We start from the raw sequence: 57671 nt of genomic DNA, 5'->3' as shown, positions 1-57671 counted from the left end.
GCCGCCATTACGGCCACTGGCCCCGGAACCACAGCGATCTTTTTCAATCAGGACGATGTCCAGTTCCGGGTGCGCTTTTTTGAGGCGAATAGCAGACCAGAGGCCGAGAAAACCGCCGCCGATAATACAGACATCTGCTTTGGTGTGTTCTTTTAGTTGGGGAGCCAGGGCGCTCTCCAGATCGAGCGCCTGCGCATACCAGAATCCACGGTACATGAGTTAATGCCTCAAAAGATGTTATCGATGCGTGAATTATCTGGTGAGGTGAGGTGAACAACTATCATAATTAAGACAGTTTTTATAACAGGCTGGCGTATTTTAAATTGTGTGACGTAACTCTCTTTTGGCCGTAATAATAAAAAAGCCGACGCAGGCGTCGGCTAATCAACAATAGTCCGCTTTTGTGCTCACCGTTAATCGGGTTGATAACCGTAAACCTGAATCTCAATAAGATAGTGTTTATTAGCCAGGGCTGCGCCTACGCAGGCGCGAACCGGGGCATGTTCAGGATCGACCCAGGCATCATAAATTTCATTCATGGCTGGAAAGTCGGCCATATCAGCCAACCATATTTGCACCCGCGTAATATCCGATTTTCTCAGACCCGCGCGGGAAAAGAGTGCTTCGGCCTGGCTTAACACTGAGCGCGTCTGCGTACGAATATCCACTGCGTCTTCAGCGGTGGCGACCAGTCCAGAGGTAGTGACTGCGGCACCCGCAATGACCAGCGATGCCGCACGGTGGCTCCCCTTGATACGTGTAATCTGGCTCATCAAGGCACTCAGAACAGGAGGTAGGTTTTACGTAGCGTCTCTTTGATATCCCAGACGCCTTCGCAGTTTTCCGGGAACAACACCGCATCTCCCGCCCTTAGCTCCACCGGTTCGCCTTCATCTGGGGTGAAAATGCACCATCCGCTGATGATGTGGCTGAATTCGCGGTTTTTCAGATAGCGGCGAAACACCCCTGGCGTACTTTCCCACACCCCTGTACTGGCACCGATCTCTGGCGCTTCCTGATGTTGTGCGCTGCCCTGGGAGGCAATTAACTCGCTCAGGGGAAATTTAGCGGCGGTGTCGGTTGCAATTACTGCGGTGTCGGCTTTTTTTACCACGGCTATTTTACCGGTCATGATTATTCCTCATTGGGTTATGACTTTTTTATGTAACGTTGGCCGTTAAGCGTGCACGATGCTTTGAATGCGACATATAAAGAAAATGACGATAATTAGGAGCTTTTTAAAATTTTTCAGCGATGCGTGAGCCAGCATTAAATTTGTCGCGTTTAATTGCGTGACAACTGAAGGCAATTAGCATTAAATCACGCGCGTACAGGACTGTTCAGTCCGTCCGGTTATTTCATCGTTTTTCGGCAGGTTACATGTACCAGGGTATCGCTTTATCTCTTTTGGCATCGGTGCTATTTGCCGTGCAGTATTATCTCTCGGCGCTGATCCCCGGCATCAATGGCTTTGAGCTGTATGGCTGGCGTACGCTGATTTCCGTTCCCATCATGACGGTGTGCCTGCTGGTGAGCGGTCACTGGCGGGCGGTGACCGCCATTATGGTGCGTATTGTGGCGCAACCGGCATTAGCGTTGGGGATTCTGCTGAGCAGCGCTTTGATGACGGTGCAGCAGGTGCTGTTTATCTGGGCACCGCTTAACGGACGTGGCATGAACGTGGCGTTGGGAAATTTTTTACTGCCGCTGGTGCTGTTGTTAGTGGGTCGACTGTTTTACAAAGAAAAACTCTCCGTGCTGCGAGGCACCGCAGCGTTTGTGGCGGCGTGCGGCATCCTGTATGAGCTGTATCAGGTGGGCGGCTTCTCGTGGGAAGCCCTGACCGTCTCTGTCGGCTTCACCGCCTACTTTGTACTGCGCCGTGCACTGGGCACCAGCAATCTGGGCGGTTTGTGGCTGGATATGCTGCTGATGTTGCCCTTTGCAGTCTGGTGTGTCTGGGGCGGCGAAGTTATCACCAGGACGCCGGTTCTGTCGGTTTCGGCGCATCTTGCCATTCTGGCTATCGGCCTGTGCAGCGCCGTTGCCTTTATGGTTTACATCACCGCCAGCCGGTTATTGCCGTTTACGGTGTTCGGTTTGATGGGTTATGTCGAGCCGGTATTACTGGTTTTCGTGGCGCTGCTGCTGGGGGAATCCATCGCCGCACGAGAATGGCCGATGTACCTCGCTATCTGGGGTGCGGTGGGGCTGTTGGCACTGGATGGGATCGCGAATGTCCTGCTGCGTGGTCGCCGGAAGTATTAAGATAACTCAGCGCAAAAATCACCAGAAAATAAGGCATTAAAACAAGGGTATAGCTGATTTTTGTCACCATTGTGCTTGAATTCACCCGCATGGCTGCCAGGCTTAATGGCGACAGGCGTTCAACACAGGAGGCATTATGACGCGCTTTACACACAAGATTGTGGTGATTACCGGAGCAGGATCTGGCATTGGTGCGGCGACCGCTCAGCGGTTTGCCAGCGAAGGTGCCACGGTGGTGCTGGTAGGCAGAACGCGTGAAAAGCTGGATAAAATCCTTGATACGCTGGAACAAGGTCGCCACCTGGCGGTGCCTTGTGACGTGGGTGACGCTGAGCAAGTGAAATCACTGGCAGAAAAAGTGATCAGCACTTTTGGTCGGGTGGATGTGCTGGTCAATAATGCGGGCACCGTGGTGCAGGGAAAAGCCCATGAGGTGTCGGTAGAGGACTGGAAAAGCCTGATGAATACCAACCTCGACGGCGTTTTCTACTGTACGCACTACTTCATGCCTGCGCTGCTCAAGACTCAGGGCAACGTGGTGAACACCTCCTCGGTCTCGGGTTTAGGTGGCGACTGGGGCATGAGCGTGTACAACGCAGCGAAAGGGGCGGTGACGAACTTTACCCGCGCCCTGGCGATGGATTACGGTGCTGACGGGGTGCGGGTTAACGCGGTGTGCCCAGGCTTTACCCTGACTGACATGGCGGATGAGATCAAAGATGACAAGGCGTTGCTCAATAAGTTTTACGATCGCATCCCGTTACGTAAAGCAGGGCAGCCTGAAGAGATTGCCAGCGCCATCGCTTTCCTTGCCAGCCATGACGCTCGTTACATCACGGGGGTGAATCTCCCCGTTGATGGGGGGCTTACTGCTTCCAACGGTCAGCCTAAACAGGCCTGATTTTTTGTTTCCAGCCTGCCGCCATGGCGGGCTTTTTATCGCCTTTATCCGCCCGTTAGCGCTGATGCAGAGCTAAAACTCACCGATTGTCAGGGGAAAAATGCCAGGCAGCTCGATTAACCGCTATCTGCCCGCAATTGCCACTTGAAGTGGCGGGTTAAGCCAGCTAGCCTGCCTGCATAATTTGTTTATCCTTCCTGAACACAGGTAATAACGGCAATGGCTTTTATCCCGAAAAACTATGCGCGGCTGGAGAGTGGCTACCGCGAAAAAGCGTTAAAAATCTATCCGTGGGTCTGCGGACGCTGCGCACGCGAGTTCGTCTACTCCAACCTGCGTGAATTAACCGTTCACCACATCGACCACGATCACAACAATAACCCGGAAGATGGCAGTAACTGGGAACTGCTGTGTCTCTATTGCCACGATCACGAACACTCCAAATACACGGAAGCGGATCAGTACGGCACCAGCGTGGTGGCCGGTGAAGACGCACAAAAGGATATGGGGACAGCCACCCATAACCCGTTTGCCGATTTAAAAGCGATGCTGAATAAAAAGAAATAAGTTTACCGCGTGGTTTATCGCTGAACCTGCCAGGCCCACTCTCCAGTGGGCCTGAGTCTTTTCTGGTGTCCGCCTAAGCCCTGAGAGAAAGGCAGAAACTGCGAAGTTGCCCGGTGGTGGATAACCTATTATGCCCAGGTGTTATCTCCGCGTGGCGGTGGTTATTAAGCTTGCTACGCCTACTTTAAGGGTTAAGGAACGGACTATGAGCAGCACATCTCGCGCGGTAATTGATGAATTTTTTCGTCGGGTAGGTGGCGGTGAGCCAGTAGAAAATATCGGTGCGTTATTCAGTGAGCAAGTCGACTGGTATGTGGCCGGAGATACCCGCAACGTCCCGTGGATTGGCCGTAAAAAGGGCAAAGCCGGCGCGGCGGAATTCTATGCTCAAATCAGGGAATATCTCTTATCAGAAGCCTTTTCGGTGGATGATATTTTAACCCAGGGCAACCGGGTACTCGCCGTCGGAAAACTGGCCTCCCGGATGATTAAAACCGGTAAGCTGATGGAGACGGAGTTCTGCCTCGATTTCACGGTTGAGCAGGGTGAAATTACCCGTTTTCGTATGTTTGAAGATAGTTTTGCGGTGGCTCAGGCTGCGGTGTAGTGTTGGCGTCTGGCCCGTGCGTACGTCGGGCCAGCAATCAGCGTTGCCGCTAACCTTCGACGGCTATTTCCGCCGCCATCACACCCACTTTTACAAACGGGTTGCCGTGGCTACGCGGTTTTTTGATCAGTTTACCCACATAGAGATCTCTGACCGCTTGCGGCGCGATGCGGCCAATAAACTCTGAACGCTGCGTATCTTCTTTGATCGTTAACTCGCGAGTGAAGTATTGCTGCGTGCCTGCTTTAACCCAACTATGAATGGAGTAGACCTCCATAATCAGTCCCTCATAGGTTGCGTAGGCAAATTTCAGGTTTTCATTTTTCGGGATCTTTGCCCATACACCGCGAGTCGCTTCATACAGCGCCAGACTGCTCATGCCCGACTTGTAGGTGGTGTTCAGCAAGAAGGCGAGCCCGGCATGTTCAGGCGCGATCTCTGTCTCTTCCTGCAACACCAGGTGATGAAACTCATCCAGCGTGATGCGCCCCATTAGAGAACTGCTGCCCCGGACTTTATTCGTCAGTTCACCCACCCCCAGCAGATCAATACAGGTTGCTTCAACCAGCTTCGCCGTTTTCTCATCCATACCATGGCGCAGAATATCGATACCGAGCCGGTTCATGGCCGCCAGAGCCTGAATACGTTTTGATTTCGGCGAGTCATCAGGGTGTTTGATGTGATCGAGGCAGCGACTGCCTTTCCCTTTACCAATATAAAACGGCTTTTTAGTCTCATCGCCAGTGTCGTAAAAGGCATACACATAGGTATCAGCCATGGCTAATGACCGTGAGTATTTAGAAATATCCTGCATGGGGTTAATTCCTTTTTATGGGGGCTTTGGGAGGGTTATCGGCAGCGGCGGCATAAACTTTATAGGGGAGGTGGTAAATATGCGGATTTTTCACTTGGTGGCAGTACGGGAATTATGAGGTTTCATTGGCTGGTGAGAGTAAGGTGGTTAATATCATTTTTGGGAGTTGACAAGAACGAAAAAGTGGCTGGTGGTGTTGGCGGGGATAAATGAATGGTGTGGTTGCAGGGGGGGGGGAGGGTTTTGTGTAATAAGTAATATGCCTGTAAATCAAAGGCTTGAATTGGTTGATTGTTATAAAATTGCGACTTGTTTTTCAGAGGGTAGAAAATGAGGCTAAGAATAATCCAGATATATTGGCTTAAAAACAGATGGCATTATGAATAAGCGCTGATTTTTAATTGTATGCGCAAGGGGGCGGGTGGGGCATAATGATCTCGCCTAAGTTAAATAATGCTCTTGTTGTCATTCCTGTTATCCATGATGACAGCGACTAGTGGCTCAATCTTAAATGGCAGGAGATCGGGGATGCGTGAAGCTGAATTTCGGGAATGGCTGGAAATAAAAGGTGCCAAAACTAGAGCCGGTCTCAACACACGTGTTTATGCGGTCAAAACTATTGAAAAAAATCTTACTGCGCTGGGATCTCCTTACCTGGACCTGGATGCTGCCTATTCAGCAGATGGTTTTGCGCAATTACAACTCCGCATCAAACAGATCCGTCGCAATGCTATAGACGGTGGCAGCGATTATCGGCTGTTAATGCCTGATTCAGAACAACCGCTTAATCGCCTGTCTAGCTGGAACAGCTGGCTTGGGCAATATGGGCGTTTTCTTGGCGGCGATGACTCTCAAGCCGACGAAATTCGGGACTACGTTCTTGAAAACTACATCAGCCCAGCCCGCGAACGCGGTGATGATAGCGTAACTGTGATCGTTGGCGATTTAAATACCGAAATGGGGCTCAAGATGGCATGGCCGAGTATCTGTCAGGCTCTCGATGGGACAAAATTTCACGAACTGGCTGATGTTAGCCCCCCAGAAACGCAAGGCCCTGTAAATAGCAATATGCGGAAATATACTTTTAAGCTCAAGGAAGGAGACCAACTGGTGTCTCAGAATAAACCAACGCCAACTAACCTTATTCTTTACGGGCCTCCGGGTACCGGTAAAACGTATCAGACGGCGAGAGAAGCCGTAGTACTCTGTGATGGAAAAACTGACTACTCCACACGAGCTGGGCTGATGGCGCGTTATAACGAACTAGTAGCCGAAAAGAGGATCGCTTTCGTCACTTTCCATCAGAGTTATGATTACGAAACTTTTGTTGAGGGTCTTCGTCCAGAACTCGGTGAAGAGGGCTCTGCATCTACAGGGTTCAGACTTGCACCTACGCCGGGGATCTTCAGAGAAATTTGTGCCCTTGCCGATCAGGCCAGAACACAACCTCGCGTGCAGACTGATGCCCCGGCAGTCGAACTGTCCCAAAGGCGCTTCTGGAAAATGGGGCAGGGAGCTATTGGCACAGAAGATGATGTTTATGAAGATGCGCTGGCTAACAACTATATCGCATTGGGTTGGGGAGGAAACATTGACTGGAGTGCGAGTAGGTTTTCATCGTTCAATGCGATCCATGCCGAATGGATTGAAAAAAATCCAGATAATCGAACGCCAAGTAACTGGACGCAAACCTATCCCTTCCGTTGCGAGATGAAGCCCGGAGATATCGTCATTGTGCCTTATGGTAACACCGCGTTTCGTGCTATCGCCGAAGTCACTGGTGATTACTATTTTGTTCCTGAAGCCGAGGGTTACTATGCTCATCGACGATCTGTACGTTGGTTACTGGATCTCGATGAACCGCTACCACTCGATACTATCGTTGATGGTAACTTCGCAATGCGGACGCTCTATTCGCTCCCGACCAATCGTGTGAATCTCCTGGCGCTTGCTCGACTGCTCTCGAGTAAAGAGAACCCAAACACCCTTGCAGATGCTGAAGGGAAGACAGATCAGTTCGTCCTGATTATTGATGAGATCAACCGGGCGAATATCTCGAAAGTATTCGGTGAACTGATTACTTTAATCGAGCCGGACAAACGTCTGGGAATGCCTGATGCACTTACCGTGACGCTGCCCTATTCGAAAAAGAAAGACTTTGGCGTTCCCGCTAACCTTCACATCATCGGTACAATGAACACCGCCGATCGCTCTATCGCTTTGCTTGATACGGCATTACGGCGACGCTTCAACTTCCGTGAAATGGCTCCTGACGCCAGCCTGTTACCTGTAGTAGACAGAATAGATCTTCGCGCTGTCCTGGGTACCATCAATCAGAGAATTGAGTATCTTATCGGCAGGGAATATCGTATTGGTCATGCTTTCTTCATTAAGTGTGAAACCAGGCAAGAGATTGAAGATGCCGTACGCAATAAGGTTATTCCTCTACTACAGGAATATTTCTTTGAGGATTGGGGGCGAATCGCGGCAGTGCTGGGCGACGGATTTATGCAGAAAATAGAGATTTCACCACCGCCAGGGATAGACGGAGATCTATTATCTAGCTGGTCGGTACGTAAAGAGTTTAAGGATGACGCCTTTTATCAACTATTAGGGAAAGCCAGTACGTTGAATGCAACTGATGCCAAGATGGCCAGTGAACCAGAAGAATGACACATCTCACGGTTCACGAATGGGGTAGCGTCAGTGTAGGCGTAAATACCCCTCATGCGTTTACACGCACTCAGGCGAACGCGCTGCTTGCAGTGGCGCGTTCACATCCATTAGCAAATCAACACGGCACGAATATTCTGATTGATCGACACAGCAGAATATTCGCCAAACAAATGGTTGGGGTTATTGCTGCAACGGGGTGTAGCATTGAAATCCTGCCTAAAATCGATGCCAGGACGAAAGAACCTGATGCGGAACTCAGACACCGTCTGATTCGTATGCTTGACGTTGCCTTTGGACTTAAACTCGGCCATGGGCAGGCTGCAACAATGGCCAGACAGTCGGGAAATTTGCTTGAAATACTTATCCGTCTTTTTGCCGAGCGCTTGTTAGCTGAAGTACATCGGGGGCTACCTCGTGCCTATCTGGCTCAGGAAGACGATTTACCAGCATTACGTGGAAGGTTGAATATTAAGCGGCAGTTCACGGCACTTGCCGTACGTCCTGACAGTCTCGCCTGCCATTATGATGAACTTTCGGCCGATACCGCCTTGATGCGTATCATGAAGGCATGCGTAGTTATGCTTCGGCAATATGCCCGAGCAGCGGATACAATCCGTTGTCTGAACGAGTTGCGAAACCTTTTGGTGAATATTAGTGATATTCCAGTAGGTCGACTTCAGTGGTCACAGGTGCGGATCGATAGGACCAATCACCGTTGGGAAATGCTTTACGATCTGGCGCGCCTCCTTTTGAAACGTGATTGGCAGGCCACGCATCACGATAACCAGGCGCAGAAAGGCATCACACTGCTTTTCCCAATGAACGATTTGTTTGAGGCCTATATCGCGGCACTAGCTAAGCGTGCTGTCCGCGATACGGAATCGATAGTCCGTGCACAGGCTGGCAGATTGTATTGTTTGATTGAAGATAAAAAAGAGGGTAAACCGAGGTTTCAGACCCGCCCGGATCTTATTATCGAACGTGATCAAAAGATTATTATGATAATAGATACTAAATGGAAGTGTATTGAGCCTCATTCCGAAGATACCAAAAAAGGGGTTTCGTCGGCTGATGTTTACCAGATGATGGCCTATGCCCAGATTTATCAGTGCCCTCAAGTTACGCTTCTTTATCCGCATCATTCGGGGCTGGGCGCTCAATGTCTGGATGAAAATTATAAGATCTTAGCGGGCGAAGAAAAATTACAGGTAGCGAGTATAGATTTGCTCCAAGGTGAAGCTGTTATTGTTGAGCAGTTGGTTAAGATTATCACGGGGAATATGTTGAAATGAGGTAGGGATTGATAGTGGGCTTTGAGATAAGAGAGTCTTTTTCAGAGACTAATGCACCAGATAGCCTGAAGCTATTCAAAAATGAATCCTTAAAGTAAAGAAATAAAGTGCTAATTGGCAGTTTTTTAGGTGGTAGGTACTGATATTTCATAATTTTAGTGGGGGAAGGCATGCAGTTGACAAAGGAATCTGCATATCAAGCGATTGCAGAGTTTTTTACTGAAAAGCCGTTTGTTTTATTTGGCACAGGAACGTCATGTGCACTTGATATAAATTTTGGGATGCCAGCACTAGAGCGTCACCTTCGAGACAAGCTGAAAAGTGGCATGACAGATGCCCAGACACAACAATGGCAGCAGGTTGTATCTGCACTTGATGTTGGTAGCCATGATTTTGAATCCTCTATGGACTTCATAAAAGATGAAGTACTTACCACTCGAATAGTTGAACTTACTGCCAACTTTGTTGCTCACCACGACAACGTTCACGCTCATCAGATCATTTCAGGAGTACGTGATTGGCCCGCTGGCTCATTACTGAAAAAGCTTGTAGAGACACTGCCTCAGGCTGATAAACAACTTCACGTCGCAACTCCCAATTACGATTTATTAGCTGAGTACGCCTTAGTTCGATATAAGATCCCATATATTACGGGATTTTACGGGGGTTTTCTTCAACGTTATGATTGGAATGAAGCGAAAAAGACAGTTCAATCTATTCATAAAGGTTTAGGCAAGCAGAGACAACTACCAAGAATCGTTGAATCCAAACATGTTCGATTACATAAACCGCATGGGTCGTTAAATACATTTGAATGGGACTCTCACCTTATAGAGTGTAATAGCTGGATTCTCAACAAACCTCAAGGCGTCGTGCGGGCTATGATCACTCCAGGTACTGCAAAATATCAGAAATTGCACAAAGATAGGGCTCAGTTAGCTGAATACGATAGCGCTGTCGGAAACCATACCTGTTTTCTTTTTTTAGGATTTGGCTTTAACGATTCTCAACTTGTAAATAACGCATTTAGGAAAAAGCTTGAACAAGATCAGTGTCGTGCATTAGTTATCACTCGGGATTCAAATCTAAGAATCGAGGAATGGCTAGATAAATGCCCAAATATGTGGCTTATCTGCAAACAGACAAGTTCAGATAAAAGCAGAATCTACAATTCAAAGTTTGAAAACTGGCTTCACATAGACGACAAAGAATTATGGCGTTTTGACGATTTCACTAGCGAGTTCTTAGGGGGATAACATGGCTCTTTTTACTTTTAATGACGACAGCTACATTCTTGGAAATATTCGTGAAGTTGACACCAGAAAAGTAACCATTTTGGTAAATAGTGATAAGGATCTTCGTAAGGCCAGAGTTGGGCAGCTTGTAACAGTGCAACTCAGCGGTGCAACAGAATGTTGGCTCATTGGCATGATTGATAAAGTTATCAAAGCAGTAGTCACACAACCCATTACCCTAGAAGTGCAAGAAGATGATGCTGACGAGATAGATGCTTTTGAAGATAGCGTAGTCAACACAGTCAAGATTACGTTAATGGGTGGGGCCCGGTGGGATGCAATTGCCCAAAAGTATAAGTTTTCAAGATCTCTAGATCACGTCCCTGAAATCGACTCAATATGTTACATACTTAAAGATGCCCACCTAGAAGAATTCATGCGCGTGATTTCTGAATGTGGCAATGGAGAGGACTCGCTTGAATTAGGATCTTATAAGTTAAATGAAAATGCACGCGCTTATGTTGATGGTAATAAATTATTTCAGCGACATGCTGCTCTACTTGGTAGCACAGGTTCAGGTAAATCGTGGACTGTTGCTTCGATTCTTGAAAGAAGTTCGCGACTACCATCCTCAAACCTAGTGGTGTTCGATTTACACGGTGAATATAAAGAACTTTCCTATGCAAAACAACTGAGAATACCAGGGCCGGATGAGGTTAATATATATGATGATTCACTACTTTTCCTACCTTATTGGTTGCTAAATTCGGAAGAGATTCAGTCATTATTCGTTGATCGTAGTGAATTTAGTGCGCATAACCAAGTTGTAGTTGTTCAAGATGCAATTACCGAGCAAAAGAAATCTTTTCTACAAACGAATGGTAGAACTGATCTGTTGCAGTCTTTTACACTCGACAGTCCAATTCCATATTCTCTAAATCATGTCATTGAAAAACTAGAATATTTAAATGAAGAAAAAGTCGAAGGATCAAGAGGCCCTAAAAATGGTCCTTTCAATGGCGAATTCTCTAGACTGCTAGTGCGTATGGCAAGCCGCTTAAGCGACCGGCGCTATGGTTTCCTCTTTGATAGTCCTGATAAATTCAATCAATACGATTCGTTGAGTATGATTGCTGAAAAACTAATGGAATTTGGTGATGAAAAGCAAAGCATAAAAGTAATCGACTTTTCAGAGGTTCCGGCCGATATACTTCCAGTAATAATTGGTTTGGTTGCTCGTATCATCTATCAAGTTCAATTCTGGACTGATCCGAAGAGTCGCAGACCAGTTGCCTTTGTCTGTGATGAGGCGCATCTATACTTACCAAGAAAAGAAGGTAACCCAGTTGAACGCAGAGCGGTAGAAGCATTTGAAAAAATCGCTAAGGAAGGACGTAAATATGGCGTTGCATTAATGATTGTAAGCCAGAGGCCTTCAGATGTAAGTGCCACCATTCTTAGTCAGTGTAACAACATAATTTCTTTGCGTTTAACGAACGCGGATGACCAAGCAACAGTGCGTAAATTACTACCCGAAAGCTTGGAGAGCCTTTTAGAGGCACTCCCTATCATGGATGTTGGAGAAGCTATGGTTGTGGGTGACTCAGTGCTCCTGCCAAGTAGAATTAAAATTGACCCTCCTATTGAAAAGCCATTAAGTGCAACAATAGATTTTTGGTCTCGTTGGCAGGAAAATGCTACCAATACAGACTTTGCATTGGCAGTAGAAAATATGCGTCGACAAAATAGAACAAGATCATAATCTAAAACAGCCCCTCGGCGAGGGGCTTTAGCGAGCTAGGCTTGTTTTAGTCAGTCTTCGAATGATGCTGTATCCTTCAAAGAATTTTGAAAATAGTTAAGTTTGTCAAGTTCTCTTGCTGATTAATATATTATAACGTTAGCAACATCCTTTCACGGCATGAAGCAATCTACTACAACATCAGCAGGCTGCTATGAGCACAGTGCAGCCGTCCAATCATATTGCTATACATACATTTAAATATATATAGAACGGTATGTAATTTTAATTACACAGCCATTTGTACTACATAGCTATTACTCACGGTATCGAAAACTAGTCCATCGAGATACCTGACTATATTAAGTAATCCTGCATATTCTTGATCGAAATTTTCCATTGTTTTTCTATTGGCATTGTACCAATCCCGAGAATCTTCGTTAGCATGGACATTTCGATGCCTGTTTTTACAAATTTCATTTAAAAAAGAAATATCCCTTGATTGATATCCAGTGTTTAGGTCATTTGTAATGTCATATCCTAATTCATTTAAAATTAAGTCCTTTATATTGGAAAACTCTGGATTGTTGAATCTTTTTAGACGACTAGATAATGTATCTAAATCGGCTTGGTTTGTGCCTCGCATTAGCATGCAATTATAAACAATATGTTTTACAGTAGCTTCAAGAAATCTACATGCCATCACATAGACTATTATATCTAATAATGATTGAACTTTTATGGCAGCATGTGAATTAGGTCGGTGATGTATTGCAGCATTAATGCTACCGTCTAGGTTGCTTTTAAAAGTTGTTATTTCCGGTGAGTTAAAATTCATAGTCACTCCTTGAAAATATCAAGAGCAATATTAATCCTCTCACGTACCACCGAGGTAGAGGTTGTAGCCGAACGTAGCCTAAAGTCATTATTAATAATTTCAGAAAATATTTCTAATCCAGTTCTGATGTCGGAAATTTTATAATTCCATTTAATACAAATCCCTATTGCAACAAAAACAGTTTCAAGTAAATTTCTTTTTATCACTCCTTTACGTCTAAAAGTGTCGTTATCTAAATTAGACAATAATAAATCACATATACTCTCAAATAAATGAGCATATTTATCCATATAGTCATCACGGTGGGTTGACTGAAAGAAACTGAGAAACTGACTCATTGGAGGATGGTAATATTCATACCCATCTATTAATGCTAAAATTCTCAAAATCAATTCAATGTCGGCTAACCTGACATGAGGGGTGAGTGTTCCTAGAATCTCACGCCAAGCCTCATACTGATTCAATCGATGAAGTGTTTTATTGAAGTTTCCTGTATAAACACAATTCCTGACCTCTTGAGCTGTGAGTGGAATTCCTCCTGTATTTATTCGATAGAATAATTCATGGACAATGCTTGGATTAAATTCTATATCATCTATAATAGTTGCGTTTTGAATTGTATTTTTTAATCTTCGCTGAAGAACTAAGGGCAAATTTTTGTAACTTAGACCATTCCAAGAGCGGCCTTCTAGTCCCTCAAGCTTGAAGCCTTCTCCAGTAGAAAATTTTTCTGTAATAAAGAAATATATTGTTTTAAGTCTTTGAAGTCCGTCAATAACAATAAAATCTTCCCGCTTTGCATTCCTACCAAAGAATAAATTAGGCGTAGGGAAACCAATCAATAAAGAATCAATAAATAAGCTAGCTGTTCGTTTATCCCACACAAAGTTTCTTTGAAACTCTGGTTCTAATTCAAGCTCTTGGTTATGAATGAGATCAATTAGTGTAGCTACACTATATGAAATTGAATAGGTTGTTATTTTTGAAAATGCATCCTCAGATGAAAACTCAAAGTCATCATTATAATCACTATCAAAATTTAACGTTTTTGCCACAGTGCAATCTCCATATTTTATAAAATTGCGATTCAATTTTTTATGATTAACACTGTACATTTTAACGTCAGAAAGAGAAAAGTACAACAACTATAATAAAATCCATAGTGAAATGAAACGTATAATTAATACATTATATTAGTGCTTATATGGTTATCATTGTAGGTCGGTAATGAATTACATGCTTATTAAGTAATTCTACAGGATTTATTAAAATGCTATGATTTTTACTTCCAAAGTATCTTAATAATAAATGAATATACACTTGGGGTTCATACATGAACTCATTACTATATACTTAGTCTTCTAATGAGAATTGCGAGACATACGAGCGCCCTATATTGGTACAAGGCAGACTTTGACTACAGCAGTATCAATGTGCTTCAACTTTATTCCAAATGGAAGTTTAATAATGCCAAATATTCTTCTATTTCAAGATGTTGGGCATGGATTAAGGCCGTAGAGGCTATCTAGTCGATAAAAAACCTGCGTGCTTATGTAAGTTGCACAGATTATCCGTAAATCGAATGTTCTAATGTTAACTTCTTACACGCTCTAAAGCACTTGTCACGAAGATGGAATTCACATATTTACGAACATTCAGGGTTGTCTTCAGAATCACCAAGATGATAGAAACAAAAAATCCACGCAATTGCGTGGATTTTAATTTTACACTTTTCCCAGCCGTAAATGAGATTCAATAAAACCTCACCCGGCCCAAAAAGACTTAAACGTTAAACAGGAAGTTCATTACATCGCCATCTTTAACGATGTACTCTTTACCTTCTGAACGCATTTTGCCGGCTTCTTTCGCGCCTTGTTCGCCTTTGAAGGTAACAAAGTCATCGAAACCGATGGTTTGTGCGCGGATAAAGCCTTTTTCGAAGTCGGTGTGGATTTTACCGGCAGCCTGTGGCGCGGTAGCGCCTACTGGGATGGTCCATGCGCGAACTTCTTTCACGCCAGCGGTGAAGTAAGTTTGCAGGTTCAGCAGCTCGTAACCGGCGCGGATTACGCGGTTCAGACCTGGCTCTTCCAGACCCAGTTCAGCCATGAATTCTGCACGATCTTCATCTTCCAGCTCGGCAATATCAGACTCTACTGCGGCACACACGGCAACCACTACTGAACCTTCTGCGGCAGCGATTTCACGTACTTTATCGAGGTATGGGTTGTTCTCGAAACCGTCTTCATTGACGTTGGCGATGTACATGGTTGGCTTCAGCGTCAGGAAGCTCAGGTAGCGGATTGCGGCTTTCTCTTCTGCGTCCAGTTTAAGGGCGCGCAGCATACCGGCTTGTTCCAGCTGTGGCAGGCATTTCTCCAGCGCAGCCAGTTCAGCTTTGGCGTCTTTATCGCCACCTTTGGCTTTTTTCTGTACGCGTTGAATCGCACGCTCACAGGTATCCAGGTCAGACAGCGCCAGCTCGGTGTTGATGGTATCGATATCTTCTGCTGGATCAACTTTGCCCGCAACGTGAATGATGTTGTCATTCTCGAAGCAGCGTACCACGTGGCCGATGGCTTCTGTTTCACGGATGTTGGTCAGGAACTGGTTACCCAGGCCTTCACCTTTAGACGCGCCTTTCACCAGACCAGCGATGTCAACGAACTCCATGGTGGTGGAGATCACACGCTGTGGCTTCACGATCTCTGCCAGTTTGTCCAGACGTGGATCGGGCATCGGTACTACACCGGTATTTGGTTCAATGGTGCAGAAGGGGAAGTTAGCCGCTTCGATGCCTGCTTTGGTCAGCGCGTTGAACAGAGTGGATTTACCGACGTTCGGCAGGCCTACGATACCGCATTTGAATCCCATGGATATACCTTTCTCACTGATGAGCACAACACCGTAATGTCATGCTGGGGATGAATAAAAATTTTGCCGCATTATACACATAAATGCAGGTTTCAGGGCGTTTCACTGGCTTTAAAGGCGTGCAGACGGTTCATCGCTTTCAAACGATCTTCCTTGAGCCACACTTCAGTGCAGCGCGCCGCTTCGTCAATGGCGTCATCAATGCGCTTTTGTTCGCTTAAAGGCGGTTTGCCTAATACAAAGCCAGTGACTTTGTTGCGATCGCCTGGGTGGCCGATGCCGACGCGCAGACGGTGGAAGTTATTATTATTGCCCAGACGGCTAATAATATCCTTCAGACCGTTATGACCGCCGTGACCGCCGCCCTGTTTAAATTTAGCGATACCCGGTGGCAGATCCAGTTCGTCATGGGCTACCAAAATCTCTTCCGGCTCGATGCGATAAAACGTCGCCATCGCGCCCACGGCCTTGCCACTCAGGTTCATAAAGGTGGTTGGCACCAGCAGGCGGACATCATGCCCGGCCATATTCAGGCGCGCCGTGTAGCCGAAGAATTTCGCTTCCTCTTTTAAGGACTGATTGTAGCGCTGCGCCAGCAGATCCACATACCAGGCACCCGCGTTGTGGCGCGTGGCGGCATATTCAGCTCCGGGGTTCGCTAACCCGACAATCAGTTTAATGCTACTCACAATCTCTGTCCTGCACTTAAGAAGAAAGGGCGATAGTGTACTGCGCACGGCGGGGGATGACAAAGGCTGAAACCACTAAACGGTTGCCTGGAGTGATTAATGAAAACTGAATGAAATTAGGCGGGTAACTGTAAGGTTGCGTCAGCTTATCTGCTGGAAATGTGATCGTCGACGCAATGTTACGTCATGTCATTGCCTAAACTTATGGCAGATTAACATTACGTGCGATTTATTTTGCACCTTTAAGGAGGTCGACGATGAAACGTCATCATACTCGTACAGCAGGTAATGCACTGATGTGTGTCGGTCTGGCGACCATGGTCCTCGGGCTGCTGTTCTCCATTGCTAACCAGTTACCTTCTGCTCATCTGCCAGAGATGATCAATCACGGCGCGATGTTTGCCATTTTTATTGGCGCATTGATGTGGCTGGCGGGGGCGCGTATTAGCGGGCGAGAAAAAGTTGAAGACCGTTATTACTGGATTCGCCATTACGGTGATAAACGTTGTCGTCGTGGATCGCCTCACAGCCACTAAGCCTCTTCGTGCTAACGGCGCAGTGCTTCAGGCATAAAAAAACCGGGTTTAATCACCCGGTTTTTTATTTGCTCAGTCTGAACAGGACTTAGTGTTCGAACATCGCAGAGATGGATTCTTCGTTGCTGATACGACGAATCGCTTCGGCCAGCATTCCAGACAGGGTCAGGGTGCGGACGTTTGGCAGGGCTTTCATCTCGTCAGACAGCGGGATGGTATCGCACACGATGACCTGGTCAATCACGGATTTACGCAGGTTCTCTACCGCGTTACCTGAGAAGATTGGGTGAGTTGCGTACGCGAACACGCGCTTAGCACCACGTTCTTTCAGTGCTTCAGCGGCTTTACACAGCGTACCACCGGTATCGATCATGTCGTCAACCAGGACGCAGTCGCGGCCCGCAACGTCACCAATAATGTGCATAACCTGAGAAACGTTAGCGCGTGGGCGACGTTTATCGATGATAGCCATATCGGTGTCATTCAGCAGTTTAGCGATGGCACGGGCACGCACTACGCCGCCGATGTCTGGAGAAACCACAATCGGGTTTTCCAGGCCAATCTGCTGCATATCTTCCAGCAGGATTGGGCTACCGAATACGTTATCAACCGGGACATCAAAGAAGCCCTGAATCTGTTCAGCGTGGAGATCTACGGTCAGTACGCGGTCAACACCCACGCTTGACAGGAAATCAGCCACAACTTTTGCGGTGATTGGCACACGAGCAGAACGGACACGACGGTCCTGACGCGCATAGCCAAAGTAAGGAATTACCGCAGTAATACGACCTGCAGAAGCGCGACGCAGTGCGTCGACCATCACCACCAGCTCCATCAAGTTATCATTGGTTGGGGCACAGGTAGACTGGATGATGAAAATATCACCACCGCGTACATTCTCGTTAATTTGTACACTTACTTCACCATCGCTGAAACGGCCGACAGCGGCGTCTCCGAGGCTGGTGTAAAGGCGGTTGGCAATACGTTGTGCTAGTTCCGGGGTGGCGTTACCAGCAAAAAGCTTCATATCAGGCACGAGAATAACCTCAGGCTTTGCGTCCAGAGAATGAACGGCTTTACGATTTACCCGCGCATAGCGTAAAGCCGTTCATACGGGTAGTTGATGCGAAACGTGCAGTGTCTGGAACGTGGTGACACTGTCACGCATTCGCCTAAATCCCGGAAAGGGTACGAGTCAGGGGCGAGACGTTTTGTCCCTGCGCCACAAATCCTGTTATCCATTCCGGGGCAAAATCTAGCACCTGACGAGCAGCGGCCTCGGTGTCAAATTCAGCAAACACACAAGCACCGGTTCCAGTCAGGCGCGACGGCGCGTATTCTAGCAGCCAGGAAACGAGTGCATCAACCTCGCGAAAACGTTTTCTTACGACATGCTCACAATCATTGCTAAAAGGCGTATGTAAAAGCGTCTCTAATGAACGTTCAGGCGAATCTCTTGTTAAATCAGGATCGTTAAAAATTAACGGCGTTGCAACACTTACCCCAGGGTGTGCCACCAAATACCATTTTTCCGCAGGATGAGCAGGTTGTAGCTGTTCACCGACGCCCTCGGCAAAAGCGGCATAGCCTTTCACAAAGACCGGTACGTCCGCGCCGAGGCGAACGCCAAATTCAGCCAGCTCATCGGGCGTGAAACCAACTTTCCACAGGTGGTTCAGCGCCACCAGCGCCGTGGCAGCATTGGATGAACCACCCCCCAGCCCACCGCCCATCGGCAGAATCTTCTCTACTGAGATAAGCGCGCCTGCGTCAGGTGTCAGCCGCTGTTGTGCCAGCGCCTGGGTTTTCAGCAAGGTTGCGGCGCGTACAATCAGGTTATCTGCCTCTGCGACGCCCGCCACCGGGGTAGCCAGCCGAATCTCGCCGCTGCTGTTCGGGGTAATGTGCAGGTGGTCGCCGTAATCGAGAAACTGAAACAGCGTCTGCAAATTATGGTAGCCGTCAGGACGACGGCCCGTTATGTAGAGAAACAGGTTGAGCTTTGCAGGAGCGGGCCAGCGAATTGTCATTGCAGTTTCCAGCTATCCATACGCAGCTTAATGCGCTGTTGGCCTTGCGTGAGCTCCAGGGTGGCAGGCAGTGCAGGGGTCACATCGGTACGGTAATCACCGATCACCACTTTCCACTGCTGTCCATCGCGGCTGTAGTTCAGGCTGCGCAGTTGGAATTTGTCGTTGAGCTGGTAATCGGTGGCATCACCCGGCAGACCCAACATCCACTGACGCAGGTTAGCCAGCGGGATATCCATACCGGTGAGCTGCGAGATCATCTTCTCTGCATCGTTACTGACATAACGCTTGCCTTTATTATCCACCAGCTGCACCACGCTGCCCTGGGCATCCAGCTGTAATTCGGTGCTGCCCAGTGGGTTGGTCAGCAGCAGGCGATAGCGGTCGGCGGCGGTCTGCTGCCAGTTATAGCGGGCATAGACGTTCTGGCGGTTGGAGATGTAAGCAAAAGCACCACGGGTTTCGAAGTGGCTCAGTTGTTTCACTTCTTGTTCATGCTGTTGCCACTGCGGAGCGGTGACTGCCGGGCCAGGGCCTTGCGGCTGCGGCGGGTTCAGGGTACAGGCAGCCAGTAAGACGCTGGCGAGGGGCAACAGGCGCAGTAATGTGCGCGGGGAATATAGCTTCACGTGGTCATCTCCTCAGACACGTTTTTAATTCATAGCGATTAACGCTAAACATTCGCATTTAAGCAGTCAATGCTGTTCTGCATCAGTTTGTGTGTATTTGGTTAATCTTATTACAGTCATAGCCTTTGTATGGCTTTTCTTGATCTGCTGCATCTTGTAGAATGCCTCTCACAAAACCCTGACATTATTGGGCCAACACGACCCATATCGAATCACCATGACGCTGCTTGCTCTCGGAATCAACCATAAAACTGCCCCTGTTGCCCTTCGTGAACGTGTTGCGTTCGGGCCGGAATCACTGGAGCTGGCACTGAATAGCCTGCTGTCTCAACCCCGAGTACAAAGTGGCGTAGTTTTATCAACCTGCAACCGAACCGAGCTCTATCTCAGTGTGGAACAGCAGGCCGATCTGCGTGAGCAACTGGTGCACTGGCTGTGTGAATACCACCAGCTGCAGGAAGAGGATGTGCGTAAAAGCCTCTACTGGCATCAGGATAACGCCGCTGTCAGCCATCTGATGCGTGTGGCCAGCGGCCTGGATTCGTTGGTGTTAGGGGAACCCCAAATTCTTGGCCAGGTGAAAAAAGCCTTTGCCGACTCGCAACGCGGCCACTCACTCAACAGTGAGCTGGAACGCATGTTCCAGAAAACCTTCTCAGTCGCGAAACGTGTTCGTACAGAAACCGATATCGGTGCTAATGCGGTGTCAGTGGCGTTTGCCGCCTGTACGCTGGCACGGCAGATCTTTGAATCACTGTCGGACGTAAACGTGCTGCTGGTGGGCGCGGGTGAGACGATTGAACTGGTGGCGCGCCATCTGCGTGAACACCGGGTGAAAAATTTAATGATTGCCAACCGTACCCGCGAACGTGCGGAGCTGTTAGCAGAAGAAGTAGGCGCAGAAGTGATTGGCCTGGCGGACATCGATTCCCGTCTGGCCGAAGCGGATATCGTGATCTCCTCCACCGCCAGCCCGTTACCGATCATTGGTAAAGGAATGATGGAGCGCGCGTTGAAAGCGCGTCGTAACCAGCCGATGCTGTTGGTGGATATCGCGGTGCCGCGTGACGTTGAACCGGAGGTTGGCAAATTGCCAAACGCCTATCTTTACAGCGTGGATGACCTCCAGGCGATCATCGAACAAAATATGGCACAACGCAAAGCCGCCGCCTTGCAGGCTGAGAGCATCGTGGTACAAGAGTGCGGTGAATTTATGGCGTGGCTGCGGGCACAGGGTGCAGTAGACAGCATCCGTGAGTATCGTACCCAGGCGAATGATATTCGTGCTGAGCTGGAAAGTCGTGCGCTGTTAGCCCTGCAACAGGGTGCCGATCCGCAGCAGGTTCTGCAGGAACTGGCGCACAAGCTGACTAACCGTCTGATTCACTCCCCCACGAAGTCCTTGCAGCAGGCCGCCCGCGACGGCGATACTGAGCGGCTACAGATTTTACGTGACAGCCTCGGTCTCGAGTAGGCTGTTACCACCTTTCACGGGAATTCCTCTATTACATGAAGACGTCTATTGTTGCCAAACTGGAGGCTCTGCAAGAGCGCCACGAAGAAGTGGAAGCTATGCTGGGTGATGCCGGTGTGATTGCCGATCAGGAACGCTTTCGCGCCTTATCTCGTGAGTATGCGCAGCTTACTGACGTGACCCGTTGTTTCCGCGAATGGCAGCAGGTTCAGGAAGATATCGAAACCGCCCAAATGATGCTGGATGACCCTGAAATGCGTGAAATGGCGCATGAAGAGTTAGTGCAGGCACGTGAGACGGCAGAACAGCTGGAGCAGCAGTTGCAGGTGTTACTGTTGCCAAAAGATCCCGATGATGAGCGCGCGTGCTTTGTTGAAGTTCGTGCAGGGACTGGCGGTGATGAAGCCGCTATTTTTGCAGGCGATCTGTTCCGTATGTACAGCCGCTTCGCCGAGACGCAGCGCTGGCGTGTAGAGATCATGAGCGCCAATGAAGGCGAACACGGTGGCTATAAAGAAGTGATTGCGCGTATTACCGGGGAAGGTGCCTATGGCCGCCTGAAATTCGAGTCTGGCGGTCACCGCGTGCAGCGTGTGCCAGAAACCGAATCGCAAGGGCGCATTCATACCTCCGCCTGTACCGTCGCGGTGATGCCTGAGTTACCGGAAGCTGAGCTGCCGGAAATCAATGCTGGCGATCTGAAAATCGATACCTTCCGTTCTTCGGGAGCGGGTGGTCAGCACGTTAACACCACCGATTCAGCAATTCGTATTACCCACCTGCCAACCGGGATAGTGGTGGAGTGTCAGGATGAGCGCTCGCAGCATAAAAACAAAGCGAAGGCATTAGCGGTACTTGGCGCACGTATCCATGCTGCCGAAATGGCGAAACGCCATGCGGTAGAGGCTTCAACGCGCCGTAACCTGTTAGGCAGTGGCGATCGTTCAGACCGTATCCGCACCTACAACTTCCCGCAGGGGCGCGTCACCGACCACCGTATCAACCTGACTATTTACCGTCTGGACGAAACCATGGAAGGGAAGCTGGATAGCCTGATTGAGCCGATTGTACAAGAGTACCAGGCGGATCAGCTGGCGGCTCTGGCTGGTCAAGATTGATGGAAATCCGCGTCTGGTTAAAGCAGGCGATAGCAGTGCTGGCGGGCGGTGAAAGCCCGAAACGTGATGCGGAGATTTTGCTGGGGTTTGTCACCGGCAAATCGCGGAGTTGGCTAGTGGCCTTTGACGACCACCAGTTGGACGCCACTCAACAGGCGCAGCTGGCTGAGTTGCTGGCGCGCCGCGCGCAGGGTGAACCGGTTGCGCATCTGGTGGGGCAGCGTGAGTTTTGGTCATTGCCGTTACGCGTTAACAACAGCACGTTAATTCCCCGTCCGGATACTGAAGTGCTGGTTGAGCAGGCGTTGCTGCGTCTGCCGTCCACTCCGGTCAAGGTGCTGGATCTGGGCACAGGCACCGGCGCGATAGCGCTGGCGCTGGCGAGTGAACGGCCGGATTGTCAGATTACCGGCCTTGACCGCATTCCTGCTGCTGTCGCACTGGCACAGGAAAACGCCGCACAGCTAGGGTTAACCAATGCTGAGTTCTGTCTGAGCCACTGGTTTGATGCACTTCCCGCCACGCGCTTCAGCGTGATTGTCAGCAATCCCCCTTATATCGATAGCCTGGATGAGCATCTCAGCCAGGGCGATGTCCGTTTTGAACCGCTGAGCGCGCTGGTGGCCGAAGAAGATGGCCTGGCCGATTTGCGTTTGCTGATTGTGCAGGCGGTAAACTGGCTCGAACCCGATGGCTGGCTGCTGCTGGAGCATGGCTGGCAGCAGGCTGAAGCGGTGCAACAATTGATGCACCAGCAGGGCTATCGCGCTATTGAGACCGTTGCCGATTACGGTGGTAATCCACGCGTTACGCTGGCCCAATCCCCCCGTTAACAGGATTTTTATGGCTACCTGGTATCCTCTGATTAAAAACCTTCATATTCTGACCGTTTTCATTACTGTCAGCCTGTTTTTATTGCGTTTTTACTGGCAGCGCACGGGCTCTGCCATGCTACAGCGCCGTTGGGTGCGCATTGCGCCGCACATTAATGATACGTTTTTGCTGCTTACCGGCGTATTGCTGGTGCTGATCACGCACTTTTATCCGTTCTCCCCACAGGGAAGCTGGCTGACGGAGAAGCTAATAGCGGTTATCATCTACATCGCCTTAGCGTCTGTGGCATTGAGCCGTCGCCAGCGTAGTACCAAAACGCGTTGGGTAGGCGGCGTGGTTGCACTGTTAGCGGTAATGGTCGTAATTGACCTGGCGGTGACAAAAATGCCGATTTTGGGGAGTGTATGACCTCGTTCGAACAGTTAGATTTTACCAATGCAAGGCTAAGTGAAGCGGTCATTGGTGCAACAGCCGCCATTCGCACTGATTTTTCAGTGAGCGGCACGGAACAGCAGTTGGCGGCACTGGTGGCAGAAGCACGGGAATATGTCAGCGGTGAACAGGAAGCCGATCAGCAGTTAGATAAGCTACTGGAGCTGTTCTATCAGAAGTGGGGTTTTGGCGGAGCCAGCGGTATCTATAATCTCTCTGACGTGCTGTGGCTGGATAACGTGCTGCAAACGCGTAAAGGTACAGCGGTGTCGCTCGGGGTGATTTTACTGCACATCGCTCATGAGCTGGAACTGCCGCTGATGCCGGTGATTTTCCCCACCCAGTTGATCCTGCGGGCTGACTGGCTGGATGAAGAGATGTGGCTGATTAATCCGTTCAACGGTGAAACGCTGGATACGCATATGCTGGAAGTGTGGCTAAAAGGCAATATCAGCCCGCTCGCACAACTGTATAAAGACGATCTGGATGAAGCTGGCACGGTTAACGTCATGCGCAAAATGCTCGACACGTTAAAGTCCGCGCTGATGGATGAGAAGCAGATGGAGCTGGCGCTGAACGTCAGCAAGGTTCTGCTCCAGATTGACCCGGAAGATCCGTACGAAATCCGCGATCGCGGGCTGATTTACGCTCAGCTGGAATGCGAGCACATCGCGCTGAACGATCTGACCTACTTTGTTGAACAGTGCCCGGAAGATCCGGTCAGTGAGATGATTAAAGTGCAGATCAACGCGATTGAACACAAACAGGTTACGCTGCACTAAGCGGCGCATAATGAACATTATTAAGGACTGAACATGTCGCAAAAAGTCGTGAACATTGGTGATATTCGGGTCGCAAACGATCTGCCGTTTGTCCTGTTTGGTGGGATGAACGTGCTGGAGTCGCGCGATCTGGCCATGCGCATCTGCGAACACTACGTGACCGTTACCCAAAAACTGGGTATTCCGTACGTGTTTAAAGCCTCATTCGACAAAGCGAACCGTTCTTCTATCCACTCTTACCGTGGCCCAGGCCTGGAAGAGGGGATGAAAATTTTCCAGGAACTGAAACAGACGTTTGGCGTAAAAATCATCACTGACGTGCATGAAGCCTCTCAGGCCCAGCCTGTTGCCGACGTGGTTGATGTGATTCAGCTGCCAGCCTTCCTCGCCCGTCAGACTGACCTGGTGGAAGCCATGGCGAAAACCGGCGCGGTGATCAACATCAAGAAGCCTCAGTTCGTTAGCCCAGGCCAGGTAGGCAACATCGTCGATAAGTTTATCGAAGGTGGCAACGATCAGATTATCCTGTGCGACCGTGGTAGCAACTTCGGTTATGACAACCTGGTGGTCGACATGCTGGGCTTCAACGTGATGAAGAACGTCAGCGGCAACAGCCCGGTGATCTTCGATGTGACCCACGCCCTGCAAACCCGCGATCCATTCGGTGCCGCTTCCGGTGGTCGTCGTGCTCAGGTGGCTGAACTGGCGCGTGCTGGTATGGCGGTTGGCATTGCCGGTCTGTTTATTGAAGCGCACCCGGAACCGAACAGCGCCAAGTGTGATGGCCCATCGGCCCTGCCGCTGGATAAGCTGGAGCCATTCCTGGCACAGATGAAAGCCATTGATGACCTGGTGAAGAGCTTCCCGGAGCTGGATACCAGTAACTGATCGACTTGCGTGATAAATGGCTTAATATTTAACGAGTTGTGATTTCCTGTTAGTTTTCTAATGCCAAGCCATCTCTAGCAGAGATGGCTTTTTATCGACATTCCTTCACTTTTATTGTTCAATATTAAAACATTCTCCCAGATATGCTATAATTGAAGATAAAGTCACTTTAATGTGACTTTATAAATTATTTATTCAAATCATTATTTTTGTGTTAATTGAAAATTTTCTTGAGAGGTGTCCTTAAAATCTTTAAATGAGGGTTTAAGAATGCCAAATGATTTAAAGAGTTCCTCCCTAAGTCACAATAGTCTTGAAACTATTTATGAAGATGCAGAGGCTACGTTTGAATACGCCTTCTATCAACGAGGGCTCTCAGAAAAAATCCATGATGACTACGCCTATTTAGAGAGGGTTTCTGAGGCAAAAAAATATATTAGCCATTATTTTACATGGACTCAGGCATGGTATGATTTTAGTCATGAAATAAAAGGAAGCTTTAAACGTGGCTGGAATGTGCTACGACATCGTAGTCTGTCTGAAGACGCGGATGTAAACCTCGATAATTTTAAAAAATTAAATGAGGCGATGCAACTGGTGATGGAGTACACGCTATTGTTACGCTTTCGAGAAAAATTCCCGACCTGGAATGATCGCGAAAGAATGTTGCTAAGCAAATTTATACTTCATCAGCCAGCACTGATTGAGACAATTGTTCACCTGGAGGAGGAGCTGGTTAAGCTTATCGCCATCAATCCTCATTTTGGCGTTGAAGGAAATATTATAAAACTATTTTCTGCAGAAGAGTATTCATCCTCTGAACTGTTTCCGGCACCTGATACTGGTTGGAGTTTGAAAAAATTCCTTTTTTTTGGTGCACTTATGCTAAGCCCTTACTCCCAGTCGGGTATACGTGAGACGCAAGCTGCCTTTCGTGATAAGCGCTACTGGAAGAGCATAAAGTCTGGTGATACTCAGCCCATAGATTCACTTTCATCATGGTTTTTGTCTTTCCTCTCACCCTCAGAAGAAAATAGCGGTCCTGATAATCTTTATAGCAGCCAATCAAATTTTTCGTTATCCCACCTGGCAAGCAGAATTAGTGGTTTTTTTAGCAAAAATCTGAATGCTATATATAATTATCGCCCGCCAAGTCTTTTTTTTGAACGTTACGCCATGGGTGATGAGCAACCCGCAGCGATCCCATTAGAGGAAAATACATTAAACGATGAAGAAGTAATGGGCGATAATGAACCTGTTTCACCTGAAATAAAACAGCTAAATCAGACGAATAGCGAACTCGCGGACATATTCAATAATATTCCTGAATATCCCAGGCCACGATATGCCAGTAATAGCCCTAACGCGGCAGTGCTACTTTCGAACGATGAGGATAAATATATAAAAAAAATCGAAAATTATTGGGGGGATATTAATGATCGCGCTATGATGCAAGCCAATAACAAAACCACCTTCAAGCATCATATGGGAGATAATTTGAGGTCACTTCTTAACGCTGCTAAAAGTACGGAAGTATTATCAAAAGAAGAATATGATGTTTTTTATAAGGCTTTTAAGTTTCCTAACAAGTCAACTCGTGAAGCCAGAACAAAATCTGCCGCCCCCCATATCTATTCCATTAGTGTCAGTTTTGAAAGAGATCGAAGCGTTTACTTTGATCTCCCAGGTGTTTTTTTTATTAAAGAAAATGAAATTAACTTCCCTAAGCAGGAAAACTTTGCGCAACGACAGGCAAGTACTGAGCGTGAAGACATGGTGTTACTTGTGGTTCCGGGTGAAAATATTGCGAAGTTTTCCTCAGTATCCGAGATGGAAAAGTTTTTACGTCCTCGGTTACGCACGCTGACAGATTTTGAAAATGTCAGGTATGAAACAGTTTGGTTTCCTAATGGATTTGATGGTGCAAGTGGGAATATGAGGTATTCAGAAATTCATGATTTATCGACATTCATTCCGCAATCTATTTTAGATCATATCAAGGCACGTATTGATTTTCTGACTGGGATTTTACAGATGGAGTATCATGCCAGAGCACCAACTGCAGAAAACGTGCAATTACGGATGAATCAGATTAAGGGGTGGGTCAAAAATCGGTTTGATATGAGTTTTGATATCAAAAATCTGCAAATGCAGCAACAAGAATTCGAAGAGAAAAATAGAAAACTAACGCGACTTAAAGAGAGGGTGGAAAAAGAAAAGCTTCCCTGGCTTAATGGGCTATCAATTGAAAATCAGCAGTCTTATTTTGAGGATAAGGATAATTACTTATTCGCAAGAGATAATTACTTGCTAGAAGAATCACCAGAGGTGACGAAGTTAGAATACGCGACTGATATAGTCGATGATTATCTTATTACTAATTACGATTTTTATAAATCTGCACAAGAGATTTTTGTCAATGTATCGCTTCCTACATTAGCTCATGTTCGTGAAAAACTACACCAGACGCTATCTTTGGCACAGATGGTATCCTTAGGATTACGCGGTGTTGAACCCGGGTTAGATTATGAAATAAAACCGGTAGAAGGAGAGAAACCGGCAATGACTGATGCAGAGTTGCGCAATATCCTGAATATTATGCATAGTCAAATTTCATACCATCAAGATATAATAAAATCACATCTTAATAAACCTGAACTTAAACGGGCTGGGATAGATCTTCGGGATGCAAGACTGCAACTATCCGCGAAAATAGCCCTATTACAGAGACATTTATCTAAGGATGCCTATGATGCAATTCAATCCTCACGAAGGGCAGTATCGACGACCAGTGGAACAAATGTTAATACCGTTAAATTGGACTTTTATATTAATGATAATTATTATGATAGTTTCGTTTTTAATGGGGCGTTGTTATTTAGGCTCAATACAAACAATATAAACTCTTATCATAGAATTCTTTACTTGCCAACTAAAAGCCTAAAAGAAAGAAACTTTTTCGAATTTAATGACGACGGCACACTTAATGCTATGATGCTGCGTTGGATAAAAGAGAACACCAAAGAAAACAGGAGTATGATAGAACTGATGAGTCTGCTGGAAAGAGATTCATTTGATAAAATCTCCACTGCTGTTCGCTTAGCGTCGAAAGCCTCCCTTGTTGTGAGACAAAATTTCATAGGCGATGAAGGTATACCCTATGATGACGTTATTTCATATCAGGAAGATGTCAACATATCTAATCTTAATGATTTTATGCGCTCTCCAGCTGAAACGCTGTCGAATGAAATGCAATCGGATAATTTAAGAAATCTAAAGTTCAAGGCCAATGTTCAAAATGAATTTATTTCTAAAAACGTTACTCTTTCATATAAGGATTTTACTCTGAACGCAATTGATAATTTATTGGCGCATCCTGATGGAGTAGAAATAAAAACTCAACTTGATGACATCATGGTTAACTTTGTCAATGGAGAGGAGAAAAGCTTGATGGATGTTGTTATGTATCATAAAAAAGAAGCAGTTAATATGTATAATGTTACATTTACTTATTCAGATGGAGAGGGGGTCGAATGGTTGAATAATAAATCCGAAATTGCACCTCCATCAAATGATGTACTGCTGAATAAATTATTCATGGATTCTGCGATTCCGAAAAACATGCCCTATAATTACTGGGGTTTAAGAATAGGATTGCTGATGCAAACACATTATAATGATTATGTTTCAGCCTTTAATGCTAAAACGAGAAGTGCTGCTGGGCGTAATAGCGTTAAACGAGATGAATGGATTGACGAGGCAATGTATAGCCGAATTCTCTATGATGCTGAGGAAGCAGTGATTACTGATACTCTCTCTGCTTCTCAAAAAACCCATCTTCTTAACCAGCTCATTTTACTTCGTGCAAAAATCACCAAAAAAAATGTGAGAGTCTATGAGCTTAGCCTTACCGAGGTTTCAAGCAGAAGTGCATTAGTTTTTGATCTTGCACCACATAATTCTCAACCAGACTATTTTTTATATACCCCCGCAGCAAAGGACGGTGTTAAGTTTCGCCCCTTCACTTTAGCTTCTTTAAAAAGAAGAAGTACGCAGGATGCTATCCTTAGCCACACGCCTTTGTCTGGTGCGAACTCGTTAGAACGTGCTTTTATTAACTTGCGAGAAGGTAATTTCCCCGACCCGAGGGGATTTAATAAGGTTGATTCATTGTCAGAAATTTTCTGGTTAGATAAACAAAGGTTTTTTTCTGATTTAGATACTATGAACCTGAATCCTAAGCCTTACCGTACAATAAAACTTAATTATTTCGCAATGCTAGGTTTTGATCCTGCAGACGCAGTGGTGCCTCTGTTTATGGGGTTGTTAAAACCATTAAGGTTTTTGAAAAATTTAAACTATAATAAAAAATTAGAAAGGTTTGGCAAATCAACGCATCAAAGTAAATCCGTGCAGAAAGTTAAAAATAAAAAAAGCTTTTTACAGGAAGAGCCCGTTGCTTTAAGTAATAAGCCAAAAGGTTTAAAAAAATACAACGGACAGAGCCCATTATTACAAGATACTTTCGTTGTGGAATCTCCGGCAGGATCGGCTAATAGCCATCGTTATTATATTAAAGAAAAGAGCAGGTACTACCAAGTGGTTTTGGATAGTGAAAATAATACGCTACGTGTAGTGAATCCCCGCAATCCAAAAAGTCAATATAAAAGACCGATTGTAAAAGATCGCCGTGGAGAATGGATTTACAATAAAAACACCAACAAACTTAGAGGCGGTCAGTTACCGGAGTTTGAGGATTCTGCGAGAAATTATCGATTTGTGGGTGAAGTAAAAAATGCGATGGATGATTATCTCGATTACGTAAAGGCACCATTAGACCCCGGTCTCAGCGCACGAGAAATTCTAGCCAAAATAGAGAAAGCAAAAATTGATTTACCAATACTGGAGCAAGCTGCAAAAGATCAAAACAGTAAACTTACTGATAATGCCAAAAATTTTCAAGACAGGCTCACACACGGTATTAAAATTGATGACGAGAGTTTCAGAAAGACATTTAAATCAGCCAGCACAGGTCTTGATAGTGATGTAAGCATTCTGGATAATGTTTTTAAAGAGAGCCGGGGGTTAGTAATAGGCGAAATCCATACTGAAACTGCTTCTGTGAAATTCCTAAAAGATAATATGGCCTCCCTGCAAAGAAATAATGTGAAGAAAATTTATCTCGAAGGCTTGATAGGCGATTATTTACAATCTGATTTGGATAATTTCTTTAATACCAATTATATGTCACCACGTCTTCAAAATGCGTTAGACAAGATGGATGGAGCTCCAGGCGTCAAAGGCTCTGGATATGGTAAGTACGATCTTGTTAAGGCTGCCAGAGAGCATGGTGTTGAAGTTGTCGGCATGGAAACACCAGGGGCAACGTCTGCATATGCCGGAGACGATGCAAAAAAAACAAGATTAAGAAACTACAATTACTACTCTTCACTTCTTATCTCAAATGATCAGGCGGAGAATGGTGCCAGTAACTGGATTGCTGTTGTAGGAAATCGACATGCAGCCAATACTGGGAGCGAGATTGGTCTAGCAGAACGTACAGGTGCTCTAAGTGCTGTGCTTTATAATAACAATGGTAATAGAAAGGTTCAGTTTGATGAATGGTTTAAGAAGGGAAGGTTCATTAAGCTGACCTTCCCGAATATACTTATCGGCTTATAAAACTACAACAGTAGTGGCAGTTGTGTGCCTCGCAGAAGTGCGAGGCACATAATGTTTATAACATAATGGTCAACAGATAGCCCGCAAACAGAGCCAGATGTGCGGCACCGTTTAAGACGTTGGTGCGCCCGGTAGAAAACGAGATGTGGCACAGGATCAGAACCGCACTCATCATCACCATCTGTGGTGGCTCAAGACCAAAGACCAGCTGCTGGCCGGTAAGGGTAGCGATAATCGAGACCGCCGGGACCGTCAGTGAGATGGTCGCCAGCACGGAGCCAAAGAACAGGTTCATCGCACGCTGTACCTGGTTAACCAGCACGGCTTTGATCGCCCCTAAACCTTCCGGTGAAAGAATCAGCAACGCCACGAGGAAACCGGTGAACTGAGCCGGCGCATTCAACTCAGTGAGTAAACCTTCCAGCGTATTGGCATTCATTTTGGTGACGCTGATAACCGCAATCAGATGGACGATCAGCCAAACCGTATGCCACAGGCTGCTGTGTGCCGAAGGCTTACCGTGGTGTGGATCGCCATCATCGCTGTCATCTTCATGTTCATACACAAACAGACTCTGGTGCGTTTTGGTCTGGATCAGCAGGAATACCCCGTACATTGCCGCAGAAATGGCAGCAATGATCAGCGCCTGCGCGGTGGTGAAGTTACCGCCGGGCAGGGCATTCGGGAACACCAGCACCAGTATTGCCAGCGGGAAAATAGCGATCAGATACTGTTTTACCCCGGCAAGGTTAACGTACTGCGTGGCAAATTTGCGCCCACCTAACAGCAGAGCAAAGCCCACCAGCCCGGAGGTGACAATCATGATGATGGAGTAGAGCGTATCGCGCATCAGCGCGGGGGCAGCATCGCCTGTGGCCATCAGGGCGGAGATCAGGCTGACTTCAAGGATCACCACCGACAGGCTCAGAATCAGTGAGCCATAGGGTTCGCCCAGACGGTGGGCCAGCACATCCGCATGGCGGACGACGCTGAAAGCACTGCTAAGAATGGCGACCAGGGCCAGTAAGTTAACCCCAATCAGCAGGGGCAGTGAGTGAGGGGCGGTAAGGAAACTCAGAATGCCGAGCGTTACCAACGGAAAAATCAGGGAGTATTCGGTATGACGGGTCTTTTCATGTGCGGCCATGTTCTCTCCTCGGTGCAAGGTCGCGGAACCGGTTACCTGTACGTGCCAGGTTAAGCGGCATAAGTGTAACGTCAACCGTGTTTTTGCTGGGGAAGCTTTACGGTTTTTTACTTCTTGACGGTTTTATTCCCTGTGACGCCTTTTTTATCCTGTTTTCTCCTCGCCATCTTGGTTAATCAGTAAGTTAAATTTTATGTTTATTTCGCATTTTTCTGCGCCTTTAACGCGCTCTGATACACATGGATAGCGACAAAAATCATAATGGTATAAGTAAATCCTCTAAAGAGGCGGTTGGTCTGTTTTTCCTGCAAGGCCTGGCTTTGACGCATCGCTATCTGGCGCGGGAAGTCCTTCATAGCGTAGCAAAAATGCGCAGTCATGGCGTTTTTGTCAGGTTGAAAACCGGTTTTACTGTTGCGTGGGTTAGGCAGTAGATGCGCTTTTCCCATAACTTTACTGCGTGATTATAAGTCTGGTCTTGAAAGCGTTGCGGAAAATGCATTAATGTCATTGAAGCGCAATAAGAAAGTCATGTAGCAACGCGAGAGCGTTTAACCGAGTGAGGAGGTCGCATTGTTAACCCGAGAATTTTTGTTAAAAGCTGACTGCAAAACCTCGTTTGGTGAAATTGATGAGAGCTTGCTGTGGAGCGCAGAGAAACGCGCATCGTCACTGGCTGCGACCCTGTCATGCCGTCCGGATGCCAGTCCGGTGTGGATTTTTGGCTATGGCTCGCTGATGTGGAACCCGATTTTCGAGGCAGAAGAGGTGGCCGCAGGGCGCCTGAATGGCTGGCATCGTGCCTTTTGCCTCCGGCTGCTCGCCGGGCGCGGCAGCGCTGACTATCCCGGCAGAATGCTGGCGCTTAAACAGGGCGGTGAAACCAGCGGACTGGCGTTTCGGTTACCCGAGGCGCATCTCTACGATGAGCTGGAACTGCTGTGGAAGCGAGAAATGATCACCGGCTGCTACCTGCCCACTTGGTGCGAACTCAGCCTGGACGATGGGCGTAAGGTGACGGCTCTGGTGTTTATCATGGACCCGCGCCATCCGCTGTATGAGGCAGACTCCTGTGCTTCAATTGTTGCGCCGCTGATTGCTCACGCGACCGGCCCGCTGGGCTCTAATGCGCAGTATCTGTTCTCCCTTGAACAAGAACTGGCAAAACGCGGCATGGAAGAAGAGAGCCTCAGCTTGCTGGCACAGCAGGTGCGACAACTTCAATCCGGCCGTGCGGCCGGATAAGTCCTACCCCTTACCTGGCGCAATCAGCCAGGTACCGGCATGGGTAATGGTTAACGACTGACGGCGTACACTGCTGCCCTTGCCAATTTCAAACTGATAATCTCCTGCTGGCAGACTCAGCGCAGCAAAACCATTGCTGCTGGCTTTGACGGCCAGCTTTTGCCCGTTCAGCGTAATCGTCTCGTTGGCTGCCAGCGGTAAGTAGACGGTGGCTAATGACGGTGCCGCGACGGGCCTGGCGGCAGAGGTTACGGGCAGGGGCATCACATTCGCTGGCTGACGCTTCACCAGCCACACCGTAACCCCCACAGCCAATACCGCCACCGCAGCCACGCAGGTTAAGAGTGGGGAGAGGCGGCGAACGGGCTTGATGGGCAGAGATTCTGCCATGGGGGCCGTTGGATTGATGGCGACGACAACCGGTTCTGCCGGTTCGCGTGGCGCTTTTTCTACCGCGGCAGGCGTGAGTTTGCCAATCACGCTTTCAACATCGCTGACCGGTAAATGAATCAGGCTGGCAAATTCATCAATGGTGGCCGGACGATCCTGTGGCTTCATCGCCAGTGCCCGGTCAATGGCATGCAGCAACGGCAGCGAGAAGCCCTGTAGCCCACGTTGCGTCAATGACTGGTAGCTATCCTCAATACAGCGCACTACGCTGGCTGGCGGTGGCGTGCCAACAATCAGGCTGTGTAATACTGCACCTAACGCGTAGATATCGGTCCATGGACCTTGATCGCTTTCTGCCTCTTCACTGTATTGCTCTATGGGCGCGAAACCCGGTTTCAACATGATCTCGGTTTCGTCCGACAGATTACCAATCTCTTTGCGCGCTGAGCCGAAATCCAGCAACACCGGCAATTGGTTTTCCTGAATCTGGATATTATCCAGCGAGATATCACGGTGCAGATAGCCTTCACGGTGGATGGTGCTGATGGCACCAAACAGCGGGGGCAGGAGACGGCGTATCCAGGCTTCATCAATGGTGGCAGGGCTTTGCTGCTGCCACGCTTTCAGGGTCATCCCGCTGTAATACAGCGTGCACATATAGGCGGTGCCGTTCTGCTCCCAAAAGCGCAGCACATGCAATAAGCCAGGGTGATTGAAGCGCGCCAGCAGACGCGACTCCTGGATAAAACTGTTGAGACCGGCGCTGAATAGCTTCTGGAAACGCTCACCGCGCAGCACCAGATCATGGCCTTCTTCTGAGCGCATCGCCAGTGATACCGGCATGTACTCTTTGATCGCCACAGTGCGTTCCAGTTGGTGATCCCAGGCGCGATAGACAATGCCAAAACCACCACCGCCAATCACATCCTGAATCTCAAACTCGTTAAAGCGAAAGCCGGCTGGCAGGGCGCCGGGAATTGTCGTTGTAGTGTTATTTGCCGACATAGAATACTCTCTGAACATGCCCCACGCGGCGATGCGTAACGGGCGATGCAGGCTAATTAATCAATGTTACGCCAGGCACCGATCGCAGGATCAACCAGATCCGCATGTAAGGTGTCGATCAATAACACATGCATTTTCTGCTGTGGTACCCCATTTTCTGACCACAGTTTGAGTTGTTCAGCAATACGTTGTTGCAGCGCGCTGTCAGTTTGCTGCGCAGTGGGTTTCGCGGCCTTGATGAGCAGCGTGCCATCAAAACGCCAGACGTGATGTTGATGATCAAACGGGAGAACTAGCCAACTCTGTTGTGCATCGCTACGCGTGACAATAATGCGCTGATTATTGGCCGAGACCACCTGTAACGGTGTGGTGGCGCTGCGCAGGTTTTCCAGCGGATACCCCTGCTCAAACGTCACGGTAAGCGGGACGTTTTGCGCCGAGTCGGTCAGGCTTAATGTGGTATCGCCCTGGAGCCAACCTTCTGATGTACAGCGATTCTGTGCCGCATCCGGTATAAACAGCGCGCTGTCAGAACCTGACCACCAGGTGCGGAAGTGGCAACCGCTGGGCAGATCGAAACGCACCAGTGGCGTGGTATCTGCCATCGGGGAGAGATCCAACGGAGCAGCATTACTGGCACCAGGATGTGCGGTGCTGTCAGCTGTGACCACCGGTGCCCACTCCTGGGCTTTGCTGGCGGTGCCACTGGCTAAGAGGGTGCCTTGCTGGTTGGTCATGTGCCACGGCAGGGTGGTCAACTTGCTACACTGATTTGCCAGCAAACGGCCCACCTGGGGCAGAAAGGCGTTAAGTACGCTCACACTCTGCTCTTTTTCCGTGACGATGCGTAGCGGCAGCGTGGTTTTACACCAGTCTTCAGGCGCATTGCTCTGCACGTTATCGATATACACCTCCAGCGCCTGGCGAGGCGAGTAGACCGCACGATAATCTTCGGCCTGCACGCTGCAGGCAAGGAACATGACCACGAGGCCGGACAGCCACACTTTCATCAACAATCTCCGGAAAACCCCGCCATCATTAGCGTGGTGCAATCAATAAAGCGCTGACATTATGTGCGACGGGGCAACAATTGCTCAGCATCTGCCTGCGAGTAAATCAGGGTGGTCTCTTCTGGTTCGCCAACCCAGATGCCCATCGCACTGAGGTTATCGCTTTTTGTAACCGTATCGAGCCTGTGCGCCATCAGGGTCAGCCACTCATCACAGCGGGTGACCATTCGCAGGGCTTGCGCCATGGTCTCGCCCGGTAAATGACGCCAGAAGCCATCACTACAGACAATGAAAGCGTCACCATCTTCCAGCGGTAAGGGAAGTGACTGGCTTACCCCACGAGGCTGCGCGATACCGAGCGCATTATAGAGTAAATTACTGTTAATGCCGGAATTTTCATAGCCTGCATCATGCAGTTGCTGCGCCAGGCTATGGTCACGGGTGACCTGGTTTAGCTCCCCATGGCAAAAGGAGTAAACCCTGCTGTCGCCTGCGTGTGCCCACCATACCTGTGCATTAAGACGGTCGATAAATAGTGCCGCAACGGTAGTACTCATCTGTGAAAATTTCGGATTACTTCGCTGTGCCTGCTGTAGTTTTTGCTGGCACTGCTTGAACACTTCCCCGGTCAATGCGGGAGTGAGATGCAGTGCCTGGCTGAGCTGCTTCAGCAACGTATCGCAGACAAGTTGCGCTGCCACTGCGCCGCCATCAGTACCCGCGACACCATCACAAATAATAAAAATGGCGCGATCTTCGGTGACGTGCGCCGCATAACGATCCTGATTTTCCGGGCGTTCACCCTGTTGCGAACAGATAGCCCAGTCAATCTTCACGCGTCTTCTCCTCGCGTTTGCGAGTCTTTGTACTGGTTCACTTCCATTTCATAGGCGCGCAGGAAGGCCTCGCCAAACAAGGTGTGGAAATCATCTTCAATCTCCCCAGCTGTGCGCTGATAGTGGCGAGTAAAGGCATCCCACAGCGCGGCTTTACGTGCGGTGCTGAGGGCAATTTTGGGCAATACCCCTTCATTGCGTGCCTGCTCTTCCAGGCGTTGCGGGTTAAAGGATTGCAACATGGCGGCGATGATGGCGCGAATGCCGGTGATCATACCGAGTTGGTGTGCCTGGAGATCGACTAATGCATCACGTACTGCCTGCTCGGGGGGCATAAACCCGGGGAACTGGCCCTGATAAATCTGCATCAGGGCGGCTTTCCCCGAGGGCAGAATTTTAAACGGGTTATTGGCCTCATTGAGAATCATGGTGAGGTCGGCTTTGACGCCCCGTTTCAGAATGGTGCGGGAAGAGAGTAGGGCCACGGTTCCCTGAGAAAACAGGCTCAACAGCCGGCCCGTGGTATACATCTGTTCTTCATCCAGTGGCGTCGTCTGGCCGTTGTTCAACCCCATCCCCGCGATTAACGCGGCAATCAGCTTATCCGCGTCGCCGTAAGCTGCGCTCTGCTGCGCCACTGCTGTCGCAGGAAGCGGGTCGATATCTAACCGGGCTTCGGCATGGCCAGCAGGACGCGGCACCGCAGGCTCATCCAGTGGCGGTGCGGGGGAGAAGGTTTCGTGCATCTCCAGCGGGTCATGGCTGCTGTCGGCGAGATCGAACAGGGCGAGAGGATCATCCCGGATCACGGCTGCCTGCGCAGGATCGGTGACCGCAATGACGTAATGGCCAATTTCCAGCCGATCGCCATGGTGGAGAACCACCTGTTCGCCACGCGCCAGAGGGCTGCCATTATGCATTACCCGGCTCACACTGCCCTGATTGGTCAGACGGCACTCGCCATCGGCCGAAAGATGAATTAAAGCCTGTAGACGCGAAATGGCTCGCGCAGTGTCGGGCAGTACCAGGTCATTCTCCTGGCTGCGTCCAATGGTGCCACCAGGGGGGTGAAACACCACCGTATTTCCAACCCGGGTTTCATCACCGCTCTCAAGGGTAAATTGCATCTGATATCCCATCATCATGCTATTCGAACATCGGCGGATACAGGCCATTACGCCCCGGTTTCGCGCCTGCTGCCGGATTAAATAGTAGGGTAAAGAGTTCTGCTGTCAGACTGCCGCCGTGTTTGTGCGTTGCGTGTGGGAAGCCATCGCTGCGGTTACTCCACCAGTAGCTAAACGGCAGCCGTGGGTTAAAATCTTCCGCCACTTCACGCCAGCTCAGGGTACACGGCAAGTCGGCGTAGCCAATCACATCCATAATGTCTGAGGGCTGGGTTTCCGGCACCATCAGGGGAACCTGATTTTGCAGCAAGCGTTCTAACCCATCCGCTGGCAGGGCATCCTGCACGGCATGCAGCAGTGTCGCACCCAGTTCATCAAACCACTCGCCGGAAATACGCAACTGCGCAGGATGCCAGCGATCCACAGGGATGCTGTGTAGGGCCAGCAGGGGCCAGATGCGACCGACCCGATCGCGCGAGGGCAGCAGGCAACCCATCTGCACCTGACGCGTGCCCGGTGTCACCGGCAGGACAAAATTCCACACTGGCGCGCGCATAAAGCCCGCTGTCGTGGCATGGTCATCGTTTTGGCGCAGCAATAGCCCCTGCTGAAACCAGTGATTCCAGGGGGCAATCAAGGCTTCTGGCATACGCTGGTGCAGGAAATCGCCCATTGCGGGTAATTTACCGTACCAGCCGGGCGTCATATGTTTAGCCCTTTTCACTTGGTTACTCCTTCTCCCGCACCGGAACACTCCCTACCGCCGCCAGGTGAGGCGTTTCACCGGCGTGTTTGAGGTTGTCCGCCAGTTTACGCATCATCAGCGCGTTATCGCTGGCGTAAGGTGAAGATTGTATCTGCTGATCGAGTAACTGACTGAGGTGCCAGTCAAGCTGTTGCAGATCGCGTGCGGTAATGTCGGCAGGCAGCGATTTCTGCAAATTTTGCATGATCCAACTGCGCAAAAAGGCACCGTCATAGTTACGCGGTTGATAGAGCATCTGATAGGCGCGCAATGCATTACGACTGTAGCTGTCATCATCGCCTTTATCATCCCGCAGCAGGTTGGTAATTTGCTGGGCGACGCGCGGTAGCAACAGGGATTTCAACGCATTCTGGTACAGCCTCCAGGTCGCATCACTCATTTGTGTACCACGGTAGAGCCCGGCGCGCATCGTCAACGGCGGGTTGTCCAGGGAAAAGCGGTCTGACAACGGCAGCTTGACCAAATCATTCAGGAACGGCAGCAGATCAAACAAATTATCTGACGGTTGCTGCACCACTGCACGACTTTCACGTTGAATATGCGGGATGCGTTCCACGATCGAAGACAAGTAGCGCTGATTCTGCTGATAACTGATCCCCCACAAGCCACACAGCAGCAGCAGGGCACCCGTCAGGATGCCATAACCAATCCAGTGGAACAGCTGGTTACGGTACTCCCAGTGACGATTGCTACCCGCCAGTCCACTCTCGCGGAACACCAGATCGTTGAGCAGGTCGCGAATAAAAAAGCTCTGCTGGCGATTGCCCGGAATGGGGTTGCTGCGGTTGACCGTATTCCACGAGGCAATTGACTGGCTGCTCTCCTGCGGGATCTGCAACTTACGATTGAGATGGCCCATGATACGGTCAAACGGCAACCCTTCCTGGGTACCGCTGGTGAAGAACAGTCCGCGCACGCTCCAGCGCGTGTTCTCCTCTTTGGGCGAGCACAGGACATCAAGGTACTCATTTAACAGGGCGCGTAACGAAGCGAACTCCTGCGGGAACAGGAAGCACTCCGCGCGTTGATTCAGGTCACGTGAGCTGGCCATATGACCGGCTAACTGCTGCTGAAGCTGGCGTTCAAGGCGTAAATATTGCTGATTAAAATGCTGATGCCAGTCATGACGCTGGGATTTGCCCGCTTCCCAGGGGAAAGTAAAGCCCCAGATGGCCTCGCGCTGTTGTTTGTCCAGCGTCGAATAAAAGCTCATAAAGCCTTTCAGCAGGTCGGTCTTGGTGACCATGACATACACCGGGAAATGGATGCCGGTTTGCTGATGCAGTTCTTCAAGACGATTGCGCAACGCGCTGGCTTGCTCAAATCGCGCATCGGCTGAATCACTCAGCAGATCTGCCACGCTGACGGTCAGAATCACGCCGTTGATCGGCTGGCGAGTACGGTAGTGCTTCAGCAAACGGATGAAGCTGGACCATTCGCTGGCATCACGGTTGCGCTGGCTCTCTTGCAGGCTATAGCGTCCGGCGGTATCAATCAGTACCGCACGGTCGGTAAACCACCAGTCGCAGTGGCGAGTACCGCCGACGCCACGAATAGCGGCTTCACCGTGGCTATCGGTGAGAGGGAATTCCAGCCCCGCGTTGAGCAAAGCGGTGGTTTTACCCGCACCCGGCGCACCAATCACCATGTACCACGGCAACTGATACAGGTAGCCGGTTTGATAGCGAGCCAGCCAGCCACCAGGTGCCGTTCGATTGAACTGGCGGCGTTTAAGCTGGATCAGGGCATCGGTAAACCGTTGCGTGAGCAGCGCTTCATTGGCCTGAACATCCTGTATCTCGTCATGCTGCCCATCCTGAAGTTGTTTGAGCAGCTGACCGTTGGCTCTGGCACGCCAGATTGCCGGTAACAGCTTAAACAGCAGCCAAATTACGATCAGCGTGAAGATAGCGACCCAGCGTCCGCTGGTGAGTTCTAATGGACGGCTTTCGCCCCAGCTGAACAGGGGGCCGAGTAGCCAGATAACGCAGCAGAGCGCAGCAACACTAATGAAACTCCATAGCAGTCGATGCGTTAGAAAAGCAGCACGCATCACGGCGCTCCTTGAGAGAGATTTTGACTTTCCGGGGCGGCGTACAGTGTAATTTCTACCCGACGATTGCGGGCACGGTTCTCACTGCTGTCATTGGGCTGGAGCGGATTACTGTCCCCACGGCCCTCGGTACGGATGGCGTGGTTGTCAGCCAGTTGCAGACTAAGCACTTGTCCCAACGCGCGCGCGCGGGCAAACGAAAATTCGTAGCTGGAAGCGAATCGTCCCTGAACCGGGCGGTTATCGGTATACACAGACACCAGAATGGTCCCTTTAATATCTTTCATAGCGGTCGCAACGCGCGCCAGTAGGGCGCGTCCCACCGGATTGATTACCGTGCCGTCAGCGGCAAACAGCTTATCGGCAGGGATAATGACTTTGCTGCCAAATGCGCCGTCGCTGACCTGAAGCTGCCCAGCGGCGATCACATCACTCAGGCGCTGATGCAGATCCAGTAATGCCTGAGGCGAAGCGGGCCTTCTGCCCGCGACAATCTGCGGCAGTGGCAACTGGTAAATCGTGCGCAGTAACGGGCCACTTTCAGTGCCCAGACGCCAGTTAAGACCTGAATAGACCAGGCTTGCCAGCAGCACGGCCACGGTAGCGCAAGCCCAGAGTGGGATCATGGGACGCGTTAACGAGCTGGCTAACGGGTGAACCTCAACCTGGGGTTTTGCCTGAGTGATGGCGCTACTACGCGTATTAGCGATCAGCTGTGCCAGACGTTGTCGCAGAGCCTCGCACTGTTCAGTCCCGTTCCCCGTATCGCGATAGCGTCCTTCATAGCCGAGCAGCAGGCAGTAGTGCATCACTTCCAGTAGCCAGAGGTGCGTTTGCGGTTTTTGTGAAATGCGCGCCAGCAGTTGGAAAAATTTCTCGCCGCCATCATTTTCATTGTGGAAGGTAACCAACATGCCATTGCCAGACCAGACGCCGCGCGTTCCCCATGGCGTCTGCGCAGCGGCTTCGTCCAGTACGCTGCACAGGCAGTAGCGGGCACCAATGATCATTTCAAACGGCAAGCCAGACTGTTTGCTGCGCTGCTCAAACTGGCGGATTTCATCAATCAGTAGCTGACGTAGGCTCGCAGGATCGTCGTGTGTCGCTGCCTGGCGAATTTGCACTACGGCATTCAGCAGCGGAGCCGCAGCCTGTAGTAAGAGGTTATCGCTGCCTGAGACTTTATTCTCAGGCGCACTGTGTTGCTGCGTCATTCAGTTACATTCTTCCAGAGCCTGATTGCTCTCTCATCGGACAAGGTTGGACAAATAAAACGGGCTTGTGTGCCGCAAAAGGGCATCAGTCCAGAATCCAGGTCGCGGTGTTTTTGCTACGGCAGGCTTTGTTATCACCGCCTACATTAACGCACTCTTGGGTCGTTTTACGCGGGCGTGGGCGATCGTTACGCAGCGTGGCAGCATAACGGCTGCTTTCGACACCGGCTTTAGTCGGCACATAGCCGATGAGCGGTCCATCAGGCTGATCGGCAATTGCCAGCCAGTGATGCTCAACCTCGCCTAACACAAAGAATGGCTTGCTGTTTGTCAGCGTACGCACCACCTGACCGCTGTAGTCAGGCGTAGTCATGACCGAGGCTGCATACAAGGCACGCCAGGTTTGATTCAGTGGCGTGAATTCATGAGGGGCGGATACCGCATAGCGGTGGACCAGTTTAACCCCGTTAATCTCACTGGTGACCAGCGTGTCGTCTGCGGGTTTTGCAGGTGGCGCTTTACAGCTGGCCAGGCTCAACACTGCGATCAGCGTTAATATAAGACGCTTTTTCACCATAATCCTCATGATCGTCATCGAAAAAAGGGTCATATAACATTGGGATAGTTCTGGTGCTCAGTCTACCTAAGACTTTTAGGATTTTAAACCATTGCACTTCATGAGAAGGCGTGTCAGGCCGCTGTTTAATCAACTCTGGCGAATAAAGTGTGATCAGGCAACGGGTTGAATTATAAATTTATCTTTACTGTTTCTTTGGGAAACTCAGAGTACTCCAGGCCGGCGTGAGGTTCAGCCCAGTGCAGTGTTAATTAATCGTAAATTTCATTTATTACTTTGCGCTGTCATATCGCTTCGGTTGGTGAATATCTGATCAGATATTTCAGATAAAACATGTCCTGAGCGTAGAGGATATTCGCACCACCCTGATTTGGGCCAGGTTGATGTGCTAAGGTAATCGATATTGCTCACTTTCACCCTGTTACATTGTTGCTATGCGTTTTATCTTCGTTCGTTGTTCATCACTCCTTCTCCTGCTGGTTGGCACCCACGCTGACGCGTGGCAATCCAGCCTTGATAAGCTTTCATCGTCGCCTCTCGACGAGAGTGACGCACATTTACTGCACATGGAGCATAACCTGCCGCAGCTAGGCAGTGATGCGAGCAGCGATGACAGTGACTGGAGTAAAAAGCTCGCGACCATTGCGCAGAGTATCGCCACCGCCAGTGAGCAGAGCAGTGACGATGACTCATTTGGTCACGAAGCCAGCGTCTGGGCGTTTAACCATTTTCGCGATGAAGTGGCTGAACGGGTTGCTAGCGAGGGAGCCTCGTTGCTTTCGCCGTATGGCACCGCAGAGATTGGCTTACAGGTCGATATGGCGGGAAATTTCACCGGTTCAGAAGCCACCTTGCTCAGCCCGCTGCAGGACCGGAAGTCCTTTCTGACCTATAGCCAGCTCGGCATCAGTGAAAGCGATCAGGGGCCGGTTGGCAGTGCAGGCCTTGGCCAGCGCTGGATGGCCGGAAGCTGGTTGCTGGGCTACAACGCATTTATCGATCGCAGCGCACGCAGTGGTTTACAGCGGGGTTCAGTGGGGACTGAAGCCTGGGGAAATTTCCTGCGCTTATCGGCGAACTACTATTATCCGCTCAGTAGCTGGCGGGGCGGCAGCAGCGGAGTAGAGCAGCGGATGGCGCGTGGCTACGATATTACCAGCCAGAGCTATTTGCCTTTTTATCGTCAGTTAGGTTTTAGCCTGAGCTATCAGCAATTCCTCGGTGACAACATCGATCTGTTTAATAGTGGGACGTTGTACCACAACCCCGCCGCGTTCTCGTTAGGCGTCTCTTACACGCCGGTTCCTTTAGTCACTTTTTCTGCCAGCCACAAGGCCAGCAGTGACGGGGAAACGCAGGATGTCTTTGGTCTGAAGCTCAACTATCGCTTTGGTGCGTCACTCCAGCAGATGTTAGATCCCGCCAACGTCGCGGTAGTACGTTCGCTACGCGGCAGCTGGCTAGATCGTGTGACCCGCAGCGATCAGCCGGTTTATCAGTATCGTCAACGTAAGTCTTTATCGGTATTTCTGGCTACGCCACCGTGGCAGCTTAATCCGCAGGAGAGTGTGCAACTGGTTTTACAGGTCCACAGTGCTAATCCGATTGTTAAGCTGCTATGGCAAGGTGATACCCAGGCGCTGAGCCTGACACCCCCCGCAGACAACACCAGTACCAGCGGGTGGTCGGTGATTATGCCCGCCTGGGATAATTCGCCCGGTGCGTCAAACCGTTATCGTCTTACGGTGACGTTGCAGGACAGCAAACAGCAGCGTGTCACCTCTAACGAAATTGTGCTGGCGCTTCAGCCGCCGATGCAGCTTGACCAGGGCGAGGATGATAATCAATTTGATATTTTGGCACCTGGGCCTTAATCGCAGAAGCAATAAAGCCTGATGTTGCGGCATCAGGCTTGGGGACGTGCCAACAGTTAACATCAGAACTGATAAGCGAAGCCTGCGGCGGAAACATCGTCGGTGGCCAGACCCAATGGATTATCCTTTTTCAGCAAGTTAATCCGGTATTCTGCATAAATATTGAAGTTTTTATTGAAGTAGTAATACGCACCGAACGAGGTGTATTTGACGATATCAGCGTCGCCAATATTCTCAATGTCTTTGCCTTTTGATGAAACATAGGCAGCTGAAGGGCGGAATCCGTTCAGGAACTGATATTGCGCCACCACTTCAAAGTTTTGCGCTTTATTCGCGAAACCGCCGCTGATGGGAGTGGCATTAAGCGTCTCACCGTACATGGTGGCCAGATAAATCTGGTTGGCATCATATTTGATCGCGGTGGCCCAGTTCTGCGCTTTATCCCCTTTGCCACGCGTCGCCTGATTTTGCGCGTTGGTTCTGTCCAGGCTGGCATAAGCTCCCACCAGGCTAAGGCCAAAATCAAAGTTATATGAGGCGGAAAGCGCGAAGCCGTCACCATTCCCACGGCGCACTGCATCGGTAGCACCGGTACGCTCGTTCTTACCCTGATACTGGGCAGCAACGTTCAAACCATCAACCAGTCCAAAGAAGCCATTATTACGCCAGGTCACCAGACCGCCTGCACGCCCGGCGAGGAAAGCATCGGCATACCCTGAGTTACCGCCGAAGAAGGGCAGCATATCGGTATAGCCTAATGCGTCATAGACCAGACCGTAATTACGGCCGTAATCTATGGAGCCGAAATCGCCATATTTCAATCCGGCAAAGCCGAGGCGGGTACGGTTATTGGTTTGTGCATCGCTACCTTCTGAGTTAGCCAGGCTATATTGATATTGCCAGAAACCATAGCCGCTCAGTTTATCGGTGATTTGGGTTTGCCCTCTGAAACCAAAACGCGCATAAGAGGAGACATCGCCATTGTTGCTGTCATCATTGGAAAACAGATGGGAGACGCTGACTTTACCGTTTAAATCTATTTTATTGCCATCTTTATTATAAATCTCGGCAGCCTGAGTGGAAGATATTGCCAGTAATAACGGCATCAATGCCGTCAGTAACGAACGCTTCATCATCAAATAAACCCTTTTTCATTATGTAAGTTATAAGTTGGTGCGGAGTGAAAATGACACAGAAAGTGAAATTAATCGATTGCAATACCTGTTACAAAATATTTCAGTTAATTTCTATATAAGATGATTATCTTAAGTGACGTTGATAAAGGGTTGAATCCCAATATTTGATAACAGTAATGCGATTGCCGGGATTTGTAATATCTATCAAATACAGTGAGTTGTGTGGTGCTAGCTAAGGTGAGGCAGGACGAGGGTTTTTGAGGGAGGTTATTTTTCGGCGAGCCTATATACGTTTATATCACAAGGGGAAATAAGGTTAGATGACTAATTATTCCCCCGGAAATAACTTTTCATTTGTTTTTTGGGGTTTATTTTCGTTTGGTTCATAAGGTTGTTATTATTTTTCACGTGCAGAGAGGGGAATAATAGCAGAGTGGGTGAGAGGATAACCGTCTCACGCAGAGTGTTGGAAATTATGCTTCCACTTTGCAAACACAATGATTACACTTCTCCATCATTCCTGCCAATTATGCAGTTGGTTAATATCTATTTTCAATTCCTCACGCTTTTCTTCTCATTGTCTTCATGATCGGCGAATCAGTGTCTTTTATGCTTGCAGGGCTTTACTCAGGTTCTGAGTAGTTGACGTTCAGCTGCGTACACTTGTTTCCGAAGACGCGACACAGGCTGTCGTCATGACACTGAATAGTAAGGATAAGAATATGCGTAAACTAACTTCCCTCTTTCTCGCTACCACCCTCGCTCTGGGTGCTGTTACTGTCGTTCACGCGGCGGCTGACAATCTGACACCACCGCCAGCGGGCAGTGAACAACCGCATCACAAGCCGCCACATCGTCCGGGCGACTTCATGTTCAAAAACCTGAACCTGACCGATGCGCAGAAAAAACAGATTCACGAGATTTTCGAAGCCAGCCATAAAGAAGGGCATCCGCCAATGAAGGCCGACTTGCAGGCCGGGCATGATATCGTGACTGCAAGCAGTTTTGACCATGCTAAAGCGGAAGCGCTGGCCGATAAAATGGCCGCTGGTGCGAAACAGCGCACCCTGCAAATGCTTGAAACTCAGAATAAAATCTACAACATTCTGACACCAGAGCAGAAAAAGCAGTACAACGCCAATTTTGAGAAACGTCTGACAGAGAAACGTCCTCATCACGGTAAAATGCTGCCACCGCCAGCTGAAGGCCAGGATGCACCGCCTCCAGCACAGTAATGGCTTAACGTTTTAAAGACCGCCGGGGCTGTCCATTTTTCAATAAAGTGGGCAGCTTCGGCGGTTTGACGTTGGGTGCCGTTACAGCGGGACCAGCGGATATTTTCCTGACAACAGTGGCCCGCATAAAATCTTATAGCCGTCATGATCAAAACCCGATCGTACCCGCTTAAGGTCGGCCGCCTCTTCAAGGCGTTCAACCGAACCCAGATAAAACCAGTGATCAATGACATGAATTTGTGTCTGATGGCTCCCCGTCTCAATCAGTCCTACCGGCCCTTGCCACGGCCAGCACACTAACCGCAGCCTTTCCAGTGCGGCCAGCAAGCGCATCTGGTGATCGGCGACCGATTCTCGACCACAGCAGGCTCCGCCGCAGCGCTTCAGGGCTGAACGGAAACAGGCTCGCCCGTTGCTGATGTTTTCCAGCCCGAGCAAGCCGTGACAGAGCCGTTGCTCATCAGCAATATTACGCAGGGTTTCAAGCGCCGCATGCCGGTTTTGAAACAGACCAAACAGGTTGGGTGAGGTAGAAAAGTCCAGATCGCGGGCGTAGACCACTTGCGGGCTGTTGTGCTGCAACTGGAGGGAGCAGAGCTGGCGATTATGGCGCAGACGTTTATTAAACAGGGGCTGCTGCTGTTTGATCATCTGTGCTTCCAGCAGCAGGGCGCCTAAGTCCCCGGCGGTGGTGACCCAGGTGATTCTCCGCGCCTGGCGCAGCATTTTGGCTTCTTCGACGGTGCGGAAATGGGCCATCACCCGGCTACGTAGGTTGATGCTTTTGCCGATATACAGCGGCAGGGTTTCGCTTTCACCGTGAAACGTGTAGACCCCAGGCAAAGCGGGCAGGCCATTTAGCCAGTCGCGCAGATGTTCGGGATATTCATAAATAGCGGCCGCGTCAAATTCAAGGCGGGAAGAAGAACGGTTGACCAAAACAGACTCCACTTACTGGTTAAGCATACAGCTTATCAGCCTGTATGAACTTTCGCCAGTAAGTGGTTCGGGCTTACGTTTTCGCTAAGCCCGTTTATTTCCAGAAATCATCAAACACGGTAATCGGCGGGCGACGTTTGTGTTCGGTTTTCAGATACCAGGTTTCAATGATCTTCGCCGTTTCTGCCGGGACGGTTTTCCCTTCCAGGTAGGCATCGATCATTGCGTAGGTCACGCCAAGGGCGACTTCATCCTGCAGGCCTGGGCGGTTATCTTCCAGATCGGCCGTGGGCTGCTTGAGATACAGGTGCTCAGGACAGCCAAGGTGTTTCAACAGCTGTTTGCCCTGGCCTTTATTCAGGCGGAAAATCGGGTTGATGTCGGTGCCTCCATCGCCGTATTTGGTGAAGAAACCGGTTAAGGCTTCCGCAGCATGGTCAGTGCCTACGACCACGCCTTTGGTCATCCCTGCAATGCTGTACTGGGCTTTCATGCGCTCGCGGGCTTTCTCATTGCCACGAATAAAGTCAGAGAGCGTGATGCCCGCAACTTCCAGTGCGCGCTCGCTGGCCAGCACCGCCTCTTTAATGTTCACCACCAGAGAACGATCCGGATTGATGAAGGCGAGGGCGTCCTGGCAGTCCGCTTCATCCGCCTGTACGCCATACGGCAAACGCACGGCAATAAAGGTGTACTCTTGATCGCCGGTTTCTGCGCGCAGTTCACGAATGGCCGTTTGCGAGAGAATGCCGGTCAGGGTTGAGTCCTGGCCGCCGCTGATCCCCAACACCAGGGTTTTAATAAAGGGATAACGACGTAAATAGGCTTTAAGAAAATCCACGCTAGTACGCACTTCCTGCGCGGCATCAATAGTGGGTTTTACGCCCAGAGCGGCGATAATTTCCTGTTGTAATGACATAGACCTCTCCTCAATTCAGTAGCCTGGCGGCACAATGCGAATCTAGTGCTAAGCTAACGCGCATCACAAAAAACAACAAGCCAGATGGCTTGTTGTTTTCAGGTATTCCTTGAGCAATCAGTGTGTTTACGCTTTGGCGGCGGGTTTTTTAGCCAACAGCAGGAACATCAGGATGGCACACATGAAACAACCCCAAATGGTTGCCGTCATGCTCAGTACGGAAGTCCCACCAATGCCGGTGAGAGGCACGGCAATGGCACCGAGGGTAAACATAACCACGCCGATCACCGCAGAGGCGCTGCCCGCACGATGTCCCTGGCTTTGCATGGCAAGAGACGATGCGGTGGTCGCGATCACGCCGTTGCTGGCAATCGTAAAGAACAGCAAGCCAAGCACCACCGACAAAGGAGCACCGCTCAGGCCTGCAATCAACAACAGGGTTGAGGAGACGAAAGCCAGCGTTAAGCCGCCTTTCAACACGCGATACTCGCCAAAGCGACGGCACAGACGGGCGCTGGTTTGTGAAGCGATGATTAATCCGAAGCCGTTAGCCGCAAAGCAGATGCTGAACATTTGCGGGGTCAGACCATAGATCTGTTGCAGGACAAACGGTGACGCGCCAATGTAGGCAAACATCCCCGACATCATAAAGCCCTGTGTTAAACAGAAGCCCATAAAGCCACGGTGTGTGACCACCTGGCCCAGAGCCGCCCAGGCGGAGAAGACCGATCCCTGGCTACGGCGTTCTGCGGGCAGTGTTTCATGCAGCTTCCAGCGCGCCAGGAACACCAGCAGCACCGCAATACAACCCAGCACGACGAAAATGCCGCGCCAGTTCAGCACCGTCATTAACACCCCACCTAATACCGGCGCACCAATCGGGGCCAGACCGTTCACCAGCATCAACAGCGCAAAGAAGCGCGTTAACTCATGGCCACTGTACATATCGCGTGCAATCGCACGGGACAATACGGCACCGCCAGCACCGGCCAGGCCTTCAAAGACGCGTGCGGCCAGCAGTTGATGAATGTTCTGTGCCAGCGCGCAGCCAACAGAGGCGACAAAAAGCAGCACCAGAGAGATGTATAAAGGCCGGATACGGCCGAATTTGTCGCTCATCGGGCCAAACAGCAGTTGGCCTACACCCAGCCCAATCAGGCCTGCGGTCAGGCTAAGCTGTGCGGTTGCCGTAGACGTATTCAGGTCGCGTGCCAGTTCTGGTAAAGAGGGCAGGTAAAGGTCGATACATAGCGGCCCAAGGGCAGCCATCAGGCCGAGCGTGATGGCATAAACCAGCCGGTTAGAGTGTGCAGGTGTCATTTATCCTCTGATATTTTAACGAGATGTTGAATCATATTTTGATACAGCGCCTGTAGCGTCTCCGCTGACGCTTTCTGCGGCGTCAGGCGGCGAAAGGCGGTGCCTTCTACCAGCACCGACAGGACTTCGACGCAGGCTTTAAGCTGTTCTTCGCTGAGGTGCGGATGGTTTTTACGCAGCTTTCCACACGCACTTTTGAACATGTGGGCATCGGCATCATGCAGAATCTGGGCAACACGCGGATTACGGCTGGCCTCTGCCGCGACTTCCAGCATCAACTGCTCATCTTCCTGGTTAAGGCTGGTGCGCCAGGCGAGCATGGTGGCAATCTGCCCGGCATCAAACTTATCCTGCATCGCGGCCACACGGCTGGTGACGATGCGTGTCACCATCACTTCAATCAATGCGTCTTTACTGGGGAAATAGCGATACAGCTGACCTACGCTCAGTTCAGCGGCGCGGGCCAACTGCGCCATACTGGCAGCGTGAAAGCCTGACTGACGAAAACAGTGTCTGGCCGCGCAAATGATCTCATCCTTGCGACAGCGATGTCGTTCGTCTCTGGCGTCCTGCTGTCGGGTCATTTGATCCTCTGAAATAGTTTTGAGAGTGCTCATTCTCGACGGGCGATTATACGCAGGAGCCTACCGGTGGACACCTTTTTTTCCGCAAAAAACGTGTAAATGCATCAGGCAAAAATAGATAAACGGATTTGATAAACAGGGATTTATGTTCCAGGCTTATGGCACATGGATAATCAATGAGGAATAACAAGATGAATAAAGTCATGGGATGTATTGCCGCAGCGCTGACCCTGGCAGCCCTGTCAGGATGTACGACTTACGATCGTGCAGAAAGTTATGTGACTAAGCCGGTCGTAAAAGATGTGAAAAAAGGCATGACACGCGACCAGGTACGCCAGATTGCTGGAGCACCTTCAACTGAAATCACCATGGTACATGCGCGCGGAACTTGCCAGACCTATGTTATTGGTGAGCGTGATGGCAAGCTGCAAACCTACTTTGTGAGTTACAACGACACCGGGCATGTGATGAACTATGGCTTCCAGAGCTGTAAAGATTACGACACTGACCCGCAAAGCGGACAGTAACCCCAGTTAAATGAAAAATGGCCCGTCAGGTGACTGACGGGCCATTTTTTTAGCCAGAATTACAGGCCGTAAGGGCGAGGAACTTCCGTGTATGAGCCGTTAATATCGCGCTCATAGTAGTGGCCTTCCTGCACATAGTAGCGGCGACCGTTGAAATCCAGTACACGCATACCTTCAACCCGATCGGCGGGGGGCTGGACCACCACGTATGTATCACCAGAACGCTGGTAATAATTGCCATTCAACATGTAATAGGTGAGGCCACCAATCAAGACTGCGGTAGCCGCTTCTGGCAGGAACCGCAGTGGGCCTGGGCCACCCCAGCGAGGGCCAGGACCGCCCCAGTGAGGACCCGGTCCGCCACCCCAATGTGGGCCAGGGCCGGGACCCCAGGGATGGGCAAATGCAATGGCTGGCGCAATCAGCGTTAACGCCAGCACAGAGGCGATAACTTTTTTCATGGGTGTGTTCTCCTGCTTGGACTGTATGCAGGATTCTCCTTTTTCAGTGCAAAGACAAGCACAAACAAGGGGGTTTTTCCTCTATTTACCAGGCTTAACGCTTTCTTAACGGAGGGGGGGGTTCGAGGAGAAATTGTGGAGTTTAGGCGGGAAAAAGCAGACGAGCCTGCAATCAGACTCGTCTGTATTGTGACCTTATTGTTCAGCCAGTTGCCCGGCATCATCGCTGTTTAAAATCTTTTTATCCGTGACGCCTAACCAGCGGCTGGTGAGGGAGCCCGCCGTCATTGCGCCGTTGACGTTCAACGCAGTACGGCCCATATCAATCAGCGGCTCAATGGAGATGAGCAGCGCGACCAGCGTCACTGGCAAGCCGAGCGTCGGCAACACAATCAGTGCTGCGAACGTTGCACCGCCACCTACGCCTGCGACGCCCGCTGAGCTGAGGGTGACTACGCCCACCAGCGTCGCAATCCAGACCGGATCGAACGGATTAATGCCTACGGTAGGCGCAACCATAACGGCCAGCATCGCAGGGTAGAGACCGGCACAGCCATTCTGGCCAATCGTGGCACCAAAGGAGGCAGAGAAGCTGGCGATGGACTCAGGAACACCCAGGCGGCGCGTCTGTGCTTCAACGTTGAGTGGAATGGAAGCGGCGCTGGAGCGGCTGGTGAACGCAAAGGTAATCACCGGCCAGACTTTACGGAAGAAGCGGAAAGGATTGATGCCGTTAAGCGACAGCAGCAGGCCATGAACCGCAAACATGATCGCTAAGCCGAGGTAGGAAGCCACAACAAAGCCACCCAGTTTAATGATGTCTTGCAGATTTGACCCGGCAACCACTTTGGTCATTAAAGCCAGCACGCCATACGGGGTCAGCTTCATGACCAGACGCACCAGCTTCATCACCCATGCCTGCAGGGTATCGATGGCCGCTTTTACGCGCTCGCCTTTTTCCGCATCATCTTTGATCAGCTGCAATGCCGCCACACCCAGGAAAGCTGCGAAGATCACCACACTGATAATCGAGGTTGGGCTGGCACCGGTTAAGTCGGCAAAGGGATTTTTCGGTACGAAGGAGAGCAGCAGCTGCGGCACGGTGAGATCGGCCACTTTTCCGACATAGTTACTTTGAATGGCGGCGAGGCGAGCACTCTCCTGAGCGCCTTGTACCAGACCTTCTGCGCTCAGGTGGAACAGCCCGGTGACCAGCACGCCCACAAAAGCCGAGACGGCGGTAGTGGCTAAAAGCACGCCCAGCGTCAGCAGGCTGATTTTACCCAGTGATGAAGCATTGTGCAGGCGCACCACGGCACTGAGAATGGAAGCAAACACCAGTGGCATCACAATCATCTGCAAGAGCTGCACATAACCATTACCGACGATGTTGAACCAGGAGATCGATGTTTTCAGTATCGGGTTATCGGCACCGTAAATCAGCTGCAGTGCCAGTCCAAAAACCACGCCCAACATCAGGCCCGTCAGGACCTTTTTCGCCAGCGACCAGCGTTGGTTGCCGAGGCGTGAAAGCACCACGAGCAGTACAATAAAGACGGCAAGATTCAGCAGTAGTGGAAAATCCATAACATCCCCAGTTGCCCCGGTCAGGGGGCAGCATTTTATTTATAACGAAATAAGTTGTCACAGAGGGTAGCAGCCATTAATGGTGCGCGGATATATCCAAATGGAATGGTTTATAACCTTTTTGGTTTTTTTGTCTGCTTAATGTACTTTTTGCGTGGAGATCAGCCGACTAACGCCGTTTTGTAGCGTATCAAACAGTTGATTAGGCCAGCCGTTTGCACCAAAGGAGGGCGTTCCGGCAGGGAAAATCAATGCGTATCCCACCAGGGCCAGACACAATGCGCGTTCAAGCTGATTGCCTCTTTGGCTGTTCAGGATGGGCAGACGAAAACGCCAGCGGCAGGGCCACAACAGGGGAACACCCGCAGGGGTGAGCATATCCGCCACGATATGGCTGAGATACCCTAACGTCAGTCCTTGCAGGACATCCGCTGGCATGAGCCAGTCGGCAGGGACATTAACCTGAAACAGCCATAACCCCGCGGCCACTGCCAGTAGACTGTGGGTAAAGCCGCGATGACCAAACGCCCGGGCAATGGGTTTCGAGATCCATTTCAGGCGCTGGCCCAGCAGTGATTTGGGGTGATCGATATCGGGCAGCAAGCAGGTGAGAAGCGCCGCAGAAATCAGGTGCCACCAGTCGGCTTGCGCCAAAACGGGTGTTAGTTCAGCGCGCTTGGCAAAAATGGCGCTGGCAATGGCAAAAATGATGTGGCCTTCGGCCGTCATGATGAAACCTGGCTGCAAACTGTCAATGCATCCAGTATAGGGATTTATCCAGTAAATGAGAATATGTGACGCTGTAACGAGGCGTGAATTTTTTCATGTCAAAATGGCAGCCCGTAGCGCAAAGGGCTGCCGTCTCAACTGCTGTTACTGACCGAGCAGATGGTGATCGTGCAATTGCGTCAGATCGATGAGCTTGACATCGGCCAACGCCCAGCGTGGGTCCGGACGATGTTCAGGGGCAGGCACGACGATAGAACGCATGCGCGCCGCTTTGGCGGCAATCATACCGTTGAATGAGTCCTCAAGTGACACGCAATCTAACGGATCAACCCCCAGTTTGGCGGCACCGTCAAGATAGACCTGCGGATGGGGCTTGCTGTAGGGCAACACTTCCGCTGAAGCCAGTGCATCAAAGTAATGACGCAGCTGAAACAGCTCCAGCACGCGCTCCAGCATATGTAATGGTGAGGCAGAGACTAATGCGGTTTTGAGTTCCAGGCTGCGGCAGAGCTTAAGGGCATTTTCTACGCCGGGAAGCAGTGGACGCGTCTCTTCAACCAGTGACAGCGTTCGGGCAAAAATGCGGTTGGTGACTTCTTGTTGACTCGGGCCATTCCACGGCGCGACCTCATACCACATCCGTACCACCTGATCGATGCGCAAACCCAGGGTGTTGGGCAGTTGATCGCGCCGGGAAATATCGACGCCGATACTGGTAAACACCTCCAGTTCGGACTGTTCCCACAACGGTTCTGAATCAATAATCAGGCCATCCATATCAAACAGGGCGGCAAGGATAGGGCGATGATAAGCCATGTATGCACTCCAGAGTGAATTTACGTTACCTTATCATGGCGGCACAAGATGACAGTAATCTAACCGCTTGTTACCGCTGCTTATGTTGCATACGCGGATTTTCCAGGAAAAATCAGCGGGGTGCAGGTAGACTTAGCGCAAACTACTTCAAGTGCAGGAGATACGATGACTTATCAACAGGCTGGCCGCATTGCCATCCTCAAGCGTGTGGCGGGCTGGATCATTTTCCTTGTTGCGTTACTTTCAACGCTGATTTCAGTGCTGAGTTTTATGTTCAAGCACAGTGAAAAGAAACCCGGCATTGATGCGGTGATGCTCGACTTTGTTCACGTCATGATCGACATGATTCGCTTTAATACCCACTTCCTCGATATTTTCTGGCTGAACTCACCGGTGCCTGAATTCCAGGGCGCGGCGAACATCGGGTTCTGGATTATTTATATTCTCATCTTCGTTGGCCTGGCGCTGGAAGCCTCCGGTGCACGGATGTGGCGTCAGTCGCGTCATATTAAAGAAGGGATTGAAGATCAGTTGATCCTCGAACAGGCCAAAGGCAGCGAAGGGCGCACGCGCGCGCAACTCGAAGAGAAGATCAACGTGCCACACCATACGATTCTGCTGCAAATTTTCCCGCTGTATATTCTACCGGTGGTTGTGATCGTCATCGGTTACTTTGTTTTCTCCCTGCTCGGCTTTATTTAATCGCTTGCGTCAGGCCGGTCTGGTCTGGCGCTCTTTCACGCCTTCTTCATCCAGCAACGCCACGATTGCCACCTGTGCTTCCTGCACCCATTCGCCACCAAACACGTTAGCGCGATTTAACAGGTAATAGAGCTGATAAACCGGCTGCCGTTGAGAAAACCCTTCCGGGAGAGGCCAGACATGATGATAGCCCTCATAGATTTGGCGCGGTAAATGCGGAAAATGGCTCAGCATCGCCAGGTCACACTCCCGGTCTCCCCAATAGCAGGCGGGATCGAAAATCCACGGCCCCTGACTGCTACCTGCGCAGTTAGCTGGCCACAAATCGCCATGCAGCAATGAAGGTTGGGGGTGATGGGAGGCCAGTGCGCGTTGCACGCAGGCGACGATTAACTCTGTATTACCGTAGCGGATGCCCTTTTCTTCGGCGAGTTGCAATTGCCAGCCAATACGCTGTTCAGCAAAAAACAGCGACCAGCGTTTTAACCAACTGTTCGGCTGTGGAGAGGTGGTGATGTTATTGTCAAAGTCGAGGCCAAACTGCGCTTGCTCACTCCATTGATGCAGCCGCGCCAGTTGTGCACCTAATTCGTAAGCCTGCTCGTTGTCCAGTGGCTGTGGCTCTATGTACTCCAGCAGCAGGAAACTTTCATCCCGGTCGGCCCCTACGCCATAGACCTTGGGCACACGCACCGTGTTACTGCGGGCCAGTAACCCGAGCTGGTCTGCCTCCCAGGTGAATAATGAGAGCATGTCGCGGCTGTTACACTTAACAAACACCTGATGCTGACCATACTGAATCACCCAGGTGGGATGGATATCGCCTCCGGCAAGTTGACGGCGTTGGCTGATTTCGGCATTGCCTAACTCTTCACGTAACAGACGGCTGATGGCTGACCACATAGGGCTATCCTCGCGATGCGCTGTGTTAAGACCAGTTTAACGCCTAAATATTAAACAAAAATAGCGTTGGAGCGCGCTTTACTGACCTGATGGGCCAGCCTGGAGATACGCTTCCAGCGTCGCAACCTTCACGCTAAACGGCTGTTCCAGCGCGACAGCAGCAGTCGCCGCCGCTTTTTCTTTCATCTCCTCAATGGTAAGCGCACCTACATAACCAAAACTGTTGGTGCCTAACTCATGAGGATGGCCTTCACTGTCACTGAGTGAGGTTGAAAATCCACCAATGGTCATGGTGCTGTTCAGTTCAAGAATATTGCTCAGACCGGACTCTTGATATTCAATCGTCACAACATAACGGGTAATTTCTGCGGTGCTCATGATTCACCTCTTTGTATTGCAACAGAATTGAGCGTAGACCAGTCAGGAGGATTGAGCGAATAATCTACAGCGCGGATTTATCGTCCCGAGATAAGACAAATTTCATGATTAAAAAGGCGATTTTTCCTGTTTTAATTTGCGTGTTTTTTCGCTAACTGCCTTCTATAATGCGCGCCGTGAATGGGAAGAGTCCGAATAAAAGTCAGGCTTCCCATAATTGCGTGTCTTTTTGAGCGATTTAATATTTTTTTACAATGCTTACTAAAATTAGCGTTGATCGCCGGGAAAAACGCTTCAAACTCTCTGTTTTTTAATCTGTCGTGCGGATCACATTTCATGAAACCGATTTCCAGGATTTCTGCCGTTTTATTGCTTTCAGCCGGGGCTTTCTGTCATCAGGCGTTTGCTGATAACACCGTTTTTACCTCTATGGATGACCCTGCAACGGCGAAAAAACCGTTTGAAGGCAGCGCAGCTGCGGGTTACCTGGCGCAGACCGGCAACACCACTAGCTCTTCTTTGACCGCGCAAGCCAGCATGACCTGGTATAAATCCAGCTGGGCTTACAGCCTGTGGGGCAATGCGGCTAACACCTCTTCTAACGATGAGCGCTCTTCAGAGACTTATAACCTGGGTGGCCGTTCACGTTACAACCTGAACTCCAACGACTACCTGTTCGGTCAGGCTAGCTGGCTGAGCGACCGTTATAACGGTTACTCTTCACGTGATACGCTGACTGCCGGTTACGGTCGTCAGATCCTGAGCGGCCCGGTTCACTCGCTGCGTGCTGAATTTGGTCCTGGCGTACGCTATGACGATTTCCATGAAGGCGGTCATCAGACTAAAGCACTGGCGTATGGTGCTTTGAGCTATCAATGGCAACTGACCGACACCACTAAATTCATTCAGGGCGTCTCTGTATTGAGCAGCCTGGGTGACGATACCACAGTGAACTCTGAGACCGGTTTGCAGGTCGCTATCAACCAGAACTTCTCCTTGAAGCTGGCTTATGATGTAACGTGGAACAACAATCCACCAGAGTCAGCCCCAGATCACACCGATACCAAAACCACGGTGATGCTCTCTTACGCGATGTAATCGCTACAGCCCCGGTACTTCCGGGGCTGGTTCAGACCCGCTTCGCAAAAAAGATAAGCCATTCAGGCCTTAACGCACACTCGGCTGTTGCGGGCAGGGCAAAAGCTGTTATGATCGTCCGCGCTTTACTCTCCTGGCGTCATTCCGACAATGTGGGTCTGACATTACGCCAGGTACTCACACTCT

54 protein-coding genes (1 of these 54 only partly in view) are annotated in these 57671 nt (G+C 50.0%); 22 read left to right on the top strand and 32 right to left on the bottom strand.

The window, feature by feature from the left end; translation table 11 throughout:
- The 3 genes from B880_RS0119075 to B880_RS0119065 form a co-directional block, all read right to left on the bottom strand.
- Positions 1-216, bottom strand: partial view of an NAD(P)/FAD-dependent oxidoreductase gene (locus B880_RS0119075; protein WP_017349057.1) — the beginning only. It extends 1176 nt beyond the left edge of the window; only the first 216 of its 1392 coding nucleotides appear in the window; the start codon lies at positions 214-216; its stop codon lies off the left edge, out of view.
- Between the two features lie 197 nt (positions 217-413).
- Entirely contained in the window at positions 414-773 is a 360-nt protein-coding gene (locus tag B880_RS0119070; RefSeq protein ID WP_017349056.1) for a RidA family protein, read from the bottom strand.
- Between the two features lie 8 nt (positions 774-781).
- The gene (locus B880_RS0119065; RefSeq protein WP_017349055.1) at positions 782-1132 is read right to left on the bottom strand and encodes a cupin domain-containing protein; all 351 of its coding nucleotides are present in this window, start codon (positions 1130-1132) and stop codon (positions 782-784) included.
- Positions 1133-1380: 248 nt separating this feature from the next.
- Between B880_RS0119065 and rarD the strand changes: the two genes are divergently transcribed.
- The 4 genes from rarD to B880_RS0119045 all read left to right on the top strand — a co-directional run bounded on the left by rarD (position 1381) and on the right by B880_RS0119045 (position 4343).
- Entirely contained in the window at positions 1381-2268 is an 888-nt protein-coding gene (gene rarD, locus B880_RS0119060) for an EamA family transporter RarD (protein WP_017349054.1), read from the top strand.
- A 136-nt stretch (positions 2269-2404) separates the two neighbouring features.
- On the top strand, positions 2405-3169 hold the full coding sequence (locus B880_RS0119055) for an SDR family NAD(P)-dependent oxidoreductase (protein WP_017349053.1): 765 nt from the start codon (positions 2405-2407) through the stop codon (positions 3167-3169).
- 219 nt (positions 3170-3388) lie between these two features.
- Positions 3389-3736, top strand: coding sequence for an HNH nuclease YajD (gene yajD, locus B880_RS0119050; protein WP_017349052.1), 348 nt, complete (start codon positions 3389-3391; stop codon positions 3734-3736).
- 205 nt (positions 3737-3941) lie between these two features.
- Entirely contained in the window at positions 3942-4343 is a 402-nt protein-coding gene (locus B880_RS0119045; RefSeq protein ID WP_017349051.1) for a nuclear transport factor 2 family protein, read from the top strand.
- 49 nt (positions 4344-4392) lie between these two features.
- On the opposite strand, the gene B880_RS0119040 is transcribed toward B880_RS0119045, so the two are convergent.
- A complete protein-coding gene (locus B880_RS0119040; protein ID WP_017349050.1) occupies positions 4393-5157 on the bottom strand; it encodes an LEM-3-like GIY-YIG domain-containing protein in 765 nt (254 codons plus the stop codon).
- Positions 5158-5685: 528 nt separating this feature from the next.
- Here B880_RS0119040 and B880_RS0119035 point away from each other — a divergent pair.
- From B880_RS0119035 to B880_RS0119020, 4 genes are all read left to right on the top strand, one after another.
- Positions 5686-7830 carry an AAA family ATPase gene (locus B880_RS0119035; RefSeq protein ID WP_017349049.1) on the top strand — a complete coding sequence of 715 codons (2145 nt, stop codon included), beginning with the start codon at positions 5686-5688 and terminating at the stop codon, positions 7828-7830.
- Positions 7827-9125, top strand: a complete 1299-nt coding sequence (locus B880_RS0119030; protein WP_017349048.1) for an McrC family protein — start codon at positions 7827-7829, stop codon at positions 9123-9125. Before B880_RS0119035 ends, B880_RS0119030 begins: the two co-directional genes overlap by 4 nt.
- A 170-nt stretch (positions 9126-9295) precedes the next feature.
- Positions 9296-10381: an SIR2 family protein gene (locus B880_RS0119025; protein ID WP_017349047.1), complete on the top strand. Its 1086-nt coding sequence runs from the start codon at positions 9296-9298 to the stop codon at positions 10379-10381.
- Between the two features lies 1 nt (position 10382).
- Positions 10383-12122 carry an ATP-binding protein gene (locus B880_RS0119020; protein ID WP_017349046.1) on the top strand — a complete coding sequence of 580 codons (1740 nt, stop codon included), beginning with the start codon at positions 10383-10385 and terminating at the stop codon, positions 12120-12122.
- Between the two features lie 268 nt (positions 12123-12390).
- On the opposite strand, the gene B880_RS0119015 is transcribed toward B880_RS0119020, so the two are convergent.
- From B880_RS0119015 to pth, 4 genes are all read right to left on the bottom strand, one after another.
- Complete coding sequence (locus B880_RS0119015) at positions 12391-12939, bottom strand: hypothetical protein (RefSeq protein ID WP_017349045.1); 549 nt, start codon at positions 12937-12939, stop codon at positions 12391-12393.
- 2 nt (positions 12940-12941) lie between these two features.
- On the bottom strand, positions 12942-13994 hold the full coding sequence (locus tag B880_RS0119010; protein WP_026042773.1) for a DUF262 domain-containing protein: 1053 nt from the start codon (positions 13992-13994) through the stop codon (positions 12942-12944).
- 727 nt (positions 13995-14721) lie between these two features.
- Positions 14722-15813 carry a redox-regulated ATPase YchF gene (gene ychF / locus B880_RS0119005; RefSeq protein WP_017349043.1) on the bottom strand — a complete coding sequence of 364 codons (1092 nt, stop codon included), beginning with the start codon at positions 15811-15813 and terminating at the stop codon, positions 14722-14724.
- Between the two features lie 92 nt (positions 15814-15905).
- Positions 15906-16502, bottom strand: coding sequence for an aminoacyl-tRNA hydrolase (gene pth, locus B880_RS0119000; protein WP_017349042.1), 597 nt, complete (start codon positions 16500-16502; stop codon positions 15906-15908).
- Positions 16503-16759: 257 nt separating this feature from the next.
- On the opposite strand from pth, the gene ychH reads away from it, so the two are divergent.
- Entirely contained in the window at positions 16760-17038 is a 279-nt protein-coding gene (gene ychH / locus B880_RS0118995; RefSeq protein WP_017349041.1) for a stress-induced protein YchH, read from the top strand.
- A gap of 88 nt (positions 17039-17126) precedes the next feature.
- Here the strand turns inward: ychH and prs are convergent, their stop codons facing one another.
- From prs to lolB, 3 genes are all read right to left on the bottom strand, one after another.
- Entirely contained in the window at positions 17127-18074 is a 948-nt protein-coding gene (gene prs, locus B880_RS0118990; protein WP_017349040.1) for a ribose-phosphate diphosphokinase, read from the bottom strand.
- A 136-nt stretch (positions 18075-18210) separates the two neighbouring features.
- A complete protein-coding gene (gene ispE / locus B880_RS0118985; RefSeq protein WP_017349039.1) occupies positions 18211-19068 on the bottom strand; it encodes a 4-(cytidine 5'-diphospho)-2-C-methyl-D-erythritol kinase in 858 nt (285 codons plus the stop codon).
- Complete coding sequence (lolB, locus tag B880_RS0118980; RefSeq protein ID WP_017349038.1) at positions 19065-19697, bottom strand: lipoprotein insertase outer membrane protein LolB; 633 nt, start codon at positions 19695-19697, stop codon at positions 19065-19067. Before lolB ends, ispE begins: the two co-directional genes overlap by 4 nt.
- 217 nt (positions 19698-19914) lie before the next feature.
- Between lolB and hemA the strand changes: the two genes are divergently transcribed.
- The 7 genes from hemA (at position 19915) to B880_RS0118945 (ending at position 30907) form a co-directional block, all read left to right on the top strand.
- Positions 19915-21171, top strand: coding sequence for a glutamyl-tRNA reductase (gene hemA, locus B880_RS0118975; RefSeq protein WP_017349037.1), 1257 nt, complete (start codon positions 19915-19917; stop codon positions 21169-21171).
- Positions 21172-21206: 35 nt separating this feature from the next.
- A complete protein-coding gene (gene prfA / locus B880_RS0118970) occupies positions 21207-22289 on the top strand; it encodes a peptide chain release factor 1 (RefSeq protein ID WP_017349036.1) in 1083 nt (360 codons plus the stop codon).
- Positions 22289-23122: a peptide chain release factor N(5)-glutamine methyltransferase gene (gene prmC / locus B880_RS0118965; protein WP_017349035.1), complete on the top strand. Its 834-nt coding sequence runs from the start codon at positions 22289-22291 to the stop codon at positions 23120-23122. Before prfA ends, prmC begins: the two co-directional genes overlap by 1 nt.
- 10 nt (positions 23123-23132) lie before the next feature.
- Positions 23133-23531 carry a SirB2 family protein gene (locus B880_RS0118960; protein ID WP_017349034.1) on the top strand — a complete coding sequence of 133 codons (399 nt, stop codon included), beginning with the start codon at positions 23133-23135 and terminating at the stop codon, positions 23529-23531.
- A complete protein-coding gene (gene sirB1 / locus B880_RS0118955; protein ID WP_017349033.1) occupies positions 23528-24337 on the top strand; it encodes an invasion regulator SirB1 in 810 nt (269 codons plus the stop codon). Before B880_RS0118960 ends, sirB1 begins: the two co-directional genes overlap by 4 nt.
- Positions 24338-24370: 33 nt before the next feature.
- Positions 24371-25225, top strand: a complete 855-nt coding sequence (kdsA, locus tag B880_RS0118950; RefSeq protein WP_017349032.1) for a 3-deoxy-8-phosphooctulonate synthase — start codon at positions 24371-24373, stop codon at positions 25223-25225.
- A 270-nt stretch (positions 25226-25495) separates the two neighbouring features.
- Complete coding sequence (locus B880_RS0118945) at positions 25496-30907, top strand: membrane-targeted effector domain-containing toxin (RefSeq protein ID WP_017349031.1); 5412 nt, start codon at positions 25496-25498, stop codon at positions 30905-30907.
- 55 nt (positions 30908-30962) lie between these two features.
- Here the strand turns inward: B880_RS0118945 and chaA are convergent, their stop codons facing one another.
- Both chaA and B880_RS0118935 read right to left on the bottom strand, forming a co-directional pair.
- Entirely contained in the window at positions 30963-32054 is a 1092-nt protein-coding gene (gene chaA, locus B880_RS0118940) for a sodium-potassium/proton antiporter ChaA (protein WP_017349030.1), read from the bottom strand.
- A gap of 197 nt (positions 32055-32251) precedes the next feature.
- Positions 32252-32503 (bottom strand): hypothetical protein, encoded by a 252-nt coding sequence (locus tag B880_RS0118935; protein WP_017349029.1) that lies wholly within the window; start codon positions 32501-32503, stop codon positions 32252-32254.
- A 124-nt stretch (positions 32504-32627) separates the two neighbouring features.
- Here B880_RS0118935 and B880_RS0118930 point away from each other — a divergent pair, with 124 nt between their 5' ends.
- Complete coding sequence (locus tag B880_RS0118930) at positions 32628-33299, top strand: gamma-glutamylcyclotransferase (protein WP_017349028.1); 672 nt, start codon at positions 32628-32630, stop codon at positions 33297-33299.
- Between the two features lie 3 nt (positions 33300-33302).
- Here B880_RS0118930 and B880_RS0118925 read toward each other — a convergent pair whose 3' ends face one another.
- The 8 genes from B880_RS0118925 to B880_RS0118890 all read right to left on the bottom strand — a co-directional run bounded on the left by B880_RS0118925 (position 33303) and on the right by B880_RS0118890 (position 42277).
- Positions 33303-34694, bottom strand: coding sequence for a serine/threonine protein kinase (locus B880_RS0118925; RefSeq protein WP_017349027.1), 1392 nt, complete (start codon positions 34692-34694; stop codon positions 33303-33305).
- 56 nt (positions 34695-34750) lie between these two features.
- Positions 34751-35704 carry a hypothetical protein gene (locus tag B880_RS0118920; protein WP_017349026.1) on the bottom strand — a complete coding sequence of 318 codons (954 nt, stop codon included), beginning with the start codon at positions 35702-35704 and terminating at the stop codon, positions 34751-34753.
- A gap of 59 nt (positions 35705-35763) precedes the next feature.
- Positions 35764-36540 carry a PP2C family protein-serine/threonine phosphatase gene (locus tag B880_RS0118915; RefSeq protein ID WP_017349025.1) on the bottom strand — a complete coding sequence of 259 codons (777 nt, stop codon included), beginning with the start codon at positions 36538-36540 and terminating at the stop codon, positions 35764-35766.
- The gene (gene tagH, locus B880_RS0118910) at positions 36537-37667 is read right to left on the bottom strand and encodes a type VI secretion system-associated FHA domain protein TagH (protein WP_017349024.1); all 1131 of its coding nucleotides are present in this window, start codon (positions 37665-37667) and stop codon (positions 36537-36539) included. The genes B880_RS0118915 and tagH overlap by 4 nt, the downstream gene beginning before the upstream one ends.
- A 19-nt stretch (positions 37668-37686) precedes the next feature.
- Positions 37687-38373 carry a type VI secretion system-associated protein TagF gene (tagF, locus tag B880_RS0118905; protein WP_017349023.1) on the bottom strand — a complete coding sequence of 229 codons (687 nt, stop codon included), beginning with the start codon at positions 38371-38373 and terminating at the stop codon, positions 37687-37689.
- A gap of 22 nt (positions 38374-38395) precedes the next feature.
- Positions 38396-40486 carry a type VI secretion system membrane subunit TssM gene (gene tssM, locus B880_RS0118900; protein ID WP_017349022.1) on the bottom strand — a complete coding sequence of 697 codons (2091 nt, stop codon included), beginning with the start codon at positions 40484-40486 and terminating at the stop codon, positions 38396-38398.
- Complete coding sequence (gene icmH / locus B880_RS0118895) at positions 40486-41700, bottom strand: type IVB secretion system protein IcmH/DotU (RefSeq protein ID WP_017349021.1); 1215 nt, start codon at positions 41698-41700, stop codon at positions 40486-40488. Before icmH ends, tssM begins: the two co-directional genes overlap by 1 nt.
- A gap of 85 nt (positions 41701-41785) precedes the next feature.
- The gene (locus tag B880_RS0118890; RefSeq protein WP_017349020.1) at positions 41786-42277 is read right to left on the bottom strand and encodes a hypothetical protein; all 492 of its coding nucleotides are present in this window, start codon (positions 42275-42277) and stop codon (positions 41786-41788) included.
- 434 nt (positions 42278-42711) lie between these two features.
- Here B880_RS0118890 and B880_RS0118885 point away from each other — a divergent pair, with 434 nt between their 5' ends.
- Positions 42712-44151, top strand: coding sequence for a YchO/YchP family invasin (locus B880_RS0118885; RefSeq protein WP_036646392.1), 1440 nt, complete (start codon positions 42712-42714; stop codon positions 44149-44151).
- A gap of 62 nt (positions 44152-44213) precedes the next feature.
- On the opposite strand, the gene B880_RS0118880 is transcribed toward B880_RS0118885, so the two are convergent.
- The gene (locus B880_RS0118880) at positions 44214-45287 is read right to left on the bottom strand and encodes a porin OmpC (protein WP_017349018.1); all 1074 of its coding nucleotides are present in this window, start codon (positions 45285-45287) and stop codon (positions 44214-44216) included.
- A gap of 722 nt (positions 45288-46009) precedes the next feature.
- Between B880_RS0118880 and spy the strand changes: the two genes are divergently transcribed.
- Positions 46010-46522, top strand: coding sequence for an ATP-independent periplasmic protein-refolding chaperone Spy (gene spy / locus B880_RS0118875; RefSeq protein ID WP_017349017.1), 513 nt, complete (start codon positions 46010-46012; stop codon positions 46520-46522).
- A gap of 81 nt (positions 46523-46603) precedes the next feature.
- On the opposite strand, the gene cho is transcribed toward spy, so the two are convergent.
- The 4 genes from cho to B880_RS0118855 all read right to left on the bottom strand — a co-directional run bounded on the left by cho (position 46604) and on the right by B880_RS0118855 (position 50284).
- Positions 46604-47461, bottom strand: coding sequence for an excinuclease Cho (gene cho / locus B880_RS0118870; protein ID WP_017349016.1), 858 nt, complete (start codon positions 47459-47461; stop codon positions 46604-46606).
- Positions 47462-47555: 94 nt separating this feature from the next.
- Positions 47556-48380, bottom strand: a complete 825-nt coding sequence (gene nadE, locus B880_RS0118865) for an ammonia-dependent NAD(+) synthetase (protein WP_017349015.1) — start codon at positions 48378-48380, stop codon at positions 47556-47558.
- A gap of 126 nt (positions 48381-48506) precedes the next feature.
- Complete coding sequence (locus tag B880_RS0118860) at positions 48507-49700, bottom strand: multidrug effflux MFS transporter (RefSeq protein ID WP_017349014.1); 1194 nt, start codon at positions 49698-49700, stop codon at positions 48507-48509.
- A complete protein-coding gene (locus tag B880_RS0118855; RefSeq protein WP_017349013.1) occupies positions 49697-50284 on the bottom strand; it encodes a TetR/AcrR family transcriptional regulator in 588 nt (195 codons plus the stop codon). Before B880_RS0118855 ends, B880_RS0118860 begins: the two co-directional genes overlap by 4 nt.
- 191 nt (positions 50285-50475) lie before the next feature.
- Between B880_RS0118855 and osmE the strand changes: the two genes are divergently transcribed.
- Positions 50476-50811: an osmotically-inducible lipoprotein OsmE gene (gene osmE, locus B880_RS0118850; RefSeq protein WP_017349012.1), complete on the top strand. Its 336-nt coding sequence runs from the start codon at positions 50476-50478 to the stop codon at positions 50809-50811.
- Between the two features lie 59 nt (positions 50812-50870).
- Here the strand turns inward: osmE and B880_RS0118845 are convergent, their stop codons facing one another.
- From B880_RS0118845 to hxpB, 4 genes are all read right to left on the bottom strand, one after another.
- Complete coding sequence (locus B880_RS0118845) at positions 50871-51272, bottom strand: DUF6515 family protein (RefSeq protein ID WP_017349011.1); 402 nt, start codon at positions 51270-51272, stop codon at positions 50871-50873.
- A 195-nt stretch (positions 51273-51467) separates the two neighbouring features.
- On the bottom strand, positions 51468-52859 hold the full coding sequence (locus tag B880_RS0118840; protein ID WP_017349010.1) for an L-cystine transporter: 1392 nt from the start codon (positions 52857-52859) through the stop codon (positions 51468-51470).
- A 138-nt stretch (positions 52860-52997) separates the two neighbouring features.
- Positions 52998-53588, bottom strand: a complete 591-nt coding sequence (locus B880_RS0118835; protein ID WP_017349009.1) for a metal-dependent hydrolase — start codon at positions 53586-53588, stop codon at positions 52998-53000.
- Positions 53589-53732: 144 nt separating this feature from the next.
- Positions 53733-54404, bottom strand: coding sequence for a hexitol phosphatase HxpB (hxpB, locus tag B880_RS0118830; RefSeq protein ID WP_017349008.1), 672 nt, complete (start codon positions 54402-54404; stop codon positions 53733-53735).
- A gap of 165 nt (positions 54405-54569) precedes the next feature.
- Here hxpB and B880_RS0118825 point away from each other — a divergent pair, with 165 nt between their 5' ends.
- Positions 54570-55106 (top strand): YniB family protein, encoded by a 537-nt coding sequence (locus B880_RS0118825; RefSeq protein WP_017349007.1) that lies wholly within the window; start codon positions 54570-54572, stop codon positions 55104-55106.
- 9 nt (positions 55107-55115) lie between these two features.
- Here the strand turns inward: B880_RS0118825 and B880_RS0118820 are convergent, their stop codons facing one another.
- Positions 55116-56009: a fructosamine kinase family protein gene (locus B880_RS0118820; RefSeq protein WP_017349006.1), complete on the bottom strand. Its 894-nt coding sequence runs from the start codon at positions 56007-56009 to the stop codon at positions 55116-55118.
- Between the two features lie 78 nt (positions 56010-56087).
- Positions 56088-56387: a type V toxin-antitoxin system endoribonuclease antitoxin GhoS gene (gene ghoS, locus B880_RS0118815; RefSeq protein ID WP_017349005.1), complete on the bottom strand. Its 300-nt coding sequence runs from the start codon at positions 56385-56387 to the stop codon at positions 56088-56090.
- A gap of 336 nt (positions 56388-56723) precedes the next feature.
- Between ghoS and B880_RS0118805 the strand changes: the two genes are divergently transcribed.
- Complete coding sequence (locus B880_RS0118805) at positions 56724-57485, top strand: DUF481 domain-containing protein (RefSeq protein WP_017349003.1); 762 nt, start codon at positions 56724-56726, stop codon at positions 57483-57485.
- The last annotated feature ends 186 nt before the right edge of the window (positions 57486-57671 follow it).

The sequence above is a fragment of the Pantoea sp. A4 genome (genome assembly GCF_000295955.2).
GTDB lineage: Bacteria > Pseudomonadota > Gammaproteobacteria > Enterobacterales > Enterobacteriaceae > Pantoea > Pantoea multigeneris.
This window is presented reverse-complemented; position numbering and strand designations above follow the sequence as displayed.

Excerpts from the sequence above, each read along its gene's own strand:
- B880_RS0119070 (WP_017349056.1), bottom strand. The coding sequence starts at position 773 with ATGAGCCAGATTACACGTATCAAGGGGAGCCACCGTGCGGCATCGCTG.
- B880_RS0119065 (WP_017349055.1), bottom strand. The coding sequence starts at position 1,132 with ATGACCGGTAAAATAGCCGTGGTAAAAAAAGCCGACACCGCAGTAATT.
- rarD (WP_017349054.1), top strand. The coding sequence starts at position 1,381 with ATGTACCAGGGTATCGCTTTATCTCTTTTGGCATCGGTGCTATTTGCC.
- B880_RS0119055 (WP_017349053.1), top strand. The coding sequence starts at position 2,405 with ATGACGCGCTTTACACACAAGATTGTGGTGATTACCGGAGCAGGATCT.
- yajD (WP_017349052.1), top strand. The coding sequence starts at position 3,389 with ATGGCTTTTATCCCGAAAAACTATGCGCGGCTGGAGAGTGGCTACCGC.
- B880_RS0119045 (WP_017349051.1), top strand. The coding sequence starts at position 3,942 with ATGAGCAGCACATCTCGCGCGGTAATTGATGAATTTTTTCGTCGGGTA.
- B880_RS0119040 (WP_017349050.1), bottom strand. The coding sequence starts at position 5,157 with ATGCAGGATATTTCTAAATACTCACGGTCATTAGCCATGGCTGATACC.
- B880_RS0119035 (WP_017349049.1), top strand. The coding sequence starts at position 5,686 with ATGCGTGAAGCTGAATTTCGGGAATGGCTGGAAATAAAAGGTGCCAAA.
- B880_RS0119030 (WP_017349048.1), top strand. The coding sequence starts at position 7,827 with ATGACACATCTCACGGTTCACGAATGGGGTAGCGTCAGTGTAGGCGTA.
- B880_RS0119025 (WP_017349047.1), top strand. The coding sequence starts at position 9,296 with ATGCAGTTGACAAAGGAATCTGCATATCAAGCGATTGCAGAGTTTTTT.
- B880_RS0119020 (WP_017349046.1), top strand. The coding sequence starts at position 10,383 with ATGGCTCTTTTTACTTTTAATGACGACAGCTACATTCTTGGAAATATT.
- B880_RS0119015 (WP_017349045.1), bottom strand. The coding sequence starts at position 12,939 with ATGAATTTTAACTCACCGGAAATAACAACTTTTAAAAGCAACCTAGAC.
- ychF (WP_017349043.1), bottom strand. The coding sequence starts at position 15,813 with ATGGGATTCAAATGCGGTATCGTAGGCCTGCCGAACGTCGGTAAATCC.
- ychH (WP_017349041.1), top strand. The coding sequence starts at position 16,760 with ATGAAACGTCATCATACTCGTACAGCAGGTAATGCACTGATGTGTGTC.
- ispE (WP_017349039.1), bottom strand. The coding sequence starts at position 19,068 with ATGACAATTCGCTGGCCCGCTCCTGCAAAGCTCAACCTGTTTCTCTAC.
- hemA (WP_017349037.1), top strand. The coding sequence starts at position 19,915 with ATGACGCTGCTTGCTCTCGGAATCAACCATAAAACTGCCCCTGTTGCC.
- prfA (WP_017349036.1), top strand. The coding sequence starts at position 21,207 with ATGAAGACGTCTATTGTTGCCAAACTGGAGGCTCTGCAAGAGCGCCAC.
- prmC (WP_017349035.1), top strand. The coding sequence starts at position 22,289 with ATGGAAATCCGCGTCTGGTTAAAGCAGGCGATAGCAGTGCTGGCGGGC.
- B880_RS0118960 (WP_017349034.1), top strand. The coding sequence starts at position 23,133 with ATGGCTACCTGGTATCCTCTGATTAAAAACCTTCATATTCTGACCGTT.
- sirB1 (WP_017349033.1), top strand. The coding sequence starts at position 23,528 with ATGACCTCGTTCGAACAGTTAGATTTTACCAATGCAAGGCTAAGTGAA.
- kdsA (WP_017349032.1), top strand. The coding sequence starts at position 24,371 with ATGTCGCAAAAAGTCGTGAACATTGGTGATATTCGGGTCGCAAACGAT.
- B880_RS0118945 (WP_017349031.1), top strand. The coding sequence starts at position 25,496 with ATGCCAAATGATTTAAAGAGTTCCTCCCTAAGTCACAATAGTCTTGAA.
- chaA (WP_017349030.1), bottom strand. The coding sequence starts at position 32,054 with ATGGCCGCACATGAAAAGACCCGTCATACCGAATACTCCCTGATTTTT.
- B880_RS0118935 (WP_017349029.1), bottom strand. The coding sequence starts at position 32,503 with ATGGGAAAAGCGCATCTACTGCCTAACCCACGCAACAGTAAAACCGGT.
- B880_RS0118925 (WP_017349027.1), bottom strand. The coding sequence starts at position 34,694 with ATGTCGGCAAATAACACTACAACGACAATTCCCGGCGCCCTGCCAGCC.
- B880_RS0118920 (WP_017349026.1), bottom strand. The coding sequence starts at position 35,704 with ATGAAAGTGTGGCTGTCCGGCCTCGTGGTCATGTTCCTTGCCTGCAGC.
- tagH (WP_017349024.1), bottom strand. The coding sequence starts at position 37,667 with ATGCAATTTACCCTTGAGAGCGGTGATGAAACCCGGGTTGGAAATACG.
- tagF (WP_017349023.1), bottom strand. The coding sequence starts at position 38,373 with ATGACGCCCGGCTGGTACGGTAAATTACCCGCAATGGGCGATTTCCTG.
- tssM (WP_017349022.1), bottom strand. The coding sequence starts at position 40,486 with ATGCGTGCTGCTTTTCTAACGCATCGACTGCTATGGAGTTTCATTAGT.
- icmH (WP_017349021.1), bottom strand. The coding sequence starts at position 41,700 with ATGACGCAGCAACACAGTGCGCCTGAGAATAAAGTCTCAGGCAGCGAT.
- B880_RS0118890 (WP_017349020.1), bottom strand. The coding sequence starts at position 42,277 with ATGGTGAAAAAGCGTCTTATATTAACGCTGATCGCAGTGTTGAGCCTG.
- B880_RS0118885 (WP_036646392.1), top strand. The coding sequence starts at position 42,712 with ATGCGTTTTATCTTCGTTCGTTGTTCATCACTCCTTCTCCTGCTGGTT.
- B880_RS0118880 (WP_017349018.1), bottom strand. The coding sequence starts at position 45,287 with ATGATGAAGCGTTCGTTACTGACGGCATTGATGCCGTTATTACTGGCA.
- spy (WP_017349017.1), top strand. The coding sequence starts at position 46,010 with ATGCGTAAACTAACTTCCCTCTTTCTCGCTACCACCCTCGCTCTGGGT.
- nadE (WP_017349015.1), bottom strand. The coding sequence starts at position 48,380 with ATGTCATTACAACAGGAAATTATCGCCGCTCTGGGCGTAAAACCCACT.
- B880_RS0118860 (WP_017349014.1), bottom strand. The coding sequence starts at position 49,700 with ATGACACCTGCACACTCTAACCGGCTGGTTTATGCCATCACGCTCGGC.
- B880_RS0118855 (WP_017349013.1), bottom strand. The coding sequence starts at position 50,284 with ATGACCCGACAGCAGGACGCCAGAGACGAACGACATCGCTGTCGCAAG.
- osmE (WP_017349012.1), top strand. The coding sequence starts at position 50,476 with ATGAATAAAGTCATGGGATGTATTGCCGCAGCGCTGACCCTGGCAGCC.
- B880_RS0118845 (WP_017349011.1), bottom strand. The coding sequence starts at position 51,272 with ATGAAAAAAGTTATCGCCTCTGTGCTGGCGTTAACGCTGATTGCGCCA.
- B880_RS0118840 (WP_017349010.1), bottom strand. The coding sequence starts at position 52,859 with ATGGATTTTCCACTACTGCTGAATCTTGCCGTCTTTATTGTACTGCTC.
- B880_RS0118835 (WP_017349009.1), bottom strand. The coding sequence starts at position 53,588 with ATGACGGCCGAAGGCCACATCATTTTTGCCATTGCCAGCGCCATTTTT.
- hxpB (WP_017349008.1), bottom strand. The coding sequence starts at position 54,404 with ATGGCTTATCATCGCCCTATCCTTGCCGCCCTGTTTGATATGGATGGC.
- B880_RS0118825 (WP_017349007.1), top strand. The coding sequence starts at position 54,570 with ATGACTTATCAACAGGCTGGCCGCATTGCCATCCTCAAGCGTGTGGCG.
- B880_RS0118820 (WP_017349006.1), bottom strand. The coding sequence starts at position 56,009 with ATGTGGTCAGCCATCAGCCGTCTGTTACGTGAAGAGTTAGGCAATGCC.
- ghoS (WP_017349005.1), bottom strand. The coding sequence starts at position 56,387 with ATGAGCACCGCAGAAATTACCCGTTATGTTGTGACGATTGAATATCAA.
- B880_RS0118805 (WP_017349003.1), top strand. The coding sequence starts at position 56,724 with ATGAAACCGATTTCCAGGATTTCTGCCGTTTTATTGCTTTCAGCCGGG.